Annotated in this window: 47 protein-coding genes (1 of these 47 cut by a window edge); 16 read left to right on the forward strand and 31 right to left on the reverse strand. The window is 66.8% G+C overall.

What is annotated here, in order from left to right; translation table 11 throughout:
* On the reverse strand, window positions 1-287 hold a 287-nt coding region (locus AC3A4T_RS23595), incomplete at its 3' end, for a helix-turn-helix domain-containing protein (RefSeq protein ID WP_487677603.1).
* 93 nt (window positions 288-380) lie between these two features.
* A complete protein-coding gene (locus AC3A4T_RS23600; RefSeq protein ID WP_487677604.1) occupies window positions 381-2,798 on the reverse strand; it encodes a Tex family protein in 2,418 nt (805 codons plus the stop codon).
* 249 nt (window positions 2,799-3,047) lie between these two features.
* Between AC3A4T_RS23600 and AC3A4T_RS23605 the strand changes: the two genes are divergently transcribed.
* Both AC3A4T_RS23605 and AC3A4T_RS23610 read left to right on the forward strand, forming a co-directional pair.
* Window positions 3,048-3,857, forward strand: coding sequence for a ferredoxin--NADP reductase (locus AC3A4T_RS23605; protein WP_487677605.1), 810 nt, complete (start codon window positions 3,048-3,050; stop codon window positions 3,855-3,857).
* A gap of 22 nt (window positions 3,858-3,879) precedes the next feature.
* Complete coding sequence (locus tag AC3A4T_RS23610) at window positions 3,880-4,632, forward strand: TlpA family protein disulfide reductase (protein ID WP_487677606.1); 753 nt, start codon at window positions 3,880-3,882, stop codon at window positions 4,630-4,632.
* Between the two features lie 311 nt (window positions 4,633-4,943).
* Here the strand turns inward: AC3A4T_RS23610 and AC3A4T_RS23615 are convergent, their stop codons facing one another.
* Entirely contained in the window at window positions 4,944-5,870 is a 927-nt protein-coding gene (locus AC3A4T_RS23615; RefSeq protein WP_487677607.1) for a LytTR family DNA-binding domain-containing protein, read from the reverse strand.
* A 155-nt stretch (window positions 5,871-6,025) separates the two neighbouring features.
* Between AC3A4T_RS23615 and AC3A4T_RS23620 the strand changes: the two genes are divergently transcribed.
* Complete coding sequence (locus tag AC3A4T_RS23620) at window positions 6,026-7,258, forward strand: acyltransferase family protein (protein WP_487677608.1); 1,233 nt, start codon at window positions 6,026-6,028, stop codon at window positions 7,256-7,258.
* A gap of 224 nt (window positions 7,259-7,482) precedes the next feature.
* On the opposite strand, the gene AC3A4T_RS23625 is transcribed toward AC3A4T_RS23620, so the two are convergent.
* From AC3A4T_RS23625 to AC3A4T_RS23640, 4 genes are all read right to left on the reverse strand, one after another.
* Window positions 7,483-7,965, reverse strand: coding sequence for a glutathione peroxidase (locus tag AC3A4T_RS23625; RefSeq protein WP_036112644.1), 483 nt, complete (start codon window positions 7,963-7,965; stop codon window positions 7,483-7,485).
* A 563-nt stretch (window positions 7,966-8,528) separates the two neighbouring features.
* On the reverse strand, window positions 8,529-10,844 hold the full coding sequence (locus AC3A4T_RS23630) for a TonB-dependent receptor (RefSeq protein ID WP_487677609.1): 2,316 nt from the start codon (window positions 10,842-10,844) through the stop codon (window positions 8,529-8,531).
* 379 nt (window positions 10,845-11,223) lie between these two features.
* Window positions 11,224-13,290: an amidohydrolase family protein gene (locus AC3A4T_RS23635; RefSeq protein ID WP_487677610.1), complete on the reverse strand. Its 2,067-nt coding sequence runs from the start codon at window positions 13,288-13,290 to the stop codon at window positions 11,224-11,226.
* Window positions 13,291-13,339: 49 nt separating this feature from the next.
* Complete coding sequence (locus tag AC3A4T_RS23640; protein WP_487677611.1) at window positions 13,340-13,723, reverse strand: VOC family protein; 384 nt, start codon at window positions 13,721-13,723, stop codon at window positions 13,340-13,342.
* A 237-nt stretch (window positions 13,724-13,960) separates the two neighbouring features.
* Between AC3A4T_RS23640 and AC3A4T_RS23645 the strand changes: the two genes are divergently transcribed.
* From AC3A4T_RS23645 to AC3A4T_RS23665, 5 genes are all read left to right on the forward strand, one after another.
* Complete coding sequence (locus AC3A4T_RS23645) at window positions 13,961-16,180, forward strand: M3 family metallopeptidase (protein ID WP_487677612.1); 2,220 nt, start codon at window positions 13,961-13,963, stop codon at window positions 16,178-16,180.
* Between the two features lie 276 nt (window positions 16,181-16,456).
* The gene (locus AC3A4T_RS23650; protein WP_487677613.1) at window positions 16,457-17,236 is read left to right on the forward strand and encodes a response regulator transcription factor; all 780 of its coding nucleotides are present in this window, start codon (window positions 16,457-16,459) and stop codon (window positions 17,234-17,236) included.
* Window positions 17,237-17,538: 302 nt separating this feature from the next.
* On the forward strand, window positions 17,539-20,880 hold the full coding sequence (locus AC3A4T_RS23655; protein ID WP_487677614.1) for a YadA-like family protein: 3,342 nt from the start codon (window positions 17,539-17,541) through the stop codon (window positions 20,878-20,880).
* Between the two features lie 249 nt (window positions 20,881-21,129).
* Complete coding sequence (locus tag AC3A4T_RS23660; RefSeq protein ID WP_487677615.1) at window positions 21,130-21,570, forward strand: hypothetical protein; 441 nt, start codon at window positions 21,130-21,132, stop codon at window positions 21,568-21,570.
* Window positions 21,571-21,683: 113 nt separating this feature from the next.
* A complete protein-coding gene (locus AC3A4T_RS23665) occupies window positions 21,684-22,547 on the forward strand; it encodes an NAD-dependent protein deacetylase (RefSeq protein WP_487677616.1) in 864 nt (287 codons plus the stop codon).
* A 338-nt stretch (window positions 22,548-22,885) separates the two neighbouring features.
* Here AC3A4T_RS23665 and AC3A4T_RS23670 read toward each other — a convergent pair whose 3' ends face one another.
* From AC3A4T_RS23670 to AC3A4T_RS23680, 3 genes are all read right to left on the reverse strand, one after another.
* Window positions 22,886-24,196 carry a glycerophosphodiester phosphodiesterase family protein gene (locus AC3A4T_RS23670; protein WP_487677617.1) on the reverse strand — a complete coding sequence of 437 codons (1,311 nt, stop codon included), beginning with the start codon at window positions 24,194-24,196 and terminating at the stop codon, window positions 22,886-22,888.
* A 323-nt stretch (window positions 24,197-24,519) separates the two neighbouring features.
* Window positions 24,520-24,825 (reverse strand): hypothetical protein, encoded by a 306-nt coding sequence (locus tag AC3A4T_RS23675; protein ID WP_487677618.1) that lies wholly within the window; start codon window positions 24,823-24,825, stop codon window positions 24,520-24,522.
* Window positions 24,826-24,954: 129 nt separating this feature from the next.
* On the reverse strand, window positions 24,955-26,028 hold the full coding sequence (locus AC3A4T_RS23680; RefSeq protein ID WP_487677619.1) for a hypothetical protein: 1,074 nt from the start codon (window positions 26,026-26,028) through the stop codon (window positions 24,955-24,957).
* A gap of 144 nt (window positions 26,029-26,172) precedes the next feature.
* Between AC3A4T_RS23680 and AC3A4T_RS23685 the strand changes: the two genes are divergently transcribed.
* A complete protein-coding gene (locus AC3A4T_RS23685; protein WP_487677620.1) occupies window positions 26,173-27,606 on the forward strand; it encodes an amino acid permease in 1,434 nt (477 codons plus the stop codon).
* A gap of 163 nt (window positions 27,607-27,769) precedes the next feature.
* Here AC3A4T_RS23685 and cfa read toward each other — a convergent pair whose 3' ends face one another.
* From cfa to AC3A4T_RS23710, 5 genes are all read right to left on the reverse strand, one after another.
* A complete protein-coding gene (gene cfa, locus AC3A4T_RS23690; RefSeq protein WP_487677621.1) occupies window positions 27,770-28,930 on the reverse strand; it encodes a cyclopropane fatty acyl phospholipid synthase in 1,161 nt (386 codons plus the stop codon).
* A 418-nt stretch (window positions 28,931-29,348) separates the two neighbouring features.
* Entirely contained in the window at window positions 29,349-30,179 is an 831-nt protein-coding gene (locus AC3A4T_RS23695) for a DUF3298 and DUF4163 domain-containing protein (RefSeq protein WP_487677622.1), read from the reverse strand.
* 131 nt (window positions 30,180-30,310) lie between these two features.
* On the reverse strand, window positions 30,311-31,024 hold the full coding sequence (locus AC3A4T_RS23700; protein ID WP_036112674.1) for a pseudouridine synthase: 714 nt from the start codon (window positions 31,022-31,024) through the stop codon (window positions 30,311-30,313).
* A gap of 436 nt (window positions 31,025-31,460) precedes the next feature.
* Window positions 31,461-31,736 carry a GNAT family N-acetyltransferase gene (locus AC3A4T_RS23705; protein ID WP_487677623.1) on the reverse strand — a complete coding sequence of 92 codons (276 nt, stop codon included), beginning with the start codon at window positions 31,734-31,736 and terminating at the stop codon, window positions 31,461-31,463.
* A 264-nt stretch (window positions 31,737-32,000) separates the two neighbouring features.
* Window positions 32,001-33,806 carry a hypothetical protein gene (locus AC3A4T_RS23710; RefSeq protein WP_487677624.1) on the reverse strand — a complete coding sequence of 602 codons (1,806 nt, stop codon included), beginning with the start codon at window positions 33,804-33,806 and terminating at the stop codon, window positions 32,001-32,003.
* Window positions 33,807-34,086: 280 nt separating this feature from the next.
* Here AC3A4T_RS23710 and AC3A4T_RS23715 point away from each other — a divergent pair, with 280 nt between their 5' ends.
* Window positions 34,087-34,278, forward strand: coding sequence for a hypothetical protein (locus AC3A4T_RS23715; RefSeq protein ID WP_487677625.1), 192 nt, complete (start codon window positions 34,087-34,089; stop codon window positions 34,276-34,278).
* Window positions 34,279-34,394: 116 nt separating this feature from the next.
* Here AC3A4T_RS23715 and AC3A4T_RS23720 read toward each other — a convergent pair whose 3' ends face one another.
* The 4 genes from AC3A4T_RS23720 to AC3A4T_RS23735 all read right to left on the reverse strand — a co-directional run bounded on the left by AC3A4T_RS23720 (window position 34,395) and on the right by AC3A4T_RS23735 (window position 38,363).
* Window positions 34,395-35,012, reverse strand: coding sequence for a rhomboid family intramembrane serine protease (locus AC3A4T_RS23720; RefSeq protein WP_487677626.1), 618 nt, complete (start codon window positions 35,010-35,012; stop codon window positions 34,395-34,397).
* Window positions 35,013-35,066: 54 nt separating this feature from the next.
* Complete coding sequence (locus AC3A4T_RS23725) at window positions 35,067-36,695, reverse strand: POT-type proton-dependent oligopeptide transporter (protein WP_487677627.1); 1,629 nt, start codon at window positions 36,693-36,695, stop codon at window positions 35,067-35,069.
* A 193-nt stretch (window positions 36,696-36,888) separates the two neighbouring features.
* On the reverse strand, window positions 36,889-37,680 hold the full coding sequence (locus AC3A4T_RS23730) for a hypothetical protein (RefSeq protein ID WP_487677628.1): 792 nt from the start codon (window positions 37,678-37,680) through the stop codon (window positions 36,889-36,891).
* A gap of 56 nt (window positions 37,681-37,736) precedes the next feature.
* Window positions 37,737-38,363, reverse strand: coding sequence for a glutathione S-transferase family protein (locus AC3A4T_RS23735; RefSeq protein ID WP_487677629.1), 627 nt, complete (start codon window positions 38,361-38,363; stop codon window positions 37,737-37,739).
* A 221-nt stretch (window positions 38,364-38,584) separates the two neighbouring features.
* On the opposite strand from AC3A4T_RS23735, the gene AC3A4T_RS23740 reads away from it, so the two are divergent.
* From AC3A4T_RS23740 to AC3A4T_RS23760, 5 genes are all read left to right on the forward strand, one after another.
* Window positions 38,585-39,229, forward strand: coding sequence for a hypothetical protein (locus AC3A4T_RS23740; RefSeq protein WP_487677630.1), 645 nt, complete (start codon window positions 38,585-38,587; stop codon window positions 39,227-39,229).
* A 32-nt stretch (window positions 39,230-39,261) separates the two neighbouring features.
* The gene (locus AC3A4T_RS23745; RefSeq protein ID WP_487677631.1) at window positions 39,262-41,070 is read left to right on the forward strand and encodes a M14 family metallopeptidase; all 1,809 of its coding nucleotides are present in this window, start codon (window positions 39,262-39,264) and stop codon (window positions 41,068-41,070) included.
* 407 nt (window positions 41,071-41,477) lie between these two features.
* On the forward strand, window positions 41,478-41,897 hold the full coding sequence (locus AC3A4T_RS23750; protein WP_487677632.1) for a hypothetical protein: 420 nt from the start codon (window positions 41,478-41,480) through the stop codon (window positions 41,895-41,897).
* Window positions 41,894-42,862 carry an endonuclease/exonuclease/phosphatase family protein gene (locus AC3A4T_RS23755; protein WP_487677633.1) on the forward strand — a complete coding sequence of 323 codons (969 nt, stop codon included), beginning with the start codon at window positions 41,894-41,896 and terminating at the stop codon, window positions 42,860-42,862. The genes AC3A4T_RS23750 and AC3A4T_RS23755 overlap by 4 nt, the downstream gene beginning before the upstream one ends.
* Window positions 42,863-42,897: 35 nt before the next feature.
* Window positions 42,898-44,277, forward strand: a complete 1,380-nt coding sequence (locus AC3A4T_RS23760; protein WP_487677634.1) for an esterase-like activity of phytase family protein — start codon at window positions 42,898-42,900, stop codon at window positions 44,275-44,277.
* Between the two features lie 504 nt (window positions 44,278-44,781).
* Here the strand turns inward: AC3A4T_RS23760 and AC3A4T_RS23765 are convergent.
* The 11 genes from AC3A4T_RS23765 to AC3A4T_RS23815 all read right to left on the reverse strand — a co-directional run bounded on the left by AC3A4T_RS23765 (window position 44,782) and on the right by AC3A4T_RS23815 (window position 55,955).
* Entirely contained in the window at window positions 44,782-45,453 is a 672-nt protein-coding gene (locus AC3A4T_RS23765) for a YdeI/OmpD-associated family protein (RefSeq protein ID WP_487677635.1), read from the reverse strand.
* Between the two features lie 39 nt (window positions 45,454-45,492).
* Window positions 45,493-46,080 carry an RNA 2',3'-cyclic phosphodiesterase gene (thpR, locus tag AC3A4T_RS23770; RefSeq protein WP_487677636.1) on the reverse strand — a complete coding sequence of 196 codons (588 nt, stop codon included), beginning with the start codon at window positions 46,078-46,080 and terminating at the stop codon, window positions 45,493-45,495.
* A gap of 343 nt (window positions 46,081-46,423) precedes the next feature.
* The gene (locus tag AC3A4T_RS23775; RefSeq protein WP_487677637.1) at window positions 46,424-47,536 is read right to left on the reverse strand and encodes a hypothetical protein; all 1,113 of its coding nucleotides are present in this window, start codon (window positions 47,534-47,536) and stop codon (window positions 46,424-46,426) included.
* Between the two features lie 41 nt (window positions 47,537-47,577).
* Entirely contained in the window at window positions 47,578-48,279 is a 702-nt protein-coding gene (locus AC3A4T_RS23780; protein WP_487677638.1) for a helix-turn-helix domain-containing protein, read from the reverse strand.
* The gene (locus AC3A4T_RS23785) at window positions 48,276-48,851 is read right to left on the reverse strand and encodes an SRPBCC domain-containing protein (RefSeq protein WP_487677639.1); all 576 of its coding nucleotides are present in this window, start codon (window positions 48,849-48,851) and stop codon (window positions 48,276-48,278) included. Before AC3A4T_RS23785 ends, AC3A4T_RS23780 begins: the two co-directional genes overlap by 4 nt.
* 487 nt (window positions 48,852-49,338) lie before the next feature.
* Complete coding sequence (locus tag AC3A4T_RS23790) at window positions 49,339-49,503, reverse strand: hypothetical protein (protein ID WP_487677640.1); 165 nt, start codon at window positions 49,501-49,503, stop codon at window positions 49,339-49,341.
* Window positions 49,504-49,649: 146 nt separating this feature from the next.
* Entirely contained in the window at window positions 49,650-51,551 is a 1,902-nt protein-coding gene (locus AC3A4T_RS23795; RefSeq protein ID WP_487677641.1) for an ATP-binding cassette domain-containing protein, read from the reverse strand.
* Window positions 51,552-51,648: 97 nt separating this feature from the next.
* A complete protein-coding gene (locus AC3A4T_RS23800) occupies window positions 51,649-52,179 on the reverse strand; it encodes a hypothetical protein (RefSeq protein ID WP_487677642.1) in 531 nt (176 codons plus the stop codon).
* Window positions 52,180-52,551: 372 nt separating this feature from the next.
* Window positions 52,552-53,421, reverse strand: coding sequence for a GNAT family N-acetyltransferase (locus AC3A4T_RS23805; RefSeq protein ID WP_487677643.1), 870 nt, complete (start codon window positions 53,419-53,421; stop codon window positions 52,552-52,554).
* Between the two features lie 163 nt (window positions 53,422-53,584).
* Window positions 53,585-55,147, reverse strand: a complete 1,563-nt coding sequence (locus AC3A4T_RS23810) for a protein adenylyltransferase SelO (RefSeq protein ID WP_487677644.1) — start codon at window positions 55,145-55,147, stop codon at window positions 53,585-53,587.
* 127 nt (window positions 55,148-55,274) lie between these two features.
* Window positions 55,275-55,955 carry a glutathione S-transferase gene (locus tag AC3A4T_RS23815; RefSeq protein ID WP_487677645.1) on the reverse strand — a complete coding sequence of 227 codons (681 nt, stop codon included), beginning with the start codon at window positions 55,953-55,955 and terminating at the stop codon, window positions 55,275-55,277.
* Window positions 55,956-56,226: 271 nt separating this feature from the next.
* On the opposite strand from AC3A4T_RS23815, the gene AC3A4T_RS23820 reads away from it, so the two are divergent.
* Window positions 56,227-56,694 carry a YaiI/YqxD family protein gene (locus tag AC3A4T_RS23820; RefSeq protein WP_487677646.1) on the forward strand — a complete coding sequence of 156 codons (468 nt, stop codon included), beginning with the start codon at window positions 56,227-56,229 and terminating at the stop codon, window positions 56,692-56,694.
* 23 nt (window positions 56,695-56,717) lie between these two features.
* Here AC3A4T_RS23820 and AC3A4T_RS23825 read toward each other — a convergent pair whose 3' ends face one another.
* Window positions 56,718-56,989 carry the end of an MFS transporter gene (locus tag AC3A4T_RS23825; protein ID WP_487677647.1) on the reverse strand. Its footprint extends 943 nt past the window's final position, so the window shows 272 of its 1,215 coding nt (coding positions 944-1,215); its start codon lies off the right edge, out of view; its stop codon occupies window positions 56,718-56,720.

The following is a 56,989-nucleotide window of genomic DNA, read 5'->3' on the forward strand; positions in this document are numbered from 1 at the left end:
CGGCCCAGGGCCGGCGTCGCGGTCGGGGCGCGATGGCCATTGCGGGCCAATTCGCGCGACACGCTGCTGGCCGAGCGATCCAGCGCACGCCCGATCGCGCGGCTACTGTGGCCCTGCTTCGTCATGATCATGATCACGCCGCGTTCTTCTTGGCTGAAGTGGCTGTACTGCGTTCCCATCGGATTGGACTCAAGGCGAGTGATGCACTTGAGGGTAGTCAGTGCAAACAGCAACAGTAAATTCAACTGCAACTGCAACTGCAACTGCAACTGCAACTGAAACAACATCAGGCCACAGCGTCGATGACCGACCAATAAAAAAGCCGCTTGCTCATCGAAGCAAGCGGCCTTCTTTATCGGGCCGACCCGATCACTCGATCATCAGGACTTCTGCTTCGCGCGAGCGAACGCATCCGCCAATGCCCCGCCGATCGGCGCCGCGGCCTTGCCCTGCGGCGCGAACGAACCACCACGCTGCGGCGGCTGATCGCGACGGCCGCCGCGATTGCCGTCGTTGCCGCGCGCGCCACCGCGATCGTTGCGGTCGCCGCGGTCGTTGCCGCGGCTCGCGGCTTCGCCCGGCGGACGCGGCGCCGGCACCGGGTCTTCGAGACGGCGGGTCAAGGCGATGCGCTTACGCGCCAGGTCGACTTCCAGCACCCGCACCTTGACCACGTCGCCGGCCTTGACCACGTCGCGCGGGTCCTTGACGTACTTGTCCGACAAGGCCGAGATGTGGATCAGGCCGTCCTGGTGCACGCCGATGTCGACGAAGGCGCCGAACGCGGCGACGTTGCTGATCACGCCTTCCAGGATCATGCCGACCTTGAGGTCGCGCAGCTCTTCCACGCCGTCGGCGAACTTGGCGGCCTTGAACTCCGGACGCGGGTCGCGGCCGGGTTTCTCCATTTCCTTGAGGATGTCGCGCACGGTCGGCACACCGAATTTTTCGTCGGTGAACGCCTCGGGTTTCAGGCCGCGCACGAACTGCGGATCGCCGAGCAACTGCTTCACCTCGCGGCCGCACTGCTGAACGATGCGCTCGACCACCGGGTAGGCCTCGGGATGCACCGCCGAAGCGTCCAGCGGTTGTTCGCCGTCGACGATGCGCAGGAAGCCGGCGCATTGTTCGAAGGTCTTGTCGCCCAGGCGCGGCACCTTCAGCAGCGCCTTGCGCGAGGCGAACGGGCCGTTTTCGTCGCGGTGGCGAACGATGTTCTCGGCGACCGTGCTCGACAGGCCCGACACCCGCGCCAGCAACGCCGCCGAGGCCGTGTTGACGTACACGCCGACCGCGTTCACGCAGTCCTCGACCCGCGCATCCAGCGCGCGCGCCAGGCGGTATTGATCGACGTCGTGCTGGTACTGGCCCACGCCGATCGCCTTGGGTTCGATCTTGACCAGCTCGGCCAGCGGGTCCTGCAGGCGCCGGGCGATCGAAACCGCGCCGCGGATGCTCACGTCCAGATCGGGGAATTCCTTCGACGCGAATTCGGACGCGGAATACACCGACGCGCCGGCCTCACTGACCACGGCCTTGGTCAGCTTGGTCTCGGGCATCAGCTTGATCAGATCGCCGGCCAGCTTGTCGGTTTCGCGCGAGGCGGTGCCGTTGCCGATCGCGATCAGTTCGACCTGATGCTTCGCGCACAGCGCGCGCAGCGTGTGCAGCGACTGGTCCCACTGCTTGCGCGGCTCGTGCGGGTAGATGGTGTCGTGCGCGACCAGCTTGCCGGTGGCGTCGACGACCGCGACCTTGACCCCGGTGCGCAGGCCCGGATCGAGCCCGAGCACCGCGCGCGGACCGGCCGGCGCGGCCAGCAGCAAGTCCTTGAGGTTGTCGCCGAACACGTCGATCGCTTCGGCCTCGGCCTTTTCGCGCGCCTGGCCGAACAGGTCGAGCAGCAGATGCAGGTGCAGCTTGGCGCGCCAGGTCAGGCGGCAGGCGTCGAGCAGCCAGCGGTCGGCGGCGCGGCCCTGATCGGCGATGCCGGCGTTGAGCGCGACCCGGCCCTCGCCGTAAGCGTGGCCGGCCTCGGCGTCGGTGCCCGGGTCGAGTTCGAGGAACAGGATTTCCTCGCGGCGCGCGCGGAACAGCGCGAGCAGGCGATGCGAGGGAATCTTGGCCAGCGATTCGCTGTGATCGAAATAATCGCGGTACTTCGCGCCCTCGGTTTCCTTGCCCTCGGCCACGCGCGCGCGGATCACGCCGACCTCGCTCAGCCACGTGCGCAACTCGCCGACCAGGCGGGCGTCTTCGCCCCAGCGCTCCATCAGGATCGCGCGCGCGCCTTCGAGCGCGGCCTTGACGTCGGCGACCTGTTTTTCCTCGCTGACGAAACCGGCGGCGAACTCCTCCGGCTTGCGCGTGGGATCGGCGAGCAGGCCGTCGGCCAGCGGCTCCAGCCCGGCTTCGCGCGCGATCTGCGCCTTGGTCCGGCGCTTGGGCTTGTACGGCAGGTACAGGTCTTCCAGCCGCGACTTGGTCTCGGCCGCTTCGATGTCGGCGCGCAGTTCGTCGCTCAGCTTGCCCTGCTCGGCGATGCTTTCGAGCACCGCGGCGCGGCGGTCCTCGAGTTCGCGCAGGTAGTGCAGGCGCGTTTCGAGGTCGCGCAACTGGATGTCGTCGAGGCCGCCGGTGACTTCCTTGCGGTAGCGCGCGATGAACGGCACGGTCGAGCCTTCGTCGAGCAAGGCGATCGCGGACAGGGCCTGGGCGGTCTGGGCGCCGATCTCGACGGCGATGAGTTGGGCGATCTTCTGCGCGATGTGCGCGGACTGCGTGTTCTTGACTTGCATCGTTTCCAATCGTTTAGCCCCGCAGGCGGGGGACGTGGGGATTGTCGCAATGCTGAGGTGAAGGGGGAACCCGTTGACAGGCGGGGGATTTGAGGAGTGAGTGCAGAGGAGTGAGGAACGAGTAAGGGCGCTTTTACTCGTTCCTCACTCCTCTCTACTCGCTCCTCCCGCCCCTCCCGCCCTCCAGATAAGAACCGCTCTCATCCATCAGGTACAATAACCGCCCCGCTCCACCCGAAAACCCCGGCAATGTCCTCCGCTTTTGGCACCGAGACGGTGCTGGACGTCCGTCACTGGACCGACGACTACTTCAGCTTCACCACCACCCGCGACGACGGATTCCGCTTCGAGAACGGCCAGTTCGTGATGATCGGGCTGCAGGTCGAGCAGGCGGACGGTTCGTCCAAGCCGCTGCTACGCGCGTATTCGATCGCCAGCGCGAACTGGGAAGAGCAGCTCGAGTTCTTCAGCATCAAGGTGCCCAACGGGCCGCTGACCTCACGGCTGAAATCGATCCAGCCCGGCGACAGCGTGCTGATCGGGCGCAAGCCGACCGGCACCTTGCTGATCCACGACCTGCACCCGGGCCGCAATCTGTACCTGCTCGGCACCGGTACCGGGTTCGCGCCGTGGCTGTCGGTGATCAAGGACCCGGAAACCTACGAGCGCTTCGAGAACGTGGTGCTGTGCCATGGCGTGCGCAGCGAGCAGGATCTGGCGTATCGCGACTACATCGTCAACGAGTTGCCGCATCACGAGTTCCTCGGCGAGCAGATCGCGGCCAAGCTCAAGTACTACCCGGCGGTGTCGCGGCAGGCGTTCGAATTCGCCGGACGCGACCAGCGCGGGCGTCTGACCGAGATGATGGCCAGCGGCCGGATGATGGAGCAGTTGGGCCTCGCCCCGCTCGACGCCGAGCACGACCGCGCGATGATTTGCGGCAGCCCGCAGATGCTGGCCGATTTCCGCGAGATTCTCGACGCGCGCGGTTTCACCGCCGCGCCGCGCATCGGCACGCCGGGGCAGTACGTGTTCGAACGGGCTTTCGTCGAGAAATGAGCGCTCTCGCCGGTTGTCGGGCGTGAGCGGGCTGCGGGCGATGCAGGCGGTGCGAGCGACGATCGTCCTGACGTTGTCGGCGCGGCATCGCGCGGGCGCGGCGGTGGCTGCATTCGTGCTGGCGATGCTGAGTCTGATCGCGACGTCCTCGGCGTTCGCCGCCGGTCAATCGCCTGCACGGTCGGCCGATCGATCCGCAAAGGAACAGGGCGCCAGTGCTCAAGCCGCTGCGCCGACCGCGACCTCCGGTTGGTCCGCGACCGCAACGCCTGATTCGAAATCCAAACGCGCCACCCGCACCGCGCCGCAGCGCGGCGATATTCCGCCGGATTTCCTCGGGCTGGATCGCGATGGGCGCGCGGTCAAGGTCAGCGACTACCGTGGCAAGCTGGTGGTGATCAGCTTCTGGGCCAGTTGGTGCGGGCCGTGCCGACGCGAGTTGCCGATGCTGTCGGCGCTGCAAGCCGGGGTCGGTTACGAGCATCTGCAGGTGATCGCGGTCAACCTCAACGAGCCCAGGCGCGATTTCGACGCGTTCCTCAAGCTCAATCCCTCGCTGGACATGCGCCATATCCGCGACGGCGGCACCGTCGCCCGCCACTACGGCGTCACCGCGGTGCCGAACCTGTTCGTGATCGATCAGCGCGGCGCGATCGCGCAGGTGCATCGCGGGTATTCGCCGCAACAGTTGCGGCAGTTCGCCGAGGAGATCGCGGCCTTGTTGCCGCCCGAAGCGTTGAAGCGACCGGCCGCAGCCGGCGAGCAAGCGCAGTAACCCGAGCGACGGAACTGCCTGGCCTACCTGTAGGAGCGGCGTGAGCCGCGACCGCGACCTCCCGCTTACGACGCAAGCCAGTTTCGCGGTCGCGGCTCACGCTGCTCCTACAGGGAGCACCCGCAACCCTGTCAGCGCTCAAGCCACCGGCGGGTCGCAAGCGGCCAAACAGACCCGAGCAACACAACCCCATCGCCTACCTGTAGGAGCGGCGTGAGCCGCGACCGCGACCTCTCGGTTACGACGCACGCCAGGTTAGCGGTCGCGGCTCACGCCGCTCCTACGACGAGCATCCACAGCGGCGTGAGCGCTCAAGCCGCCCGCCGCTCCTGCCGCAAGGCGCCGCGATAGCGCCGGCTGCACGGGATCTTGCTGCCGTCGTGCATGGTGATGCGCGCGTCGCCGCTTTCCAGCGGTTCGATTTCGCCCACGCAATCCAGGTTGACCATGTAGCTGCGATGCACGCGCACGAAGCGCGCCGGGTCGAGCTGGGTCTCAATCGCGGCCATGGTGGTGCGCAGCGGGTAGTCGCGGCCGCGCAGATGCAGGTTCACGTAATTCGACGAGGCCTGCAGCCATTCCACTTCGCTGGCCGCGATCAGGAATTCCTTGCCGAGCTTGCGCACCAGGAAGCGTTCGGGCCGCTCGGGCACGGCCGGTTCGGGCACGTCGTCCGGGGTGGTCAGCACGCTGGCCTCGCCCTGCCAGCGCCGCATCAGCAGGCGGTAGCCCTCGACCCACAACACCATGTAGGTATAGGAGCGCACGTCCTTGAGGTATTCGTAGACCAGGTTCATGCCCCAGGCGCCGAAGTCGTAGCTCTCGCCCAAGCCGACATAGACCAGCTTGCGGATCGTGACCATGCCGACCACGTGCGCGACCGACCAGACCACGCTGCCGAGCAGGTGCAGGACCAGCGCGCGGCGCCAGGTGTCGATATGGAACGGGATCTTGCGGCTGTACCAGACCAGCAGCGGTGCCAGCGCCAGCGCGGTCACGCAACTGCTGGTCTCCCATACCGCCGGCGCCCAGTCGGGGATGTCCAGGCCGTAGCGGCGGATGTCGATCACCGCGGTCAGGGTGCCGGCCACCGCGTTGACGGCGAACAGGACCACCCAGGCCAGCACTTCGACCGTGCGGCGCCAGGGCTGGTAGCGGTCCCAGGCGCTGGCCGGGGCAGCGGCGCTGGGGTCGTTGGCGGGCGCGGTCGAAAGGGGCGCGGAAACGTCTTGGCTCATGCGCGCATTCTCGCCCGCGCGGCGCCGTCGGCGGCAACCGGTCGTCCCCGGGGGCCGCGATTCGTCCCCGCCGGACCGCCGCCGGTCACCCCGCGCTGTCGCGCAAACGCCCGTCGCCACAGGCTTTGCGCCACCTCGCCGCCACGGACCCGCCCATGCAACGCCGGTACGACATCGACGCCCTGCGCGCCCTCGCCTTCGTTCTGCTGATCCTCTATCACTGCGCGATGTTGTACGTCGCCGACTGGGGCTGGCATCTCAAGAGCAGCCATCTGTCCGAGCCGCTGCAGATCCCGATGCTGTTCGTGAACCGCTGGCGCATGGACCTGATCTTTCTGATCTCGGGTCTGTCGGTGCATTTCCTGCTGCGCGGCAGCTCGCTCGGACGCTTCGTGGTCCAGCGCAGCTGGCGCCTGCTGCTGCCGCTGACCTTCGGCTGCCTGGTGATCGTGCCGATCCAGCCGTACGCGCAGGGCGTGGCCAACGGTCTGGTCGAGCCGGGCTTCGTCGATTTCCTGTTGCGCTATTACCAGTTCCAGCCCTGGCCCAAGGACGCGTTCGACGGCTGGGAGTACGGCTTCACCTGGAACCACCTGTGGTACCTGATCTACCTGTGGGTCTACACCATCGTGTTCGCGGCCCTGCTGCCGCTGCTGCGCAACCGCTTCGGCCGGCGCCTGCTGGCGCTGTTCACCGGCCTGCGCGGCTGGAAGCTGCTGGTCCTGCCGGCGCTGCCGCTGGCCGCGTACACCATGACCCTGGCGCCGTTGTTCGAGGAAACCGGCGACCTGATCCACGACTGGTACCGCCACGCGATGTACTTCACCGTGTTCCTGTACGGCTATTGGATCGGCAACGACGCCGGCCTGTGGGCCGAGCTGACCCGGCTGCGCAAGTGGAGCCTGGGTCTGGCGCTGGGCCTGTTCGGGTTCTACCTGAGCCTGGTCCTGCTGATCCCGGACGATATCCCCACCTGGCTGCAGAACAGCGTGTGGCTGCTGCGCAATCTGTACGTTTGGTTCGCGCTGACCGCGATCCTGGGCTGGGGCCACGCCCTGCTCAACCGCCCGTTCCGCTGGCTGCCGTGGGCGACCGAGGCGGTGTACCCGTGGTACGTGCTGCATCAAAGCCTGATCGTGCTGATCGCGTACTGGATCCTGCCGCTGCATTTCGGCCCGATCGGCGAACCGGCGATCGTGTTGTTCGGAACGGTGGCCGGGTGCTTCGTGTTGCACGAGATCATTCGGCGGGTGCCGCTGTTGCGGCCGGTGTTTGGGTTGAAGGGCAAGCGCAGTGACAAGGTGCGCGGTGGTGCTGAGCGGGCCGCGACTGATGCGTCGGGTGCGGTGGTCGGTGTTGCTCGGCCTGCGGCTGCGGATATGGCTTGAGGTCAAGTCAGATTTATCGCTCAAACATAAATTTCAGCGTCATCTTTCAAGAACGTCATTCCCGCGAAAGCGGGAATCCAGGGCCTTTCGTGCGAGAACGTTTGAAGTCGCTGGATTCCCGCCTTCGCGGGAATGACGGTGGGTGGGTTCGGTTGGGGTTGAAACAAAAAGGCTTCGGCTGATTCAGCCGAAGCCTTTCTTTCACCATCGAACACTCAAACCCATCAAGCCAACGCCTTCTCGATATCCCCCGCGATCGACTCGGGCTTATCCGTCGGCGCATAGCGCTTGATCACCTTGCCGTCGCGGCCGACCAGGAACTTGGTGAAGTTCCACTTGATCGCGTCGATGCCGAGGAAACCGCCCTTCTCGTCCTTGAGCCATTTCCACAGCGGGTGCGCCTTGTCGCCGTTGACGTCGACCTTGGCGTACATCGGAAACGTCACGTCGTAGGTCAGCGAGCAGAATTCCTTGATCTCGTTCTCGTCGCCGGGTTCCTGATGACCGAACTGATCGCAGGGAAAGCCCAGCACTTCGAAACCGCGCGCCTGATACTCGCGCTCCAGCTTTTCCAGGCCGGTGTACTGCGGGGTGAAGCCGCACTTGGACGCGACGTTGACGATCAGCAGCACCTTGCCCTTGTAGCGGTCCAGCGACTGGGACTGGCCGTCGATGTCGGTGGCGGAAAAATCGTAGGCGGTGGTCATGGCGACGCTCGGTGTGTGGGTTGGGCGAACGATAGCGCGTCGGCGGTGATGACGCGCATTGACGGGGTCGGATCGGTGGCCGACATTGCATCCCGGGTTCGAAGATTCGCGCGGCCGTCACGGTTTGGATGTGGGGTGGCGGGCTCGGTTTGGATGCGAGGTGACCGGCTCGGTTGTTGTGGGGTTTAGCGCAGGCGGGCATCGAGAGGCTTCAGCGCCATCTCGCCAGAACGTCATCCCCGCGAAGGCGGGGATCCAGGGCTCTATCCAGGCATGACGCTGAAGTCTCTGGATCCCCGCCTTCGCGGGGATGACGAGCAAAAGCGGAGCGGTCCCAGATCGCGCTTCCACGCTTCAAGCTCAAAGCAACCAACCAAAATTTCCGTAGCCCGACTCCCTACTCCCTACTCCCTACTCCCTACTCCCTACTCCCTACTCCCTACTCCCGATTCCCGATTCCCGATTCCCGCTTTCCCCAATCTCGAATCCCCAATCCCGAATCCCCAAAAAACAAACGACCCGCACAAGGCGGGCCGTCCGTCACATCACAACACACGCTCGAATCAGAACGACGCCTTGAACTCCGCGCCCACGATGCGCGGGTCGTTGACGAAGCCGACCAGGTTGTTGAAGTCGATGCCGCCGACCGCGCGCACTTCGTCGAGGATGTTGCGGCCGTACAACGCCACGTCGTAGCGGCCGTTGTCCCAGGTGTAGCCCACGCGCAGGCCGCCTTCGACCAGGGGCTTGCCGCGGAATTCCTTCGACTCGTACAGGAAGAAGTTGACGCCGCTGCGATACGCCCAGTCGGTGTAGACGTAGAACTCGTTGCCGTTGGCCAGCGGCAGGGTGTAGCGCGCGGTCAGGTTGTAGACCCACTTCGGCGCCTGCGGCAACGGGTTGCCGTCGATCGCCGCCAGGGTCACGCCGTTGCGGACCACGGTCGGGTCGGTCACGGTGCAGCCGCCGCCGCAGGGCGCGACGAACAGGTTGGCGTCCTGGATTTCGGTGTCGTTGTAGCTGGCGCCGAAGGTGACCATCAGGTTGTCGGTCAGGTAGGCGTCGAGATCGACTTCGAAGCCCTGGCCCAGGGTCTTGTCGGCGTTGACCAGGATGGTCTGGTTGAGCGCGCCGCCGACCGCGTTGAGCTGCTGGTTGTCGACGTTGTAACGGAACAGCGCGAAGCCCAGGCGGGCGCGCTTGTCCCACAGGTCGGCCTTGAGGCCGGCTTCGTAGGAGATCACCTTCTCTGCGTCGGCTACGGAGGGCTGCGGCGGCACCTGGAACAGCAGGCGGCCCTGGATGCTGGGCGCGCGGAAACCCTTGGCGACGCGGGCGTACAGGTTGATGTCGTCGGTGGCCTGGAACACGCCGCTGATATCCCAGCTGACATCGTCGACATCGGTGTTGACCTTGAACGGGCCCGACACCGGCGCGCCGAACGGCGCGCTCTGCAGCACGCTGGCGCTGAAGTCCTTCTTGTCCTGGGTATAACGCAGACCGCCGCGCAGCTTGAAGCGATCGGTGACCGCGTATTCGAGCGAACCGAACGCCGCCCAGGCCTTGTTGCGCTGCTTCTGCTGGGCATGACCGGCCTGCACGCCGCCGCCCAGGGTGTCGTAGTTGAGGCTGTCGACGGTGATGTCTTCGTCGAAATAGAACAGGCCGGCCTGCCAGTTCAACGGGCCGCTGTAGTTCGATTCCAGGCGGAACTCCTGGGTGATCTGGCGATGATCGGGCAGACCGTCGGCCGATTCGGCGGTGAACGGAATGCCGGCCGGGGTGCTGCCGCCGGGCAGGAACACCGCGCCGACCCCGCCGTCGATGTCGCCGCGGCTGAGCGAATCGGCGGTTTCGTAACCGGTGATCGAGTACAGGGTCAGATCGTTCGACAGGTCCCAGCTCAGGCGCGCGCTCGCGCCCCAGGTGTCGAGCTTCTGGAAGTTGCGTCCGTCGATGCCGACCTTGTCGACATCGAAGCCGTCGACCAGATTGTTGGTGCCCTTCTTGAACAGCATCGCGCGGAACAGGCGCGCGGTACCGTTGAGATGGCGCGCGTGCACGTTGAACAAGGCGTGGAAGGTGTCGCTGCCGTCGTACTGCAACTGCAGGCGCGCGGCCGATTCGTCGTAGCCTTCGAGCTTGGGGTTGGTGCGCGCGTTCGGGTTGGTGTTGTCGACCCAGTCGTCGCGGCGCTGATACATGGCCGAAGCGCGCGCCGACCAGTTCGGGCCGAGCGGGCCGCTGACCGCGCCTTCGAAGTTGGTGGTGCCGTAGGTGCCGTAGGAAATCTGGCCGTAGCCTTCCAGTTCGCGGGTCGGCTTGGCCGATTCGAACTTGACCACGCCGGCCGGGGTGTTGCGGCCGAACAGCGTGCCCTGCGGGCCGCGCAGCAGTTCGACGTTCTCCAGGTCGAACACCGGGAAGCCCTTGAGCAGCGGGTTTTCCAGAACGATGTCGTCGTACACCAGCGACACCGGCTGCGATGCGTTCAAGTCGAAGTCGGTGTTGCCCAGGCCGCGGATGTAGAAACGCGGGAAGGCGCGGCCGAACGAGGACTCGATGTTGAGGCTGGGCAGACGGCCGGACAGGAAGCGGATATCGCCGCCGCCGGAGCCGAGCACGTGCAGCTTCTCGCGATCGACGGTGGTGAGCGCGACCGGCACGTCCTTGGCGCGTTCGACCTTGCGCTGCGCGGTCACCATCAGCGCGTCGAGGGTCTTGGCTTCGCCTTCGGCGGGCGCGGCGGGCGTGGTCGGCGCGGCAGCGGTCGTGTCTTGGGCGAAAGCGGCGGTGGAAACGAGAGTCAGGCCGATGGCGAGCGCGAGAGCGTGGCTGCGCGGGGCAAGACGACGGGGAGCACGGGCGTGCTGGGACATGGTCGGGGTTTCTCGGTGGACGCGGCGCGTGGGGCGCCAGTGCTTGGGAAACCGCCGCGGCGTCATGCTCCCCTCGGGCATGGGCTGACGGCGATGGGCGATCGGACCGCCCCTTGGCGGTTCTGGCGCGGAGCTGCCCGCGCCGTGGTCGGCTCATTGACCGGCGAATGTTACCAAATCATTAAAGAGTCGGTGCTCGAATGGGCGGGTGGGGCGCGAACGGTCGCTTCCGGCCCGCTATCGCCGGCACCGCCCTCTCCCTCTCCCGCTTGCGGGAGAGGGCCGGGGTGAGGGCACACGGGCCGGCCCAAGTTGCGCCCTCGCGCCTTCCCTCACCCCAACCCCTCTCCCGCAAGCGGGAGAGGGGCTATTGCATCGCTCACTTGGCGACCGTCACCTTCGCCGCCGCCGCGAACGGCTTCACTCCGAGCGCTTCATGCACCTCGCTCGGGTAGTACGCGGTGTCGCCGCGCAGCACCAGCGAGACCTTGCGGATGTCGCCGATGTCCTTGGTCGGATCGCCGTCGATCAGGATCAGGTCCGAGCGCTTGCCGACCGTCACCGAGCCGCGGTTGTCGAGCACGCGCGCGACCTTCGCCGCGTTCCAGGTCGCGACCTGCAAGGCCTGCGCCGGGGTCAGGCCGGCGCGCACGTACAAAGCCAGTTCGTGCTGCAGGGTGAAACCGGGGATTTCGTCGGTGCCCGCCAGCAGCGGCACGCCGGCCTTATAGGCGCGGCCGACGAATTCGACCAGCTTGTCGTAGGACTTGGTGTAACGCGCCGCGGTGGCGTCGTCGGGGATGTTCATCTCAGCCGAACGGCGACCGCGCTGCACGTCCGGCGGCAGATGATCCTCGATGCCGGCCACGATCGGCGACAACTCGCCGTCGCGCTGATGCAGGAACTCGAACGTCGCCAGGGTCGGATCGATCGCGATCTGCTTCTTCGCCAGGGTCGCGATGAAGTCCTGCACCGGCTTGGAATCGAAATCCAGGTCGGCGGTCTTGTCGGCGACCAAGTAAAAGCGCTGAAGCGTCCGTGTATCGGTCTTGTCGTCGACGAAGAAATTCAGCATCAGCTGATTGATGTGCTGGATCTCGTCGAAGCCCTGATCGACCACGTCCTGCGCGCGCAGGAACGCCGGCACGTGACCGCTCACCCGCATGCCCTTGCTGTGCGCGTAGGCGACGGTGTCGCGCAGCACCGCCTTCGGGAACGAGTTGTAGATCTTGATCTGCGGATAGCCGTGTTCGGAATACCAGTCGACCGCCTTCTTGGCTTCGTCGAGGTCCTTGATCACGAAGCCGTTGCGCGCCGAGAACTGGCTCTCGCCCTCGATGAAACCGGCCGGCACCACGCCCGGCGACATCAGCGTGCCGGCTTCGATCTCGCCGATCATCTGCTGCAAGGTCGCGTTGTCGTTGCCCATGTCGCGCACGGTGGTGACGCCCGCGGCGATGTTGAGGCCGCCGTCCCAGCGCGACACATGCCCGTGCATGTCGAACAGGCCCGGCATCAGCACCTTGCCGCCGCCGTCGACGACGCGATCGGCCTTGAGCTTGGGATCGGCCTTGCCGACCGAGACGATCTTGCCGTCGGCGATCACCACGTCGGTGGCCGCGCCGAGCCTCGCGTGTTCGCTGTCGAACACGCGCACGTCGCGCAGCACCGTGGTGCCGGCGAAACGATGGCCGAGCTTCTTGCGCAGGTCGACCAGCAACTTGCCTTCGGCGGCTTTCTGCTGGGTTTCCAGGGCCGCGGCATTGGCCTGCCAGCCCTCTTCGATCAACTGCAGATAACCCGGAAAGATGAAGGCGAACAGGCGCGGCTGCGCATCGCTGGTGGCCCAGACGAAATTCGGGGTGAAGCCCTGCCCGGTCAGGGCCAGCAACTGCACGGTCTGGGTCTTGCCGTCGCGCGTGACCTGCGCTTCGCCGAGCTTGCTCGAACTCAAGGTGCCGTTGGGCAGCAACGGCAGCTTGCCGTTGTGCTTGGCCAGCGCGCCGAGCGCGACCGAGATCCCGGCCGGCGTGCCGCCCAGCGGCGCGTACAGACCGACGCCCGGCACCGTCGCCTGGCCGGCGTCGGATTTGGATTTCCAGCTGACCTGTTCGCCGTTGCGCTGAAAGCTTTCCTCGACCTTGGCGCCGAAGGTGGAGGTGCCCTGTACCGCGTAGGTGCGGTAGGTGCCGTCGTCGGCCAGGGTGTAGGTTTCCTTGAGCTCGGGCCCGCGGCCGTTGTCCTTGAACACGAACTCGACCGTGGTGGTGCCGTCGTCGGCGCGGGTCACGACCTGCTGGCCGGCCTGCTTGCCGCCGTCGACCAGGGCCAGGTAACGCGTGGTCTGCGCCGCCAGCGCGGTCGCGGCGAAGGCCACCGACAAGCCGGGGACCAGGCACAGCGCGAGCGCGAAACGGGTAACGGACTGCGGACGCGGGGATTTCATCGGGTGCGGCTCCGGTGTCGGATAGAGGAATGAGTGGGAAAGGGGACGGTCAATCGCCGGCGTGTGTGACCATCAGGACGTAGCCGTCCGGATCGCTGAGGCGGAATTCGCCGTTGGGGCGGTAGAACGGATAAGTCAGTTCGCCGGCGGGCAGGCCGGCGGCGAGCACGCGTTCGCGCATCGCCACCACGTCGTCGCAATAGACGTAGAACAGCACGCCCTGGACGCCGTCGTCGATCGGCGCGTCGGCCTGGACCAGCATGAATTCGGCGCCACCGGGGCTTTGCATCCAGGCCCAGGTCGGGTCGTCGCGGTCGGGCTGCTGATGCAGTTCGGTGGCGTGGAAGTCCAGCGCCGCATAGAACGCGATCGCACGCGGCAGGCTGGCGACATGCAGCATCGGCACGAAGGCGCGCGCGGTCGGCGTGGTCATGAGCACTTCCCTGATAGACCGTGAGGGGTTCGCATCGCCCGCTCCCCGGGTGAAGGTCGCCGGAGTGTAAACCGCTCGCGGCGGCGTATCCGTGGGTGAATGGTCATGGCCCGGTCCGCGCACATCGGGCCGCGAGTCCGTGCGAAACCCGGGGTCGCCGGCCCATGCCTTTCGTCATGGGCTGGCCACGGCCCCATCGGGTAGGCTTCGGGATTCCTTTTGACGAGGTTCGTACCGATGAAGCATCCGCTCGCGCTGGCGCTGGCCGTGGCCCTGATCGCCACCGTTCCCGGCCTGGCCCACAATGCCCAGGCCCAGGCTCCCCAAGCCGCCAAGACCGATAAAGCCGTGACCAACGCCCAATCGACTTCGAACCCGTTCTTCCAGCAAAGCCCGCTGCCGTTGCAGTTCCCGCAGTTCGACAAGATCAAGGACAGCGACTTCGCCCCGGCCTTCGATCGCGGCATGGCCGACCAGATCAAGGAAATCGACGCGATCGCCAATAACCCCGAGGCGCCGACCTTCGACAACACCATCGTCGCGATGGAGCGTTCGGGGCAAATACTCAGCCGCTCGGTCTCGACCTTCTTCAACCTGACCGGCACCGACACCAACCCGACCCGCGAGAACCTGCAGCAGGAATACGCGCCCAAGCTGTCGGCTCACCGCGATGCGATCTCGCTGAATCCGAAGCTGTTCGCGCGGATCAAGGCGCTGTACGAAAAGCGCGACACCCTGGGCCTGGACGCCGAGGGCGTGCGCCTGATCGAGCGCTACCACGCCGACTTCGTCCGCGCCGGCGCCAACCTGACCGAGGCGCAGAAGACCCGGATCAAGGCGATCAACTCCGAACTGGCCGAACTGGGCGCGAAGTTCAGCAAGAACGTGCTCGCCGAGGTCAAGGATTCCGCGATCGTGGTCGACACCAAGGAAGAGCTGGCCGGCCTGTCCGACGAGCGCATCGCCGCCGCCGCCGAAGCGGCCAAGGCGCGCAAGCTCGAAGGCAAGTACCTGCTGACCCTGCTCAACACCACCGGCCAGCCGCCGGAAACCGACCTGACCAACCGCGCCCTGCGCGAGAAGCTGCACAAGACCTCGGTCGCGCGCGGCAGCCGCGGCAACGCGTACGACAACACCGCGATCGTGTCCAAGGTCGTCGCCCTGCGCGCCGAGCGCGCCAAGATGATGGGCTTCGCCAACTACGCCGCGTTCGTGCTCGACGACGAAACCGCCAAGACCCCCGAAGCGGTCAACAACATGCTCGGCCAGCTCGCCCCGGCCGCGGTCGCCAACGCCAAGCGCGAAGCGGCCGACCTGCAGGCGATGATCGACAAGGAACAGGCCGCCAAGGGCGAGAAAAGCTTCCAGCTCGAGCCGTGGGACTGGGCGTTCTACGCCGAGAAGGTCCGCAAGGAAAAGTTCGCGTTCGACGAAGCCCAGCTCAAGCCCTACTTCGAAATGAAGAACGTGCTCGAGAACGGCGTGTTCTACGCCGCCGGCCAGTTGTACGGCCTGACGTTCAAGCAGCGCACCGACCTGCCGCTGTACCGCGACGACGTCACCGCCTACGACGTGTTCGACGCCAACGGCAAGCAGCTGGCGATCTTCATCGCCGACATGTACGCGCGCGATTCCAAGCGCGGCGGCGCGTGGATGAACTCCTACGTCGACCAGTCCGAACTGTTCGGCACCCTGCCGGTCGTGGCCAACCACCTCAACATCCCCAAGCCGCCGGCCGGCAAGCCGACGCTGATGACCTGGGACGAGGTCACCACCATGTTCCATGAGTTCGGCCATGCGCTGCACGGCATGTTCTCGAACGTGAAGTACCCGTACTTCTCCGGCACCAGCGTGCCGCGCGACTTCGTCGAGTTCCCCTCGCAGGTCAACGAGATGTGGGCCGACTGGCCGTCGGTGCTGGCCAACTACGCCAAGCACTACCAGACCGGCGAGGCGATGCCGAAGGAACTGCTGGACAAGGTCCTGGCCGCGTCCAAGTTCAACCAGGGCTTCACCACCACCGAGTATCTCGGCGCGGCGATGCTGGACCAGAACTACCACCAGATCGGCGACGCCTCCAAGGTGCCGGCGCCCAAGGACGTGATGGCGTTCGAAACCGCGTCGTTGAAGAAGGACGGCATTTTCTACCCGCCGGTCCCGCCGCGTTACCGCACCCCGTACTTCAGCCACATCATGGGCGGCTACGCGGCCGGTTATTACGCCTATATCTGGTCCGAGGTGCTCGACGCCAACACCGTGGAATGGATCAAGCAGCACGGCGGCCTGACCCGCGAGAACGGCGACCGCTTCCGCGCCACCCTGCTCTCGCGCGGCGGCAGCAAGGACGCGCTGCAGCTGTTCCGCGACTTCTCCGGCCACGATCCGAAGATCCAGCCGCTGCTCGAACGCCGCGGCCTGACCGCGCCGGCCGCTCCGGCCAAGGGCTCGAAAGAATAAATAATTCAGCCCCGCCCTCGAGGCAGTAACAAAAAGGCCGTCCACCTGTCCGGTGGGCGGCCTTTTCTGCGTTTTAGGGCACATCGAGGCACATAAAATTTGTTATCTCGATCTAATTATCGCGACTTATTTCTCCATCAATTCAATACTTTGTATAAACCCCGATCTATGTCACATTAGATTTCGAGGGAGCCCGTAACCTGATATTGGACATCGACCGGCACTGTTTCTACATAAGAAACAGTTGGTAGTTCGATCAAAACAGGGGACATCAGGATGGCCGCAATCAGCGCATTTCAGGCCAGCAGTTCCAGCAGTTCAGGCGCGTCCGGCGCCGACAACCGCAACGCCCGGCGCATCGCCGTGGTCGAGCGCGATCCCGACCTTCGCCAGCAGATCCTGCATTCGCTGCAGACGCGCCAATTCGCGATCGTCGAATGCGCCAACGCGACGGCGCTGTACCGAAACCTGTTGACCGCGCCGTGCGACATCGCGGTGATCGCCAGCGACCTGCCCGACGACAACCCGCGCTCGGTCGCGCTGCATCTGCGCCAGCACTCCGACATCGGCATCATCGTGCTCGACGCGCAGGCCGGCTGCCATGGCGAAGCCGATTCGTACCACGAGATCGCCGACGCCTGTTTCGCCAAACCCGTGGACCTGGACGGACTCGCCGCCGTCGTCACCGCCATGCACAGCCTGCAGCACCACATGCGCGCGATGCCGGCGCGCGCCGGCGCCGGACAGCCCGAATGGGAACTGGCGCTGGACGGCTGGACCCTGCGCACGCCCGAGGGCGCGTCGATCGACCTGAGCGCGCCCGAGCGCAACGTGCTGCTGCGATTGGTCAACACCGGCGCGGGCGGGCATCCGGTCTCGCACGACAGCCTGATCGGTTCGCTGACCAGCGATGTCTACGACTTCGATCCGCATAGGCTGGAAATGCTGATCTATCGCCTGCGCAAGAAAGTCGCGTTGATGAGCCCGTTGCCGTTGCCGCTGCGCGCGGTGCGCGGCATGGGCTATCTGTGCACGATCGTGCGATCGAACAGCTGACTTCGCATCGCATCGCGTCGATCGCGACGCGCGCAACGCAGAACGGCGGCCATTACGGCCGCCGTTTTTCGTTGTCTGAGCGTCAAGCTGAAGCGTGAGCGGAGGTGAGTGTGTTGCACCCCGAGCCGCGCCTAGCCTGAATTCGCCGACGTACTGACCGTGCCAGCGAACACGGCAGTCACGGCATCAGGGGGAAAGGGGAACATCATCGCGGCCTCACGGCGCGCTTGCACCGCTTCAACCACCACCCGTTCCGCCCCGGATGTCGATCGGCCTACCGCTATCGAATGACGGAGGCTGTCATGACCAGACGCAACCCGAACCACGGCAAGCAAGCGCCCCTCGCCTACCAAGCGCCGGAACGCGCACGACGCGTGCGCATCTCCCTGTTGAGCGGATGCATCGCCGTGGGGTTGATGGGGTTGCTGCCCATCGCCGCGACCGCGGCCGAGCTCGAATCCACGCTCAAGGCCGAGATCGAAACCGCGGCGTCGAAGATCGTGAGCGACGACACCGCCACCTCCGAAGCGAGCACCAGCGATGCGGTCCTCGACAGCGAAGCGCCGCTGCTGCCCTTGGTCTTCGACGGCATGCCGAACCGTTCCACCTGGAGTTCGGCCAGCGCCTTCGACGACGGCGGCATGGTCTCGCCGATGAGCGTGATCGAACCGCCGCCGGCGTTGAACAACACCCTTCCCGGCATCAGCGCCTATTTGAGCAACTGGCTGCTGGGCAACGACTATCAGGCGTGCGGCCTGCTCGGCAGCGGCTGCCTGACCATCGATCGCGCCAACTTCAACTACTCGTATCTGTCGCTGATCCTCAACCTGGTGCAGGCGCCGAACGTGCTCGACCTGGACGGCAACCAGCCGGCCAATCACCTGACCCTGATCGGCGCGGTCCAGTCCGACAGCTACATCCAGTTCCAGGACAGCAACTACACCGGCAACAACAACAGCGCGTCGTGCGTGATCATCGGCCTGGCCTGCACCTGGCGCACCAACCCCGCGCAGAACAACCAGACCATCATCGGCGACGGCAGCTACGCCAACGGTTCCAACACCATCGTGATGGGCACCAACGCGCGCCATCAGCTGCCCACCATCACCGCCGCCGCGGCCGGCTTCACCGGCGGTCCCGACACCAACTACGCCGCGCGCCTGGGCAATTCGGTGGTGATCGGCGACAACAGCTTCGGCAACGCCAATCGTCAGACCATCCTCGGCTTCGGTGCGACCTCGACCCATGCCAACAGCGTCGCGCTCGGCGCGGGTTCGAGCACTGCGGTCGGCGCACAGACCGGCTACATCGCGTTCGGCCTGGTCGCGCCGCAGACGTCCTCGGGCGAAGTCTCGATCGGCGCGGCCGGCGCGACCCGCAAGCTCACCAACGTCGCCGCCGGCAGCAACGGCACCGACGCGGTCAATCTCGCCCAATTGCAGGGCGCGCTGTCGACCGCGGCGGCCGATCCGTTCGCGGTCAAGTACGACGATCTCGGCGGTACTCCGGACTTCGCCAACGTCACCCTGCAAGGCGCGGGCGGCACCACGATTTCCAACGTGCGCGCCGGTCTGGTCAACGCAGGCAGCACCCAGGCGATCAACGGTGCCCAGGTGTTCGCGATCAGCCAGTCCAACGCGCAACGCCTCGGCGGCGGCGCGGGCGTCGCCGCGGACGGCACCGTGACCGCGCCGAACTACGTCATCGACGGCAACGGCTACAACAACGTCGGTTCGGCGTTGGCGGCGATCAACACCGGCCTGGCCACGGCGGATGCGTTCTCGGTGCAGTACAACGACGACGGCGCCGGCAATCCGAACTACGGCGCGATCACCCTGCGCGGGCCGGCCGGCACCGGCACCCTGATCGGCAATCTCGCCGCGGGCCAGATCGCGGCCGGCAGCCTGGAAGCGGTCAACGGCGGGCAGATCTTCGCGGTCGGCAGCGCCACCGCGGCGGTGTTCGGCGGCGGCGCGGCGTTCAACGCCGGCGGTACCTTCACCGCGCCGAACTACATCATCGACGGCACCGGCTACAACAACGTCGGCGCCGCGCTGGCCGCGCTCGACGGCGGCGTCAGCGGCGCCAACGCCTTCGCCGTGCGCTACGACGACGACGGCACCGGCAACCCCGATTACGGCAACATCACCCTCGCCGGCCCGGCCGGCACCGGCACCGTGCTCGACAACCTCGCCGCCGGCCAGATCGCCGCCGGCAGTCTGCAGGGCGTCAACGGCGGACAGATCTTCGGCCTGGGCACCTCGATCGCCAATCTGTTCGGCGGCGGCTCGGTGTTCAACGCCGGCGGTACGTTCACCGCGCCGAATTACCTGATCGGCGGCAACACTTACAACGACGTGGGTTCGGCGCTGACCGCGCTGGACGGCAACATCAACGCCGGCAACGCCTTCGCGGTGCAGTACGACGACGACGGCGCCGGCAATCCCGACTACGGCAACATCACCCTGCGCGGGCCGGCCGGCACCGGCACCACGCTCGACAACCTCGCCAACGGCCAGATCGCGGCCGGCAGCCTGCAGGCGGTCAACGGCGGCCAGATCCACGACATCGGCACGGCCGTCGCCTCGATCTTCGGCGGCGGTTCGCTGTTCAACGGCGGCGTGTTCGGCGCGCCGAACTTCACCGTCCAGGGCGGCAACTACAGCAATGTCGGCGCCGCCTTCGCCGCGGTCGATGCCAGCCTGACCAACATCAACAACCGCATCGACAACCTGCCGCCGGGCAATCCCGGGCCCGATCCGCGCATCGCCATCGACGGCACCGGCAACGCCTCGGTCGCGGCCGGTTCGCGCGGCGTCGCGATCGGCGCCAGCGCCAACGCCGGCGGCACCCACGCCACCGCGATCGGCGGCGACAGCTACGCCGCCGGCGCCAACGACACCGCGATCGGCGGCAACGCCCGCGTCAACGCCGACGGCAGCACCGCGGTCGGCGCCAACAGCAACATCGCCGCCAGCGCGACCAACGCGGTCGCGATCGGCGAAAGCGCCAGCGTCACCGCATCGGGCGCGGTCGCGCTCGGTCAGGGCGCGGTCGCCGATCGCGCCAACACCGTCTCGGTCGGCAATGCCGGGCAGCAGCGGCAGATCGTCAACGTCGCCGCCGGCGCGCAGGACAACGATGCGGTCAACGTCGCTCAACTCAAGGCGTCGCAGGCCGGCACCGTGCGCTACGACACCAACGTCGACGGCAGCGTCAACAACACCCAGGTCACGCTCAACAACGGCGGCGCGGCGGTCAATATTCGCAACGTCCGCGCCGGTACCGCCAATACCGACGCGGTCAACGTGCAGCAGCTCAACGAGGGCGTGAACCGGGCGATCAACACCTCCAATCAGTACACCGACAACTGGGGCAACACCCTGCGTCGCGAGATCGGCCAGCTCGACGACAAGGCCAGCGCCGGCGTGGCGTCGGCGATGGCGGTCGCGGGCCTGCCGCAGTCGTACATGCCCGGCAAGAGCATGGCGGCGATCGCGGCCAGTTCGTTCCGCGGCGAAAGCGGCTTCGCGATCGGCATCTCGACCATCACCGAGGACGGCCGCTATGTGTACAAGCTGTCGGGCAACAGCAATTCGCGCGGCGATGTCGGCGTGACGGTCGGCGCGGGCGTGGTGTGGTGAGCAACGTGGCGGGATGAGCGAAGTAGTTAAGTAAGCGATGCAATCCGGTGAGCCCGGCCCACGCCTCGCGCGCGTGTCCGGTGCTCGACCTTCCCCCGGCGATCCGCGAACACCCCTTCGCGGTCGCCAGGCCGCCCGGAGCGATCCGGGCGGCCTTCTTGTTTGCGCCGACCGCGCCCGCGCGGCCCGGCGCGTGTGCCGTAATCTTGCGGTTCGTCGCATGCAGCGACATCGCCGCGAGTCATCGCCATGTGGATCGGATCGACCCGACCGCCCGACCGGACAACGATCGAAACCGTGTTCGCGCGGCATGCGCCGTGGGCACGGCTGTGTTGGGACAGCGCGCTCAGCGAGCAATCGCGCGCGGGCGATATCGTGATCGAAGTACGAACCCACCCCAGCGAATTCGCGTTCATCGTCGACACGATCATCCTCAAGGACTGCGATGCCTACGAACTGGGCCTGCTGATCGCGCGCGACCTGTCGATCGCGCTGACCTGCTCGACGATCTGCGACGGCACCCGCCATGGGCCGACCCGGGCGCCGTTCTGGTGCGTCGTGTGGAGCGAGGGCGCGGCGTTTCTGGGCGACGATTGCGAGAGCCTGTTCGCCGAGTACTACGAAGGTTGTTCGCAGGAGGAAATGCAGGCGTGGGGGCCGGTCAAGCGGGTTCGGCCGATCGATATTTGATGCATGCGGCTTTGAGTCGGCTTGCGCAGCGCCAACCAGGCGCCCCTTGGCTCGTCCCGTTCAAGCCACCATATCGTCGACAGTCCCAGTCGAACCCCACCGGCCGCGCACGCATGAGCCCGATCGATCCTTCCGCCGCCCCCGCCGATCCCGCCACCGATGCGCATGCCGCGGCGCAGGCGCTGCGCGAGTGGTTGCGTCCGCATCGGCGCGTGTTCGTGCTGACCGGCGCCGGCATCAGCACCGATTCGGGCATTCCGCATTACCGCGACGAAAACGGCGCCTGGCAGCGCAAGCCGCCGATCGATTTTCGCGCCTTCGTCGGCGATGCGCGCGCCCGCGCCCGCTATTGGGCGCGCAGTTTCGTCGGCTGGCCCGGGTTCTCGCGTGCCCAGCCCAACCGCGGACACACCGCGCTCGCGCGCTGGCAGCAACGCGACGACGCCCACACCCTGGTGACCCAGAACGTCGACGGCCTGCACGCGCGCGCCGGCAGCCGCGATGTGGTCGATCTGCACGGGCGGCTCGACGAAGTGGTCTGCCTGGACTGCGGCGCGCGGCGCGCGCGCGAGTCCTTGCAGGCGGAACTGGCGCAGCGCAATCCCGACTGGCGCGATCTGGGCGCCGCCGCGCTGCCCGACGGCGACGCCGATCTGGAAGGCCTGGCGTTCGAACGCTTCGCCACGCCGGTGTGCGAACACTGCGGCGGCCTGCTCAAGCCCGATGTGGTGTTCTTCGGCGAGAACGTACCGCGCGCCCGCGTCGCCGCGGCGCAACAGGCCCTGGCCGAGGCCGATGCGATGCTGGTGGTCGGTTCCTCGCTGATGGTCTATTCGGGCTTCCGCTTCGCCCGCGCCGCGCGCGAGGCCGGCCTGCCGCTGGCCCTGCTCAACCGCGGCGTCACCCGCGCCGACGATATCGCCACCTTGAAGCTGCAGGCCGATTGCGGCGCGACCTTGGAAGCAGCGCTGGGCTGAGTCGCATAGCGACGTCAGCCGACTGTAGGAGCGGCGTGAGCCGCGACCGCGTACTCACACCTTCGCGGCGCCTGTTGGATGCGCGATCGCGGCTTACGCCGCTCCTACAGGGGGCCGACGTGGCTTGCGCCGTTGCTCATGTATCCAAAGCCGCGTGGCCACGTCAGCCGACTGTAGGAGCGGCGTGAGCCGCGACCGCGTGCCCACACCTTCGCGGCGCCTGTTGGATGCGCGGTCGCGGCTTACGCCGCTCCTACAGGGGGCCGACGTGGCTTGCGCCGTTACTCATGCATCCAAAGCCGCGTGGTCCGCGCCGAGGCGTGACCCTCACGCCGCGATCAATGCGCCGCCGGTGCGACGATCCGGTTCTGCTGCAGAAACAATTTGCGCGCCTCGACGCCGATATCGGGCTGGTCGATGAAGAATCCCTGCACGCCCAGGCCATACAGCTGCAAGGCCTGCGCCAGCGCGCTCTGGTCGACGCCGTTCGCGGTCTGGGTCAGGAACGGCTCTTCGGCGCGCACGGTGTAGGGATGAACCTGCAATCCCAGCGCCAGCGCGCGGCCGAGCACGGGATGGATGAAACCGGTGTTACGCGTGCTCAGCAGCGCGCGGCCGTCGCCGTCGGCGTCGCGCTTGGCCGGCAGCGCCACGCGCGGAATCAGGCTCGCGGTCGACGGGCCCAGGCCCGACACGTAATGCTGCTTCATCCACGCCAGCGCATCGGCTTCGGTCAGCGCCGCGAACGGCGTCTTGTCGTCGATGTCGCCCGGAATCGCCTGGATCAAACCACCGTAGATCGCCTTCAGATCGGCATGCCGGCCTGCGTTGTAGACGAAGTCGTACGGCCGATCACGCTGGAAATCGCCGTACAACTGCACCAGCGGCAGGTCGATGCCGGCCTTGGGCAGGATGCGTTGCTTGAGTTCGATCAGGTTGGCGACTTCGAAACTCTGGATGTACACGCGCCGCGGATCGGTGAAGCCTTCGCTGACCAGCGTCGCCACCAGCTTCTCGCCGAGCGAGATCCCGATGGGCGTGCCGTCGAGGTGCTTGCCTTCGCTGGCGAACCAAGTCGGGTGCTTGGTTTCCGGGTAAATGCCGATGGTGCGGCCGTCGCGGCTTTCCTGCCGCGCCAGCGCGATCACTTCCTTGAACGTGGCGATCTGGAACTGCCCGTCGAAGCGGGTATTGCCGGGGCGGATCTGGGCGATGCGTTCCTTGGCGCGCAAGGTCTTGAGTTCGGCGAGGGTGAAGTCCTCGGTGAACCAGCCGGTCAGGCTTTCGCCGTCGATGAGCTTGGTGGTCTTGCGCGCGGCGAATTCGGGGTGATCGGCAACGTTGGTGGTGCCGGAGATTTCGTTCTCGTGCCGCACGACCAGTTCGCCGTCGCGGGTGGCGACCAGGTCGGGTTCGATGAAGTCGGCGCCCATCTGGATCGCGAGGCGGTAGGCCTCCAGGGTGTGTTCGGGCCGATAGCCGCTGGCGCCGCGATGGGCGATCACGATCAATCCGTGCTGGCCGAGCGCGGCGGCGGACGGCGAGGCGTCGGTCATGGCGGGGGTCCGGTCGAGGGCGACGGCGGCCAAGCTGGCGGTCAACAGCGCCAACGCGGCCAGGGCCCGGCGCGGTGCATGGGAAAGCGACATGCGGGAATCCTAACTCGGACAGGCGAAGGACGCGCGGCGACAGCGCCGCGCGTCCAGTCTGGGCGCGTTGGATGACAATCGGTGCATCGGTGGCTCGGCCGGGTGCGGCTTCGCTGCGATGGTTTCGGTGCGGGTTCATGGGTGCGCGGAGGTTGCCGGAAGACTGACCTCAGCCGAAAAGCGAATCTCCCCCAACCCCTCTTTTACAAAGAGGGGAGCCCATCTTGGCGATCGTGAGGGAGCGTCGCTCCGCTTGGACGTACAGGGAGCCGCTTGGCGGCGCACCCGACGCAAGCACACTGATCGCTCCTGACTCGAACCGATCAGTGCCGGCTGATGCCGACGTCCTGGATGTCCACCACGCCGTTGGACACCGACATCATGATCCGGTCCTCGTTCTTCTTGCCGCTGGGATAAACCTCGATCAGGTTGCCGCCGCCTTTCCACTTCTGCGCCATGATTTCGCTTTGCGCGAGCAGGCCCAGCCACTGATTGATCTGATCGCCCTTCACCGGCACGGTCTGACCGGCCAGGGTCTCGATTTCCTGCAGCACCGCCGCGGTGGCCTCGGGGTCCTGCATTTTCTGCAGCTTCTTCGGGTTGAAACTGGTTACGTATTCGTACGGCATGAGCTTCGACTCCCCAGCCCCGGCGCGCCGCGCCGGGGCCATCCGTTGTTGATCCGACGCATCGCGCCGGGACCTTCCGTTGTTGATCCGGCGCATCGCGCGCCGGGGCCGTGCGTGGCTGACGTGGTATCAGCCGCCGCCCTGCGGCTCTTCGCGCACCGAGAAATGCGTCGCGGCCGGCCACGCGCCAGACAGGTCGATGTGGCGTTGTCCGGTCAGCCACTGGCCCAGCGGACGCGCCCAGCTGCGTTCGTAGATGTCGCTGTTCCAGGCCTTGAAACGCGCCCTGACCTTGATGTCGGTCGCGTTCAACGGAATGTTGCCGACCGTGCGCGACAGGCCGCCGCTGATGTCGAACGATTCGCTGTGGGTCTTGTCGCCGACCTTGTAGCTCAGGTCGACCGCGACGATGTAGGTGGTGCCGACCTTGCTGTTGAAGAAGATCTCGAACCCGCCGATCTTGCTGACCCAGTTCGGGATCAGCAGCTTGCCTTCGAACGAAGCGAAGGTGTACGCGATCGGCACCGGCCCCGACGCCACCGTGTTGGCGTGATCCGGCCACAGGTGCTTGTCGATGCTCTTGGCCTTGCGCACCGACGTGAACGAGCCCTTGGCGGTCGCGCCGCCGAGCATTTCATGCACCGCGCTGGCGCGGCCGGCGATCGCGAACGCCGAGTCCTTCGACTGCGAACCCACGTTGAGGCCGCTGTTGGCGTACAGCACGCCGGTGATCACGCCGAAGCCCTGGGCGATCTCGCCGTTGCCGCCGAAGCCCACGCCGGCCGCCTGCTGGGCCAGCCAGGCCTGGTTCTTCTCGACCTGGGTCAGCTCTTCCAGATAGGCCTCTTCGCGCAAGGAGAATTCCGACGCGATCGAACCGACCTGCGACATCGACCAGCTGACCTCGACCCCGGCCTCGCCCTTGACGCCGGTTTCGGGATCGGTGACTTCACCGCTGATGTCGGCCTTGGCCTCGGTGCGCGAGACGTTTTCCGACAGCAGCTGCCAGGAGTTGGACACCGGCAGGCGCTTGACCTTGAGGTTCGGCAAGCTCTCGGCCACCAGGCGGAAGTCGCCCGAGTTCGGGTCGACGATGCCGATCGCGCCGGGCTGAACCTGCGCGTTGAGCGCCCAATTGCCCCAATAGGCCGGGCGGCTGCGCCGGATCAGTTCGGAAAAAGATCGGTTCCACTTCTCGTTCATTACTCGCTCCTGTCATGTTGATTGGACTTGCGAGCTACACAAACGAACCGACCGCGAAACTGTGAGCCACGCGACCCGCGGACCATGCGCCACCGTCCGGCCCGGCAGCGGCTATGATGCGGCGTCACTCGGGGAGAGCATTCGATGAGCCTGGTCGCGAAGATCCTGCGGCACAAATCGGTTGAACAATTGCAGGCGGAGGCCGGCAAGCGCTCGGACTTCCGCCGCGTGCTGGGGCTGTGGCAGCTCACCGCGATCGGCATCGGCGGCATCATCGGCGTGGGCGTGTTCGTGCTCGCCGGCCAGCAGGCCGCGGAGAACGCCGGTCCGGCGGTCGCGCTGGCGTTCCTGATCGCCGGCATCGCCAGCGCCGCCGCGGCGCTGTGCTACGCCGAGTTCGCCGGGATGATCCCGGTCACCGGCAGCGCCTACACCTACAGCTACGCGACCCTGGGCGAGCTCGCGGCCTGGCTGATCGGCTGGGATCTGTTACTGGAATACGCCTTGATCGTCGCGGTGGTGGCGATCGGCTGGTCGGGCTATGTGCAGGTCCTGCTCGAAGGCGTCGGCATCCATCTGCCGGTGTGGGCGCAAGGCGCGATCGGCACCGGCGAAGGCCGCGTGTTCAACGTGATCGCCGCCGGCGTGACTCTGGCGGTCTCAGCGCTGCTGGTGTTCCGCACCGAGTGGGGCGCGCGCTTCAACACCATCATCGTGGCGATCAAGATCCTCGCGGTGCTGCTGGTGATCGGCGTGGGCGTGTTCTACATCAACACCGCCAACTGGACGCCGTTCATTCCCGAGCGCGTGATCGATGCGAACGGCGTGGGCCACTTCGGCTTCGCCGGCGTCGGCACCGCCGCGGCGGTGGTGTTCTTCGCGGTGTTCGGCTACGACACCCTGACCACCGCGGCCGAGGAGTCCAGGAACCCGCAACGCGATCTGCCGCGCGCGGTGCTGCTGTCGCTGGGCGTGTCGATGGCGCTGTACCTGGCGGTGTCGCTGGTGCTGACCGGCATCGCCCACTACTCCACCCTCGGCGGCGACGCGCCGGTGTCGGACGCCTTCGCCGCGCTCGGCCTGCCGTGGGTCGCCAAGGCGATCGCGTTCTCGGCGGTGATCGGCATCGCCAGCGTGTTGTTCGCCTTCATGCTGGGCGCGGCGCGTATCTGGTTCTCGCTGTCGCGCGACGGCCTGCTGCCGGTCTGGTTCGCCAAGATTCATCCGAAGTACGGCACTCCGCACCGCCCGACCATCGTGCTGGGCGTGTTCACCGCGCTGGTCGCCGGCTTCCTGCCGATCGGCGAGGTCGCCAAGCTGGTCAACATCGGCGTGCTGTCGGCCTTCATCGTCATCTGCGCGTCGGTGTGGGTGCTGCGCGTGCGCAAGCCGGACCTGTTCCGTTCGTTCCGCACCCCGCTGGTGCCGCTGATCCCGATCATCGGCATCGGCTTCTCGATCTGGCTGCTGTCCGAACTCGCGGCGATCACTTGGCTGATCTTCCTGATCTGGCTGAGCCTGGGGCTGCTGGTGTATTTCGGTTATGGCATTCGCCATTCGAAGCTGGCGCAGGAGTGATTGAGCAGGAGTGAGTGGAGAGGAGTGAGTAGTGAGTAAAAGCGCTTTTACTCGTTTCTCACTCCTCTTCGCTTGCTCCCGCCGAAACGCGAGGCCAGGAACGAGTAAGACGCATGCCTTTACTCGTTCCTCACTTCTCTGCACTCGTTTTCCGTCGCGCGTCTCAGCGCGGCGCGACATACCCACCCGGCACGCCCTCGGGCGACAGCACCACCTGCCATAGCTGCGCATGGCGGCTGCGGAACGTCGCCATCGACGCGGCCAGGTAGAACCGCCACATGCGCCGGAAGCGTTCGTCGTACCGCGCATCCAGGTGGCTCCAGGCCGCTTCGACGTTGTCGCGCCAGGCCTGCAGGGTCAGGTCGTAGTCGGTGCTGAAGTTATGCCAGTCCTCGATCACGAAGCGGCCTTCGACCTGCTCGGCGATCTGCTGGGCCGACGGCAGCATCGAATTGGGGAAGATGTATTTGGCGATCCACGGGTCGGTGTGGGTCACCGATTTATTGCCGCCGATGGTGTGCAGCAGGAACAGGCCGCCGTCGTCGCTGTCGCGGTCCAGGCAGCGCAGGGCGACGTCGAAATAGGTCGCGTAGTTCTTGTAGCCGACGTGCTCGAACATGCCGAGCGAAAAGATCCGGTCGAAGCGTTCGTCGGCGTGGTGGCCGGTGAGGTCGCGGTAATCCTGCAGGCGGAATTCGATCGGCAGGCCCTGGCACAGCTCGCGGGCGAACTCGGCCTGTTCGCGCGACACGGTCACGCCGACGCCGACGATGCCGTAACGCTCGGCGGCGAACTTCAAGGCCTCGCCCCAGCCGCTGCCGATGTCGAGCACGCGCATGCCGGGCTTCAGGCCTAGCTTGCGGCAGACCAGGTCGAGCTTGGTTTCCTGGGCCGAGTCCAGGTCCGGCAACGGCCGGCCGTCGCGGTCGCGCCAATAGCCGCAGCTGTAGACCAGGCGCTTGCCGAGCATGGCCCGATAGAGATCGTTGCCGAGATCGTAATGGCGCTCGCCGACGGTGAAGCTGCGGCGATGGCTCTGCAGATTGATCAGGTGCGCGCGCAGGCCGTCGAGGATCGCGGCCCAGCCGTGCACCTGCTCGTCGACGTGGGCGCGCAGCAGCCGCACCAGCATCCCGTCGAGCGAGGCCGCATGCCAGCTGCCGTCCATATAGGTTTCGCCCAGGCCGAGCGAGCCCTGCGCGATCACCCGCGCATAGAACTCCTCGTCTTCGACCTGGATATCCCATGGCCGGTCGCCGCCGATGCGCACATCGGCCAGCGCCAGCAAGCCTTCGACTCGTTTACGCAGCGACGCAACGGACATCACGGCCTCGTTCGGCGTAGTGGGCTCGGTGGGTCAACGCTCCGCGGCGGCTTGCGTGAAGCGGCTTGGGTGACATCGCGCGGCGCGCCGGCGCTCATCCTGAGACGGTTTGTCGGGCGGTTCGCCCGGATCGCGCGGCTGCACCGCGCTTGCCGGCACGATAGCAAACCGGGTGGCGCGCGATGTGCCGGATCGCGCTGTTTGGGCTGAACGCTGAGTTGCGTGGGAGGCGTGTTGCGCAGCGTCGGTACGGGGCTGGTGTCTGAGCCGGTTCGAGACCGATGGCGGTGTCGCGGTGGATGAAGTGTCGCGGTCGCGGCTCGTGACCGAAGGAAATCCAGTAGGACGCCGCTCCTGCAGGGAGGCCATGGCGGCTCTCCCTCTCCCGTTCACGGGAGAGGGCCGGGGTGAGGGCCGCTCAAACCCCGCCGACGAACAAGGCCCGATACTCCGGCGCCACATGCGGCAGCAGCACCGCCGCCGGCACTTCGACCATCTGGGTGCCGTCCGAGTACGGCCCGACTTCGTACGGCGCGAACACGAACTTCAAGCCGCTGAGCTTGCCGTCGGCGGCCTTGATCGGCTCGAACATGGCGAAGTTGGCCGCGTCGGCGCCGGTGCCGTCGTCGATCATGCGCGCGCCGGTCTCCATCTGCTCGGCGCGCACCGCAGGCTCCGGATCGTCGGCGTCGATGCGCTGCGACAACGCCGAATGCAGTTGTTCGCGCACATAGCGCGAGATCGCGTCCCAACCGGCCTTCTGCGGGACCAGTTCGTTAGCCTTGAGCAGCTTATTCTGCTTGGGCAGCCAGACGAAGCGCGCGATCAGCGGCGCGGCATGGGCGCCACCCGTGTAGCTGCTGCCGTCGGCGGACACCGCGACCATCTCGGGCGAATCGAGCACGTCGTTGAACGTCAGCGACAGTTCGTACGGCGAGGGGTTTTCCTTGGCGGTGCGCCCGCCGGCCGATTCGACCAGTTCGGCGCGCGCGCCGTCGGCGAAGCGCTTGAGCTCGCGCGCCAGGCCCGGGTATTTGGCCGCCTGGGTGTCGTAGGTGATGCCGACCACGTAATTGGGCGTGGTCTCGACCACTTCCTTGAGCTCGACCGCGCCGTCGTCGGTCGCGACCGGCGCCGGCAGCGTCGTCGCGGGGTTGGCCGGCGCGTTGGCGGCCGGCGGCGGCGTGGCTTCCTTCTTGCAGGCCGCCAGGGCCAGGGCAAGCAGACAGACGGCGGTGACGCGCTTCATGCAGCAATCCTTTTGACTGACGTCCATGGATGTTTCGCGCGACATTATCGCGCAAAGCGTGACGCCGACATCTAGATCGCCGAGCGAATTCGATCAGTTCAAACGCAGGCGCGCGCCGGTTGTGTGCCGGTTCACCACTCGGTGCGGTGCGGCAGCAGCCCCTGCAGTTCCGGATCGGTCAGATTGCGCCACTGGCCGGGCTTGAGGTGGCCGAGCTTGACGTTGCCGATGCGCGCGCGCAGCAGCTGCTTGACCCGGAAACCGAAGTGCGAGGCCATCAGCCGGATCTGCCGGTTGAGGCCCTGCACCAGCACGATCCGGAAACCGAAGCGGCCGAGCTTGCCGGTCTTGCACGGCAAGGTGGTCTGGCCGTGGATCGGCACGCCGCGGGCCATGCCGCGCAGGAATTCGGGGGTGACCTCGTGGTTCACCGCGACCAGGTATTCCTTTTCCAGCTTGTTCTCGGCGCGCAGGATCTCGTTGACGATGTCGCCGTTGCTGGTCAGCAGGATCAGGCCCTCGGAGTCCTTGTCGAGGCGGCCGATCGGGAAGATGCGGCGGTCGTGGCCGACGAAATCGACGATGTTGTCCTTGACCCCGGACTCGGTGGTGCAGACCACGCCGACCGGCTTGTTCAGGGCGATGTAGACATGCTGGCGCTTGCCCTTGACCGCGACGCGGGCGCGCACGATCTCGCCGTCGATGCGGACCTCGTCGCCCTCGCCGACCTCACTGCCGACCCGGCCGCGGATGCCGTTGACGGTGACCCGGCCTTCGGCGATCAGCCCGTCGGCCTCGCGGCGCGAGCAGAAACCGGTGTCGCTGATGTGTTTGTTCAGACGCATGAGGCAAGCATGCCGGAAAACCGGCTGGCGGGTGGCGAGGGGCGCGTAGGCTGGCACAGACGCCGCGGATTGGCGAGCGCGGCGGCTTGCGCCGAGGCGTCGGGGCGTTGTCCGATTCAGCAAACGCCGTGGCCGCGGGCACCGCCCTGCCCGCTCGCGACGCCCTGACCCGAAGCATTCACCCTTTGAAAAAGGGGGCCAGGGGGGATTTGCTCTTAGCTTCGGGTCGCGGCGCAATGCGCCTAAAGCAAATCCCCCGCGCTGAGGCACTGCGCAACCTCGATTGCCATCGGGCGCTCGCCCCCTTTTTCAAAGTGGGCGACGGTTACCGCGCTTGGGCGCGGCCAGATCAAGCGCCGCAATTTTCAGATGGAAGAGCCCGGATCAGCGACGTTCGCAGAACGCGTCTCCAAGACAGCCCCGCCGAGCCGAAGCTCTACGCCAACAGCTGCGAATACTCCGGATGCCGCTCGGCCCAGGCGGCGGCGTACGAGCAGGCCGGACGCACCTTGTAGCCGTTGCCGCGCGCGTATTCGAACGCGGCCTTGACCAGGTCGCTGGCGATCCCGCGGCCGCCGATCGCCTCGGGCACGCCGGTGTGGGTGATGACGAGTTGGTCGTCGCGGATCTGGTATTCGAGCAGGGCCTGCACGCCGTCGACGAGGACGGTGAAGCGCTGTTGCCGGGATTCGTGTTGTACGGAAGCGGTCATCGGACGGTCCTGTGCGGTAAGGAAACGGCGAAACGCGCGGATGTCGGGCTGATCGCGGGCGGCGAAGTCCGCATGCGTGTCGCGTCGCCGTGAGGCCGCGACGCCCGCGGGCATCGCGCCATCGGGCATCGCTACAAAGGCGGCGAAACCAGCATGTACCGGGTATCGCGCCAGAGACTGCGAAGCCCGCGGGCATCGGGCTTCGCCATGGCGAAAGCCGCAGTCGCCGGGATCGCCGCGAGGCGACGATCCCGGCCGCACGGCTTACCCGCGATTGTCGCGCTTGCCCTGGTTGTGACGGTCCTGAGTGCTGTTGGAACCCTGGATCGCGTCCATCCGGCTCTCGGCGGCATGCAGCTCGCCGGCCTTCTGCGCGGCGCTATCGGACTGCGGACCGGGCTGCGGGACGTGACCGCCATGGCCGCCGTCGAGCTGCTGCCAGGGCTGCGGCGTGCGCGCCTGTTCCTGCTTGGCTTCGAGCAGGCGACGGGTGTTTTCCAGCGCCTGCTCGGGGCTGATGTGGCCCTCGCGCTCGCTCCGGCCTGCGTCGCCTTCGCCTGCATCGCCTTCGCCGGAATCTTCATCGTCGGAATCGTCGCTCGACGCGGCCGGCACGGCCTCGTCGGCGGCGTCGCTGGCGGCTTCGTCTTCGCGCGGCGGCGTGGCGGTGTCGCGCTCGGACGCCGCAGTCTCGGCCTCGACCGCGGTTTCAGCGGCGCCCTGCGCGGCGACGCTGCCGGCGGCGCCGGTCGACTGGCTGACGCGGCCCTGGTGACGTTCGGATTGCAACGCGGGCGCGGCGGCTTCGCCGGCCGATGCGGCGGCGACCAGCGAACCGGCCGGCACGGTCGACGGCGCTTCCGCGCTCGGCGCGGGCGCGGGCTTGGCCTTGGGCTTGCGTTCGGCCTTGGGCTTCGCCGCGACCGGCGCCTTCGCCTCGACCGGCGCTTGAGCGTCCGGCGCCGCGGTCACGGTAGCGGCCTCCGGCTTGGAGGCTGCGCTCTTGGGCGCGGCCTTCGGCTTGGACGTCGATTCGGAGGTCGACTCGGACTTGGGCGCAGCGATGGCCGGCGTCGCGGCTTTCGGCGCGGACTCGGCGGCCGGCGCACTCGCGCGTTGCGGCTTGGACGGCGCGGCCGGCTTGGGCGCGCTCGCCGTCTGCGGCTTCGCCGCGGCCGGGGTTGCCGCCGGCTTGCCCGCAGGCTTCGTTGCGGTTTGTTTCGACTCGGTTTGTTTCGGCGCGGCTTGCTTGGCGACGACAGGCTTGGACGCGGGCTGCTTGGACACCGCCTGCTTCGAAGCCGCCGGCTTGCTTACCGGCGCAGCAGACTTCTTGGCCGCCGCGGGCTTGGCCGAGGCGCGCGTGTCAGCCGCCTGCTTGGCGAGCATCGGCTTCGCTGCGGACTTGCCAGCGACGACAGGCTTCGCGGCGCGAACCGTCTTCTGCGGCGCGATCTGCTTGCTCACCGGCTTCTTGCTTGCGATCGGCTTGCTGACGAGCTTGTTCGCGGCCTTACCGCCGCTGGCCTTGTGCGGCGCGACTTTCTTCGCGGTCGCCTTGCTCGGCGCGGCCTTTTTCACCGCGATCTTTTTCGATGCGGGCTTCTTGGCGACCACCTTCTTGGCGGCGGCCTTGCTCGAAGCGACTGTCTTGCCGATCCCCTTCTTGCCCTGCGCGGCCTTCTTGGCGACGACCTTCTTGGCTACGACCTTCTTGCCCACAACCTTCTTGGGCGCGGTCTTCTTGCTGGCCGCGGCCTTGCCGACGACGGATTTCTTACCCGGCGCCTGCTTCGCCACGGCCTTTTTAGCGGTGATTTTCTTGCTCGCGGCCTTCTTGCCGACCGCCTTGGCGACGGCCTTCTTGAGCGCCGGCTTGCTCGCGGCTTTCTTCGCCACGGCCTTCTTGGTCACGGCTTTCTTGCCCGCGGCCTTCGCCACGGTCTTCTTGCTCGCGGCCTTGCCGGCGGCGCTGCGCGCGGTCTTGCCGACCGTGGCGCGCTTGCTCGTGGATGCCGCGGATTTGCTTACTGACTTGGCTACTGACTTGCCGGTTTTCTTGGTCGCCATACTTCACTCCTCATCGAGTCTTACGAATGCGCGAATGATAGCGGCTGCCCCCATCAACACATCAGCCTGCGTGCGTACGCAGTGTCGTGTTAGCACGCATCACCTTCATGGCGGGTGAGCGACGGTGAGAGTCGCCGCATCGCGTCACGCGCCTGATCCTGGCCGACCGCTGTTGACGCCGTGCGTCACTTCGGCCCCTCGAAAACCGCCGAAACGGCTGGCATGAAAGATGCGTAGAACTGTGAGTAAGTCCACATGGAAACAGAGAAGGGGATTCCAGATGGCTCGCCACATCGACCAATACAGCGACAACGTCCATTCCCAGGCGGTGATCGCCCGTCTTTACGACATCGCCCGCAACGGCGACACCGATGGCAGCGAACTGCGCGAACTCGACGCCGAGATCCAGGCCGGCCTCGCCGCCGCCTACGGCGAAAGCGAACCGCTCCCCGAGCACTCGATGGCGGCCTGAGCCGCTCGAACCGGCCCGCATGCGCCGCGACAGCGCGCAGCACGAAAAACGGCGGCCCATGGCCGCCGTTTTCGCATTCAAGACATCACCCGGCGCGGCGGCCGTGACCGCAGGCCTCAGCCGAAGAAGCTCGGCAGGCTCGGACTGGCCAGCTTCTGCAGGAACAACAGCCCCATGCGCGGCTCCATCAGCAGCATGAACAGCAGCCCGTAGATCGCGCCGGACAGATGCGCGCTGTGGTTGATGTTGTCGCCGCCGCGCTTGTCCATCCAGTACGAATAGGCGACGTAGGCGATCGCGTAGACCACCGCCGGCACCGGGATCACGAACACGATGATCCAGCTCCACGGCGACACCAGTACGAACGCGAACAGCACCGCCGAGACCGCGCCGGACGCGCCCAGGCTGACGTAGCCGCTGTCCTTGCGGTGGCGCAGATAGCTGGGCAGGATCGCGACCACGATCGCCGACAGGTAGAAGAAGACGAACACCACCGGCCCGACCAGCTGGCTGAACACGCTCTCGACCGCGCGGCCGAAGAAATACAGCGTGATCATGTTGAACAGCAGATGCATCCAGTCGGCATGCACGAACCCGTGGGTCAGCAGGCGGTCGTACTGACGCAGCCGCTCCACGCCCGGGGGCCACAGCACCAGGCGTTCGTACAGGCGACGTTTCTCGAACGCCTGCCACGACACCAGCACGGTCACGGCGATCAGGACATAGGTGATCATGGTCGGGTCGGGCTCTTGTTATCGGATCGGGGCATCAAGCGTGGACGGCGGTATTCAGACCGCGCGGTAATGGTCCTGCATCGGGTAACTGCGCGCGTACAGGCCGAACGCCGCCGCGGCGACGAAGGCGAAGCCGGCGAAGAAGAACATCAGGAACGCGTTCTCGCTCAGGCCGGTGGCGGCGATATGGCCGATCACCGTCTCGTTGCGCACCGCCGCGTTGGTCAGCATCACCCACAGGTTGCCGAAGGTGCTGGTGAGGTACCACATGGCCATGATCACGCCCTTCATCGCCGGCGGCGCCTGGCTGTAGGCGAACTCCAGCGCGGTCGCCGACACCAGAACCTCGCCGAGGGTCAGCAGGATATAGGGAAGGATCTGCCATGCCAGCGACATGGGGTGGCCGGCGTCCATATACAACTGCAGCACCGCGGCGATCACCCACGACAGGCCGGCCATGACGATGCCGAAGCCCATGCGCCGCAGCGGCGTGGGGTTCAGGCCGATCCGGCGCAGCGCCGGGTACAGCAGCAGGTTGTTGAACGGGATCAGCAGCATCACCAGCAAGGGATTGATCGCCTGCATCTGCGAGGCCGCCGCGCGCGCGCCGCCTTCGCCGGAGATCAGCCAGGTCGGCCACCACCACAGGTCGGTCGGCACCACCATCTTCTGGCCCTGCAGCACCCAGGTCGACGCCTTCTGGTCGAACAACGACCAGAACGGGGTGACGAAGGCGAACACGATCAGGATGCGCAGCACCGCGCGCACGCCGTCGACCGCGGCGTCGGGGTGCTTGCCGCGGGCGCGGTCGAGTTGCAGCGAGATGCCGTAGCCGCCGAAACCGATCAGCAGGCCCAGCGCCAGACAGGCGCTTTTGACGAAGCCCATCGCCGGCAGCACGGTCAGCGACAGCGCCGCCACCGCCAGCACCACGCCGAGCGCGGCCACGATCACGCCCGGATTGCCCTGCCCCGGCGCCTGGGTGGTCAGCGCGGTGCGGGCGACGTTGAAGAACGAATCCGGATCGGGCGCGTAACGGGTCGGCGGCACCCGCACATAACGATTGCGGCCCAGCCAGAAGATGAAGGTGGCCAGGAACATCAGCGCGCCGGGAATGCCGAACGCGACGCTGGGACCGTATTCGCGCAGGAAGATCGGCATCAGCAGGGACGCGAACAGCGAGCCGAAGTTGATCGTCCAGTAGAACGCATCGAAGACCAGCTTGGCCTTGTGCTTGTTGCTCTGGTCGAACTGGTCGCCGCAGAACGACACCACCAGCGGTTTTATCCCGCCGGCGCCGAACGCGATCAAAAATAATCCGGTGTAGAAACCGGTCTGGTTGTGCTCGAACAGCGCCAGGCAAGCGTGGCCGGCGCAGTAGATCAGCGAGAACCAGATGACGGTGTTGTACTTGCCGAAATAGCGGTCGGCCAGCCAGCCGCCGAGCAACGGGAAGAAGTAGGTGCCGATCATGAAACTGTGGAACACCTCCTTGGCCAGGTGCTCGCGCTCGGCCAGGTCGGAGGTGGACGCCAGCAGCAAGGTCCCGACCAGGAACGAGGTCAGGATGTTGCGCATGCCGTAGAAACTGAAGCGTTCGGCCGCCTCGTTGCCGATGATGAAACCGATCTGGCGGGGCATGCGGCCCTGCGAATCGACGGTGGCGGTGGCGGCTTGGCTCATCTAGGGTCCTCGGCGGTCGGTCGGGGGCGGTCGCGCGCGTCGTCACGGGCGCGGCCTGGAGCCATCGCGGCATCGCCCCGCGCAAGGCGCGGACGCAACAGGGCCGGGGCGGTCCAGCCCGACAGCCTAACCGATCGGCCGCGCGCCCGGCTTGGCCCGGGCAGGCGCCAGGGCGAGCCGCCCATTCAGCCGATCAGATCGCCGGCTCGCCGATCTGCAGTTCGTATTCGAAGTTCTGGATCATCCGGCCGAAGTCCGCGTCGCCGTCGTTGCCGTAGTTGGCGCCGATCACCAGATGGTGCTTGCCCGGCGCCAGCGGCGGCAACAGCAGCCAGTAGCCGTCGGCGGCGGCGTGATAGGGGCCGGGATGCTTGCGGTCTTCTTCGTCGCCCTCGGGAAAGGGATCGAAACAGCGCGAGGTCAGCCGCGCGGGCCGCGGCAGCGCCTTGCCGTCGAGCACGACCACCGCGCTGACCAGGGCGTCGTTGTTGACCATGACCTGCGCCTTGACCTGATCGCAACTGTGCGCGTACTCGCCGATACGCGGCGCATGGAAGTACATATTGATGACCGGCACCAGCAGGTGCTTGCCCGCCGGCACCTGACAGCGACGCCGGACCTCGGAGCGGCCGTCGGTGCCGGCCAGGAACCAGACCGGGCCGTCTTCGTCCTGGCCCAAGGCGCAACGGCTGCCGTCGGGGTCCTGATACGGCCGCTGGCCATCGTCGAAGCTGTGAGCCCAGCGCCACCAGCGCACGGTCCATTCGGCCGGGCTCAGGCCGCCGACTTTGGTGCCGATTGAAGCCGCGCCGGCCTTCGCGGGCGCCACTTTGGTGGCCGTGCCGGCCGCGACCGCCATCGGCAGGCTTGCCGCGCACACGATCGCCACGGTGATCGCGAATGCGGCCGCCCGACGCCTGAGACCGCCGTCGCGCGGCGTCGTCGTGACGTTCGCACGCGATGACGCAGCGGTCGTCTTCTTCATAGCCATCCGATCCTCGCCCCTGCTCATGCGCAACCAACCAGGCATCCGCGCCCCGCTCACGCCCATTCGCTCAAGCCTTCGCGCTGATACAGCGTGGCGAACCCCGGACGCGCCTTCATGCGCCGGGCGAACGCGCCCAGATGCGGCCAGTCGTGCGCCGGCCGGGGCATCTTGCGGGTCCAGCGCATCAGCATGGTCAGGTAGAAATCGGCGACGCTCAGGCGCTCGCCGAGCAGGTAGGGGCCGTGCTGCGCCAGTTGCGCGTCGAGCCGCTCGCAGGCGGCCTCGATCCGCGCCTGCGCGCCGAGCCGCACCGCCTCGTCGTCGGCCTGCAGATCGGAGGGATACCACCACAACCGCAGCGGCGCCTGCAGGGTGTTGGTCAGGTTGAACATCCACTGGTTGTACTGCGCGCGCTGCGGATCGGCGACGCCCGGCGCCAAACCGGCCTCGGGATGGCGATCGGCCAGGTACATCGCCAACGCCGCGGCCTCGTAGCGCGGCTCGCCGTCGACGATCAGGGTCGGCACCACGCCGTTGGGATTGAGCGCCAGGTACTCGGCGCGCTTGTGATCGCGCGCGTCGATGTCGACCTCGCGCAGTTCGTGGGCCAGATCCATCTCGATCAGCAACCAGTGCACCACGAGGCTGGCGGTGCCGGGTGAGTAATACAAAGCGTACATGCGGGGCCGTCCGGACGATTCGAAGCGCGAGGCGATGCGCAAGTCTAGGCGATCGCCGGCGGCGCGGCAGCGAGGCGATGCGCTATCGCGGTATGACTGCTGTCACCCGTTGGCAGCAGCGCTGATGCTGCACAGGCGCGGCGAGGCGCGATCCCGTAAATTAGCCCACGCCGCGCGCCCGTCGCCGACCGCGCGCATGCCCTCGCTCAGGAACCGCTGCCATGTCGCCACGCCTGCCCCGTCTGCTGCTGATCGCCGGCCTTAGCCTGATGATCGCCGGCTGCGATTCGATCAACCGCGCATTCGAATACGCCTCGCGTCCGGCCGACGACAAGCCCGCGCAGACGCCGCCGCCCACCGACAACGTGGCCCCGCCCGACCGCTCGACGCCGGTCGCGCAACACCCGGCCGCGCGGAACACGGGCGGGCAAAGCGGCGTTGCGTCCGCACCGACGCGGACGGCCGCCGACGCGCGCCGCGCGACGCCGCCACGCGGCTCCGAACCGGTGGTGCCGATCGTCCCGATCGTCCCGATCGAACCGCCCGACACCCGACCCGGCGGCGAAGCCGGGCTCGCGCTTGGCGTGCGCGAGGGCTATCTGCGCGAGGCGCGCAACAGCGACAGGAACGAATGGCTGGTCACCCAGAAACCCGGCGACGCGCGTGGCGATTCGTCCGCGTTCGCGATGCACAACGCCTACGTGGTGCTTAAGCCGTATCGCATCCCGAGCGGCCTGTACGGCGCGCATGCAGCCAAGTTCTACGTGCCGCGCGGGGTGCCGCGTCCGACCGGCGAACTCGGCCCCTCGGTGATCTACGACTTCAACACCCGCACCTGCGCCGGCCTGACCTGCAATCTCGATTGATCGATCCCCTTTCCGCTCGCTGGATGTCCGCAATGACCCACACCCGCTCGCCGCTGTCCCTCGCCACGCCGCACGCCACCGCCGCGCTGTGTCTCGCGCTGACCACCGCGCTCATCGCGCCCGTCGCCACCGCCGCCGCGCCGCAGGCGCTGAGCACCGTGTCCGAGCGCAGCGGTTTCGTGAAGACCGGCCGCTACGACGAAGTCGTGGCGCTGTGCAAGGCGTTCGCCCAGCGCTATCCCGACGCGGTGCGCTGCGAGGATTTCGGCACCACGCCCGAAGGCCGGCCGATGAAGATGCTGATCGCGACCCGCAGCGGCGCGTTCACCCCGCAACAGGCGCAGGCGAAACAGTTGCCGGTGACGCTGATCCAGGGCGGCATCCATTCGGGCGAAATCGACGGCAAGGACGCGGGCTTCCTGGCCCTGCGCCAGATCCTCGACGGCGAAGCGGCGAAGGACGCGCTGGACAAGCAGGTGCTGCTGTTCGTGCCGGTGTTCAACATCGACGGCCACGAACGCTTCGGCCGCTGGAACCGTCCCAACCAGCGCGGCCCGGAGGAAATGGGCTGGCGCACCACCGCGCAGAACTACAACCTCAACCGCGATTATCTCAAGGCCGATGCGCCCGAAATGCAGGCCATGCTCAAGCTGGTCGAACGCTGGGACCCGCTGGCCTACGTCGACCTGCACGTCACCGACGGCGCCAAGTTCGAACACGACGTCTCGATCCAGGTCGAGCCGGTGCATGCCGGCGACGAAGCGCTGCGCGCGGCCGGCACCGCATGGCGCGACGGCGTGATCGAACGCTTGTCGACCCAGGGCTCGCTGCCGTTGTCGTACTACCCCTCGTTCGTCGAATCCGACGATCCGACTTCCGGCTTCGAGGACAGCGTGCCGCCGCCGCGTTTCTCGCACGGCTATTTCCTGCTGCGCAATCGCCTGGCCATGCTGGTCGAAACCCATTCGTGGAAGGACTACCCGACCCGCGTGCGGATCACCCGCAACACCATCGTCGACCTGCTCGAACTGATCGCCGCCAACGGCGCGCAGTGGCGCGAACAGGCGCTCGCCGCCGACAAGCGCGCGCAGTCGCTGGGCGGCCAGCCGGTCGCGCTGGACTACAAGGCCAGCGACAAGACCCGCACCGTCGCGTTCCGCGGTTACGCCTACACGCGCACGCCGTCGGACGTGTCCGGCGCGTTGATGACCCGTTACGACGAAACCAAGCCGCAGATCTGGAACATCCCGCTGAAGTACGACATCCAGCCCAGCCGCGTGGTCGACGCGCCGCGAGGCGGCTATCTGGTGCCGGCCGCGCAAGCGGCCTGGGTCGCTACCAAGCTCGATCAACACGGGGTGAGCTATCGCCGCCTCGATCACGCGCTCAAGCAAGCGCCGGTGCAGAGCTTCCGCGCCGACAAGGCCGAATTCGCCGCGACCTCGGTCGAAGGCCATCAGCGCGCGACCTTGACCGGCGCGTGGAAATCCGAACCGCAGGACCTGGTCGCCGGCGCGCTGTTCGTGCCGATCGCCCAGCCCAAGGCGCGACTGGCGATGGCGATCCTGGAACCGCTGGCGCCCGATTCGCTGGCCGCATGGGGCGAGTTCAACAACGCCTTCGAACGCAAGGAATACATGGAGGACTACGTCGCCGAGGACGTGGCCCGCGAGATGCTCAAGGACCCGAAGGTCAAGGCCGAATTCGACGCCAAACTGCAAGATCCGGCTTTCGCCAAGAGTCCGCAGCAGCGTCTGGATTTCTTCTATCGCAAGCATTCGGCGTGGGATACGCGTTACAACCAGTATCCGGTGCTGCGTATAGAGTCGGTTCCGCGCTGAGGTCGGTGCAACGCTGAAATCGCTGTCGCGCCGATTTTTGCGCGGCGAACGCGGCATGCCCTGAACGCGCGAAGCTCCGGCTTCGCGCGTTTTTCTTTGCGTAACGACACAACACAGCCGCGGCCTGTGCAAGCGGCGCGCCACGGGATCCGATTCGATCGCGGTGGCGATCGCGACCTCATGCCGTCGAGGCAAGCCACGTTTCGCGGTCGCGGCTCGCGCCGCTCCTACAGTCGCCTTCGTTCAATGAAGTCCCCCCTGTAGGAGCGGCGTGAGCCGCGACCGCGAAACCCCGCCGACGACAAACCTCCCCGCCACATCGCGCAACCCGCAAACATCGCCCTACACGCCGCCCGACACCCCTCGCGTTATCCTGCCCCAGCGTCCCGACCACCGAGAGCCACCGCATGCATTCGCGCCTGATCCCGCTGTGTACCCTGCCCGCGCTGCTGCTCGCTGCCTGCGCCGATAAAACCCCATCGACCGCAGCGCCGAAACCCGCCACCGCGGCCCCCGTAGCATCCGGCTTGGCCCTGCGCGCTATCGGCACCGAGCCTGGCTGGGTCGCCGAAGTCAACGCCGGCGCGCAACCGAAGATCTCGCTGCAGCTCGATTACGGCCAGCGCCAGCTCGAGGTTCCCCAGGCCACGGTGATCGAGGAAAGCAACGGCTTCGCCGGCGACACCCGCGACGGCACCGCGGTCTCGCTGACCTACAAGCGCGAACAATGCAGCGACGGCATGAGCGATCGCGATTACCCGGCCAGCGTGATCCTGCAAGTCGGCGATCAGCAATACCTGGGCTGCGCGGAGTTTCCTTCGCCATGAACCCGATCGGATCCAGACGCACGACGACCAGCGCCACGCGACAGCTGGCCCGCACCACGCTGGCCGCGACGTTGTTCGCATTCGCCGCTTTCGCGATGGCCGCGCCGCCGTCGCAATCTCCGCCGCCGAGCGAGGACCCGGGCGCGCAAATCGGCGTGCTGACCCTCAACCTATGGCACGACAAGGGCGACTGGCCGAAACGCCGCGCGCTGATCGTCGAGGAAATCCAGCGCCTGAAACCCGACCTGATCGCGCTGCAGGAAGTGCTGCAGCGTCCAGGCCTGCGCAATCAGGCCGAGGATCTCGCCGAAGCGATCGGTTACCAAGTGCGCTTCGTGTCGGTCGATCCGCCACAGGCCGAGCGCCGCTACGGCAATGCGATCCTGTCCAAACAACCGACCATGACGCGCGACATGCGCAAGCTCGAACCCTTGAGCGATTACCGCACCGCCGCGTATGCGCGGTTCGTATTCGATACGATGCATAACGGCGTGGCGTTCTACGCCACTCATCTGCATAACGAGCGCGACGGCGGCGCGATCCGCCAGCGTCAGATCGCCAGTCTGCTCGACTTCATCGACGGCACCAGCCCGCCGCACGATACCCTCGACGGCACCCGCCCCCCGAGCGAGGTCATCATCGCCGGCGATTTCAACAGCGATGCCGATTCGCCCGAACTCAAGGCGCTCGCCGCGCGCTATCGCGATGCCTACGCACAGGCGCACCCCGACCTCGCCAAGGATGCGGCGCGCAGCACCACGCTCAACCCGGCCTATCTGCCCGCGCAGCGCATAGACCATATTTTCTATGATCCGGCGGGTTTCGATCTGCTCGAAGCGCGCATCGTCCTGAATCAGGCGCGCGACGGAATCTGGGCGTCGGACCATTTCGGACTGTACGTCCGGCTGCGCCCGATTTCGGGCTTCAGCTCACTTCGTCACCGAACTGACATATCGCCGCCCTAGCGTGGCGGGCTCCCCCGTTGCGCCTGGAGCCCCGCATGATCCGTTCCGTTCTCACCGCCGTGCTGCTCGCCTGCGCCGCGCCCGCGTTCGCCGGCCACGCGTCCGCCGCGCAGTGGACCCTGACCGATATCGAAGAAACGCCGGCGACCACGCGCGACGCGGTGCGTCTGCCGCCGGGCACGCCTGACCAGGCCAATCTCAACCGTTTCGGTTTCTATTCCGATCTCACTTACAACCCGCGCGACGGCTATTGGTATGCACTGTCCGACCGCGGCCCCGGCGGCGGCGTGATCGACTACGCCACCCGCGTGCAGCGTCTGCGCATTCCGTTCGATCGGCGCAGCGGCCGGATCGGCCAGCCCGTCGTCGACAAGACCATTCTGTTCAACGCAGGCCGCGGCGAGACCTTCAACGGCCTCAATCCGCTGCTGCTCAACGGCGATGCCACCAAGCTCGGCATGAGCTTCGATCCGGAAGGGTTCGCGATCGGCCGCAACGGCCATTTCTACGTCGCCGACGAATACGGGCCGAGCGTGTACGAGTTCGCCCCGAACGGCCGTTTTCTGCGTGCGTTCGCCACGCCCGACAACCTGTTGCCGCGCACCACGACCGGCGCACTCGATTATGTCGGCGACCGCAAATCGGTCGTCAGCGGCCGCCAGGACAACCGCGGTTTCGAAGGCCTGACCTTCAACGCCTCGGGCGACAAGTTGTACGCGGTGATGCAGGACCCGCTGACCCAGGACGGCGCGAGCAACGACGGCCGACGCAGCCGCAATGTGCGCATCGTCGAGTTCGATGCGCGCAGCGGCCGTTCGCAGGCGCAGTATGTGTATCAGCTTGAGCCGATCGCTGCGTTGAACGCGATCGACCCGTCCAGCGATGATGATTTCTCCGCGACCAATCAGGGCCGCAGCATCGGCCTGAGCGCGATCCATGCGCTCAGCGACCGCGAGTTCCTGGTGCTCGAACGCGACAACCGCGGCCTCGGCGTCGAGGTCACCGCCGCGCCGCTGCACAAGCGCGTGTACCGCATCTCGCTGCGCGGCGCGAGCAACGTCGCCCAGCGTTCGCTGGCCGGCAGCAACGACCTGCCCGCCGACGTGCGGCCAGTGGCCAAGGCGCCCGAGCTCGACATCCTCGCCGCGCTGCGCGGCGCGGGCGCGCGCGATATCCCGGAAAAGTTGGAAGGCCTGGCGATCGGTCCGCGCCTGCGCAACGGCAAGCACCTGGTCCTGATCGGCAGCGACAACGATTACAGCGTGACCCAGACCGGCGCCGGCGAGCAGTTCGAAGTGTGCGTGAACCGTAGCAGCGGCGAACGCGCGCAGGTGGCGTTGGATGGCGATTGCCCGAGCGGCATGAGCCGCATTCCGGGCACGCTGATCGCGTTCGCGGTGGATTTTCGGCGCTGAGGTCGAGGCGCCTGCGTTTACGCCTGCGGCTATCGCATACGTCTACTTCCACCTCTACTTCTAGCGTGCTACCCCCGCCTCGACGCAACAGTTCCCCCCTTTGAAAAAGGGGGGCTAGGGGGGATTTGCTTTTGCTTTTGCTCTGCGCTGTGGTTGAGGAAAAGCAAAAGCAAATCCCCCGGCGCACGCACCCATTTCGCTTCTACCGGCAACGCCGGGCGCCAGCCCCCCTTTTTCAAAGGGGGCGAATTGACGGCGCATCCTTGGGAGATCGGATTCGGATTCGGATTCGGATTCGGATTCGGATTCGGATTCGGATTCGGATTCGGGATCGGGATCGGGATCGGGATCGGGATCGGGATCAAGTCTGCGCGTCGCGCATCGACAACATGCGGCTTTCAGCGAGCCACGTGAGCCAAAGCTCCATCGCAATCACCCGCAACAGTCGCACCAACACGGCCGCAACCACCCGCCACACAACCACCGGATCAAACGCCCAGCAAGCTACTTCTTCGCCACATACTTCCAATTGCGAATCTTGCCCTCGGCCATCCACTCAACCGCCTGAGCGACGCGACCGCTGCGAGTCTGCTCGCGCCTGGCGCTCTCGATCCACTCCACGTACTCGCGCTGCTGGCTGACCGAAAACGCGGCATAAGTAGCGCGCGCCTTGGCGTTTTTCTTGAAGGCCGCGGCCAAGTCGTCGGGGATCACCACCGGTGGTTTGGGCGCGCGGGTCTTGCTCGCGGGAACATCACTCGTCGAAGTCCGACCCGCCGGGGACTTGCTCGCCGCGGCCTTGCCGGCGCTCTTCTTGCCCCCGGCATCGATCAAAGCCATCGCCTGCTTGAGCAGTTTCGACAGCTCGCGCTTGCCCGGCAGATCGCCGACCTTGGTCAGACGGCCGAACTGGCCCATCGCCTCGCGGCTGCGTTCCGGCGACGCGCCGACCACGCTCGCGCCCTGCCAGAAACCGAAGGTCGCGTGCTGCTTGAACGCGCCCATGCCGCACAGGATCTTGCCGCCGTAGACGAAACTCGGCATGCCCCACTTGATCGTTTCCTCGACTTGCGGACAGGCCGCATGGACGACGGCGCGCAGATGTTCGAGGATCGGCTGCGCGAACGGCGCGGCCTGGGCGATGTAGGCGTCGATGCGCGGATCGATCTGGCTCATGGCGGCCTGCGGTGCGAATACCGCCCTATTCTGCTCCGCTCACTCGGCCAGCGACCACTGCCCCAGCACGGTGTAGGCGTTGCGCGTACCGAGTTGGCTGTGGATCAGGGCGAAATCGGCGACCCACCAGTCGATCGCGTCGATCGCGATCGGCGGATGCAGCGGCGCGGCCGCGTCGCGCACGATGGTCACGTGCGGGGTCAGGCTGTGGCCGCCTTCGACCCGCACGCCGCGCTTGGCCAGGGCGACGCCGAGCCGATCGAACAAGGCCTGCAAGCCGGCCGGCGTCTGTTCGCACCCCAGCCACCACGGGATCGAGCGATTGCGGAAACTGCCGGCGCGATCCAGCCGCAGCTCGAACGCGTCCGCGACCACGTCGGCGGCCGCGGCCTGCGCCGCGTGCGCGCGCTCGGCCTGGAATTCGTGGGCATCACCGAGGAACTGCAAGGTCAGGTGATAGCGATGCGCGCCGATCAGGCGGCCGCCGCCATTGTGGCGGGTGTGGATGTCGCCGGCTGCGTTCGCTATGCGCTCGCGCGCTGCCTCGTCGGGCAACAACGCGAAGAACAGGCGGTGTATGTCGCTTGGAGCGGCCGGCGCGGCGCCGAACAGGGAGTCCTGGTGCATGGGCGAAGTTTACCTGCGCGGGCGTGGGGGCCGCGCAGGCGTTGCGGTCATCTTTGGCCGAAGGATGGAGATTTCGGCGCGATCGGAGCGAAAAGCGTCTGGGCTGAAGCCCCTCCCACGAGACCTTGGGCTTCGACCTCGACTAGCGAAGCGCCGCCGCTGCCGGGCGCGAAGCGCTGATCGACGTCGGCGAGATCGAAAACCCGGGAGTTCGCAGCCGCAAACTCCCGGCGATCTCGGAAGGCATCGATGATGCGGCGCGATTCATCACACTCCAGTTCACCACGTCGACTCAGCACATCGACTCATCCCGCCCATTCCCGACACTGATTCATGCGCAACTTCATTGCGCCGGTTTGTCCGCCTTCGGCGCGGCAACCGCCGGCGTTTCCGCTTCGCGCTTGCGCGTGTCCTCGATCAACACCTCCCTCGCCGCCTTGCGCACCGCGGCAGGATCGGCCTTGCGCAGATCGGCATCCGCCGCTAGACCCAGCCGGCTCGTCACCACCGCGATCACCCGCTTGTTGGCATAGGGATGCGGATGATCGGGTTCGTCGTCCTGGCTGCGGTAGAACTTGTCCAGCAGCTTGATCCGGGTGTCGTCGGCCCTGGCCAGTTCGACCAGTTTGGCGCGGTATTCCAAGGTCCACGACGGCATGTCCGGCCAGCGCTTCATGTCGGCGAAATGCTGGGCCTCGTGGCCGAGAAAGCTGACCTTGAAATCTTCGCCCTTGAGGTCGCCGTAGGACGAACGCACCGCATACAACCCTTCGGGCTGGACCCATCCGGCCGCGCCGGTGGCGCCGCAGGCGGTGTGATGGCTCCAGCCACGGCTGAGCCAGTCGTCCATCAGGAACACCCGCACCGGTTGTCGCTCGCCGCCGGGCAGGTCGACGGTGTAATCGCGTTCGTCCTGCTTGCCCCACAGGAACAGGTCGTACAGCGGCGGCGTGCGGCCCTGCAGCGGATGGAAGCCGCGCTTGCGCAGTTCGACGTTGAGCGGTTCGACCATCGCATCGAAGGTGTCGTCGCCGTCGGCCGGCGGCGGCTGGCCGGTCAATGCGGCCAGTTCGGCCTTCAATTTCGCATCCAAGGCCGGACGCGCGGCCGGATCGCGGACCGCATGCCACCAATAGCGCTGGTAGATCTCCAGCACCTGCCGCGCCAGCGGATCGGTGGTGGTATCGGCCAAATACGGCGGCGCGCGACGGTCGTGGCGGGCCAGCATGCAGCCGCGGAAAGTCGCGTCCTTCGGATTGAATTGCTCGGCCGGCGCGGCCTTCAACACCGTCAGCGCGGTCGGCACGTCGGCGCGCAGCACCGCGCCGAGCGCATCGCTGACCGCCTTGGCGGCTTCCGGGCCGCTGTCGCGCGGCGGCAGGGTCGCGGCCGAACCGCCGACGACCCAGGCCATCAGCACCGGCAATGTGGTGACAACGGGCAACAAGCGATTCATGGGGGGAGGCTCCGTGGGCGCCGGGCGGCGCGTTGGAGTCATTAGGCGGCGAGCGCGGGCCGCTGGTCTTGTACGTACTTGATCTGTCGCCGCAACTGCACCGGGGTGCAGCCGGCATGGGCGACGACGACGCGGTGCAGATGGCTCTGGTCGGCGAAACCGGCCGCGGCGGCGATATCGACCAGCGACTCCTTGCCCGCGAGCAGGTGCAAGGCGCGGCGCCAGCGCGCTTCGCGCCGCAACGCGCGCGGCGACATGCCGTAGCTGCGGCCGAGCGCGCGGCTGGCGTGTTCGGCCGACACGCCCAGGCGGCGCGCGAGCACGGCGATGTCGTCGTCGCTGTCGGCCATCGCGCGCAATAGCGCGGGCTGCCAGTCGGGTTGTTCCGCCGCGGGCTGCGGTGTGGCGATCGCCAGCAGTTCGGGCAGTCGTTGCGGGCAGCGCGCGAACACTTCGCTGGCCTCGCGCAGGTCGTGCACTTGCCAGGCGCTGGCGGCGAGTTCGAATGCGGTCTCGGGCAGTTCGATATTCAACGCGCTCGCACCGAGCCGACCGAAGCGATCGCCGTGGGCGTGATAGGCCGGATGCAACACCAGCGTGCCCGGCCGGCACGGCAGCGGGCCGTCGAGACTGGATTCGGTGTAATCGCCGTCCAGCACCAGCGCCGCGTACGGCGCGCGATGGCGATGGGTCGCCAGGGTCGCGCCGCGTTCGTGGCGGGTGCGGTAGGCGCCGTCGCTCATGGAGTCGCGTCCGCCTTCGGTTTGGACGCGTCCGCCGACTTGCGCAGGTGATCGGCGAGCCCGGCCAGTTGCAGGCCCTGGACCTTGTCGATCACCGGCACGAACTTGCTCAGATCGTCCGGGGTATAACCACCGGCGCGGTAGAACAAGATGATGCGGGTGCCGCCTTGTGCGGCCGGCGCGAGCCGGAATTCCATCGCCCCGCTCAGGCCCATGCCCTGCAATGGGCCGAGCCCGCCGAGCAGGCGCAGGGTCTTGCCGGGATCGACGAAGGACACGGTCATGTGCAGCGCCTGCTGCTTGCCGTCGCGGCCGATCTCGCAGAAACAGCCGCCGGCGCGCGGGTCGATGCTCAGGGTGGACCCGGCGCCCCACCAGGTGTGGTCCTTGGGCCACCAGCGATCGACCTCGCCGACCAGCGCTTTCCACGCGGTGGCGGGATCGACCGGCACCATCTGTTCGTTCTCGATCGTGAACCCGTTCGCGGCGACATCCTTGACCGCGGCCGGCGCGGTCGTGCACACCGCGAACAGGCCGGCCGCCAGGGCTGCCGTGGTTGTGATTCGAGCCATCGCCGTTCTCCCGCGCCGGCCCGGTTCGGGGCCTCATGGGTCGATTAAGGACCGAGGTCGCAAGGGCCGCAAGGGACGGAAGTTGGGGTGAGCGGACGCGCTCGCGAGCCACAGGCTCGCGCGTCCGCGAACGCCAGGGCGGCCAGCCCTGGCCGGGGTCGTAGCCGCACGATGCGATTGCTGCGCGTCGAAGCGATAGCGTGGGATGTCGTTCGCGGTGGCGTATCGACCGAAGAATCGGCCGCAGGTAGAACCCAGGCACCCACCACCGTCATCCCCGCGAAAGCGGGGATCCAGAGACTTCAGAGTCATGCCGCGGTGAAGCCCTGGATCCCCGCCTTCGCGGGGATGACGGCTTGGAGGGACTCAGGCCATAAACAACGCAGGTCAACGCACCTCTCACTACCGTCATTCCCGCGAACGCGGGAATCCAGTGGCTTTGCGTCAATCACCCGCGCTATATGCCACCTGCAAGTGACGAACAAAGTCACTGGATTCCCGCCTTCGCGGGAATGACGTTCTGAAAGATCAGCGGGCTTTTGCAGTGCCAAACGCAGAACGCGGGCGGAAGGTCGCGGCGACTTTCGAAGATCGCGGCGACCTTCAGCTCGTCATGCCCGCGCAGGCGGGGATCCAGAGACTTCAGAGTCATGCCGCGGTGAAGCCCTGGATTCCCGCCTTCGCGGGAATGACGTTCCGAAAGATCAGCGGGTTCTTGCAAACCCGGACCTAGTCATTCCCACCTTCCGCGGCAACGATCCACGACAACACAGCGCGAACAAAGCCGCGCCGCCACCCTCACCCATCCAACTCCGCCCAACGCGCAAACGCCGCATCCAGCTCGACCTGCGTCTGCGCCAAGGTCGCGTTATGCGCATTGATCGCCGCCGCATCGCGTTGATAGAACGCCGGCTGATTCATCTGCGCGGTCATTTCGGCCAACCGGGTTTCCAGTTGTTCGATCTTCAACGGCAACTGCTCCAGCTCACGCGCGTCCTTGTAGCTGAGCTTGCGCTTGGGCGCGGCCGGCACCACCGGCGTCGGCGCCACCGGTTCGGGTTCGGATTTCGCCCCGGCGCCCTTGGCGACCAGAGTGCCCTTGCTGGCGCCGATCGACGCCACCGGTCGCTGCCGCAACCAGTCGCTGTAGCCGCCGACGTATTCGCCGACCCGGCCGTTGCCTTCCATCACCAGGGTCGAGGTGACCACGTTGTCGAGGAAGTCACGATCGTGGCTGACCAACAGCAAAGTGCCCGGATAGTCGCCGAGCAACTCTTCCAGCAGCTCCAGCGTTTCCACGTCCAGGTCGTTGGTCGGTTCGTCCATCACCATCAGGTTGGACGGCTGGGCGAACAGCTTGGCCAGCAGCAGGCGGTTACGCTCGCCGCCGGACAATCGGGTGATCGGCGCGCGCGCGCGTTCGGGCGTGAACAGGAAATCCTGCAGGTAGCCGATGATGTGCTTCTGCTTGCCGCCGACCTCGACGTATTCGCGGCCCTCGGCGACGTTCTCGATCGCGTTCCAGTCCTCGCGCAGAGTCGCGCGGTACTGATCGAAATACGCGATCTGCAGCTTGCTGCCTTCGCGCACTTCGCCGGCGGTCGGCTGCAGGTCGCCCAGCAGGACCTTGAGCAAGGTGGTCTTGCCGCTGCCGTTGGGGCCGATCAGGCCGATCCGGTCGCCGCGGAAGATCGTGGTCGAGATGTTGTCGAGCATGATCCGCCCGCCGTAATCGAACGACACGTCCTTGGCTTCCACGACCTTGCGCCCGGAGGCTTCGGACTGGGCGAATTCCATGCGCACGTTGCCGACCGTGTCGCGCCGCGCCTGACGTTCGTTGCGCATCGCCTTGAGCCGGCGCACGCGGCCTTCGTCGCGGGTGCGGCGGGCCTTGATGCCCTGGCGGATCCACACTTCCTCCTGCGCCAGCAGCTTGTCGAAACGCGCGTTCTCCTGCGACTCGGCGTGCAGCCGCTCCTCGCGGCGACGCACGTAATTATTCCAGTCGCCGGGCCAGCTGGTGACCTGACCGCGGTCGATTTCGACGATTCGGGTCGCCAGCGCGCGCAAGAAGCGCCGGTCGTGGGTCACGAACAGCAGCGCGCCCTGCCAGGACTTGAGGAACTGTTCGAGCCAGTCGATGGCTTCGATGTCGAGGTGGTTGGTCGGTTCGTCGAGCAGCAGCAGGTCCGGCGACGACACCAGCGCGCGCGCCAGCAGCACGCGCCGCTTCATGCCGCCCGACAGGCCGGAGAACAGGCCTTCGCCGTCCAGGCTCAGGCGCTCCAGGGTCTCGGTGACGCGCTGGTCCAGGCCCCAGCCGTTGGCGGCCTCGATCTTGGTCTGCACGTCGGCGACCGCATCGGCGTCGTAGGTGTCGGCGTGGGTGAGGTGGTGGTATTCGGCCAGCCAGTGGCCGAGTTCGCCCAGACCGTCGGCGACCACATCGAACACGGTGCCGGTCGCGCCGGGCGGGACCTCCTGTTCGAGCCGGGCGATGCGGACGTTGCCTTCGCGGCGAATCTCGCCGTCGTCGGCGTGGATTTCGCCGGCGAGCAGTTTCATGAGCGTGGACTTGCCCGCGCCGTTGCGACCGATCAGGGCGATGCGTTCGCCCGGTTCGATGGACAATTCGACGTTTTCGAGCAGGAGCGGGCCGCCGACGCTGTAGTCGACGTTTTGGACAGTGATCAAAGGCATCCGCCCATGGTATCAGGCGCTGCCGCTCCGGCGTCGGGCCGATTCCAGGGCGGACGCCGCGACCGCGACCCACCGGCCAGGCGACGGAACGGTGAAACTACTTCACCGATATGCAGACCTGGGTTTGAAACCAAAGCTCGAATTCGGCGCCGGCCACCCGCCAACGGGCCACTTCCAGGCCGTAATCGAGACTGGTGAGGTCTTCCTTCGGCAGCCCGAGATAGAACTCCACCTCACTCAAGGGCAGGGCCACGACCAAGGCCGAAAGCATCGCCGCATCGATGGCTTGGCGGTTATTCATCGCGACCGACAGCATCTGCGCCTGCCGATTGGCGTTTTCCACGCGCAGCCTGAACTGCGCGAGCGCCGGTCCGTAATCGGGCGCGGTTACGTACGAGTACGAACAATCGATACAGATCGGCGTCGCATCCTCGACCAGCCCGCTGCTGTCCCGCAACGGAAACCCGCACAGGAAACAGTCCCGCTGCCCGGACGGATGGGTGATTGCGACCAGATCGATTTCGAAACTGCGACCGTCCGGCGCGGCCCGGATTTTCTCGATCCGGGCGGACAACGACTCGAAATCGACGACTCTGTTCTTGATCACCGTGTTCTTGTTCTTGCTCATGCCCTCGCCCTGGCTTGCCGCCGAGCCGGCAGATTAGCCCGCGCCGCGAAGGCCGGCGACCGTCGTCCACTCACACGAACGCCTGCTCGGGCGCATACTGCGTCCAGGCGCCCGGCATCCGCCGCGCCGCACCGTCATTCAACGAGGAAAACGTCATGAGCAAGGGCATGGACCGCAAGAAGGAAACCAAGAAGAAACCGGCCAAGACCATGAAGGAAAAGCGCACCGAGAAGAACGAAAAGAAGACCAGCAAGGGCTTCGCCCCGGTCTGAGGATCGCTCCGGCGCTCTGCCCGGCGGTTGCCGCGATGGCCGCAACCACCGGTACCGCGGCCGCGGGCCGCATCTGCAGGAACGACCGCGCCGGCCAGACTCAGGTCCGCGCCAGCAGCGGAAATCGGCTCGGCGACGCCGGCAGCGCGAGATTGCGCACGAACAGGCTGGCATCGGCCTCCTCGCCAAGCACCCGTGCCCGCGGCCAGTCGCGTCCCGGAGTGAAGCCGAACCGCAGCTCGCGAATCGGCTGGTCGATCAATCGCCCGATCGCGGCCGGCCAATCGACCGGCGCCGCGGCGAACGCGTCCTCGATCGTCAGCACCCCGTCCTCGGCCTGGGCGAACACCCAGACATCCTCGTCCAGCCGTCGTAGCGGGCTGGCGTAGCCGTTGGCGGCATACCAGGTCGCGGTGCGGCCGTAGTCGCGCGCGCCGAAGCGCTGGCTGAGCGGCCGCGCCGACGCGGCGGCGCGCAGGAACGCCGCGCGTACCGCCGGATCGGCCAGATCGAGCACCGGCGCCTGCGCGGACTCGGGCCGCGCCTGCCAGTCGAGCGCGAACAGGCTCTGCGGCGCGGGCGTAAAACCGAAACGCGGGTAAAAATCGAGCACGCTGTCGTTGGCGAACAGCAACACCGGTTGATCGCCGCAATGCGCCAGCGCCGCCTGCATCGCCAAGCGGGCAAGGCCATGCCCACGCAGGTCCGGCAGGCAACCGACCGCGCCGAACTGCCAGCCGTCGATGTGCGCGCCCTCGATCACCAGCCGCATGCGCATCGCCGAGGCATTGGCGACCACGCGTCCGTCCAGGAACACGCAGAACGCGAGGTAGTCCTCGTTCCACTGCCCCCATTCGCACCAACGGCGGAAGTCGGCCTGGGTGAAGACCTGCGCGACGTAATCGCAGTACGCGGCGTGAAGATCGGTATCGCGGTGGCTGAGCACGCGCAGGCTCGGTGCGGATTTCATGCAGCGGATCGTAGTTGGCTGAGGTCGCTCAGAGTGTACGAAACGCGGCGCCCCTTCACGAAGGCGACTGTAGGGGCGGCGCAAGCCGTGACCGCGACACCACAACCACGACGCAACCTTCCGCGGCCATTACCACTCGACCGCTACCACCCAAACCCCCAACTCAAGAACTGCAGGACAACATCGAACACCCCGCCTTCTCCCGCGCCCAATCCGGCCGCTTCGCCGCGAACGCTTCGCGACCGGGTTGATCCTGATAAGGCCGGCGCATCACCTCCAGCAACTCGGTGATGCCGTCGAAATCGCCCTGCTCGGCCCGGTCGATCGCCTGCTGGGCCAGATAATTGCGCAGCACGTAACGCGGGTTCGCCGCGTTCATGCGCGCGATCCGCTCCGCCGCCGGGCTCGCATCCGCGCGCACGCGCGCGGCGTAACGCGCCAGCCACGCGCGCAAGGCCGGCTCGCCCGCGCCGGCCTTGTCCGGGTCGTAATACGCATCGGCGAACACACCCGGATCGGGCGCCACTTGCTCGACCTCGACCGAGGCCAACGCCCGGAAGAAGATCGTCATATCGACCTCATGCGCCTGCATCCACTCGCGCAATTCCTGCATCAGCGCGACATCGGCGTCGCTGCATTCGCGCAGGCCGAGCTTGCGCGCGATGCTGTCGCGCTCGGCCTCGTTGTAAGCCTCGACGAAACGACGCAACCCGTCTTGCAGCAACTCGACCGCGATCAACGGCGACAACGCCCCGGCCAAACGACTCAAATTCCAGTAGGCCACCTGCGGCTGCTGGCCGAAGCGATAGCGGCGACGGCTGGCATCGGTAGTGTTAGGCGTCCAGTCCGGATCGTAATTGTCGACCCAGCCATACGGACCGTAATCGATGGTCAGGCCGAGGATGGACAAGTTATCGGTGTTCATCACCCCATGCACGAAGCCGACCCGCTGCCAGTGCGCCATCAACGTCGCGGTGCGCTCGCATACCTCGGTGAACCAACGCGCGTACAGCGCCTCGCCTTCGCCCGACAGATGCGGAAAATCGCGACGGATGCAGAAATCGAGCAATTGCCGCAGCACTTCGTCTTCGCCGCGCGAGGCCGGCAGTTCGAAATTGCCGAAGCGGATGAACGACGGCGCGACCCGGCACACGATCGCGCCGGGCTCGGCCTGCGGATGGCCGTCGTAGAACATGTCGCGGACCACCGACTCGCCGGTGCCGACCAGGCTCAGCGCGCGCGTGGTCGGCACGCCGAGGTGATGCATGGCTTCGCTGCACAGGAACTCGCGTACCGACGAACGCAGCACCGCGCGACCGTCGGCGCTGCGCGAGTACGGGGTCGGGCCGGCGCCCTTGAGCTGCAGTTCCCAGCGCTCGCCGGTCGCGTTGACGGTTTCGCCGAGCGAGATCGCGCGGCCGTCGCCGAGTTGCCCGGCCCACTGGCCGAACTGGTGGCCGCCGTAATTGGCCGCGTACGGCTCCATTCCGTCCAGCAGCACATTGCCGCCGAATACCGCGGCGAAGGTATCGCTGGCGACGTCCTCGGCGTCGAGGCCGAGGGTCGCGGCCATCTCGGCCGAATACGCCAGCACCCGCGGCGCCTGTACCGGCGTGGGTTCGACCCGCGAGTACAAGGCGCCATGCACCTGACGGATGCCGGGCGCGGTGTCCGGGTCGCCGGGCAGTTCGCGGACGAAGGCGTTGTCGAATCGCAGTGCGTGCATGCTGACCTGAAAGCCGATGGCGAAACCCGTCGAAGCGACGGCACCGCTTCAATGGGTGCGCGAACCCGGCAATCCAAGTCGCCGCGCGTGGATGGATCGCTGCCGAAATGGCCTCAGTTGAACCAACTCAGCTCAGCAACGAATACGGCCCGCCCTTCTCCAACGCGCGCTGGTAGGCCGGCCGGGCCTGGATGCGTTCGACGAAGGCCTGCATGCGCGGACGCTGGCCGTCCTTCGCCCGCGCCATCGCCGCTTCGACCGGAAAGCTCATCTGGATGTCGGCCGCGGTGAAACGATCGCCGGCGAACCACGCGCGCTGGCCCAGTTCGCTTTCGATGTAGTCCAGATGCAGCTTCAACTGCGGCCCGACGAACGAGGACAGTGCCTTGTCGGCGATGCCGCGCGCCACCGGCTTGACGAAGAACGGCATCGGCGCCTGTTTGAGCCGCGAGAACACCAGGCTGAGCAGCAACGGCGGCATCGCCGAACCCTCGGCGTAATGCAGCCAATAGCGATAGCGCATGCGCTCCTCGCCCTCCAGCGGCTGCAGTGGCGGCGACACCCGATGCTCGCTGTCGTAGCGTTCGGTCAGGGTCTCGATGATCGCCGCCGATTCGGCCAGCACCTGACCGTCGAGTTCGACCACCGGCGATTTGCCCAGCGGATGGATCGCCCGCAATTCCTTCGGCGCGAGCATGGTCTTGGGATCGCGCTGGTAGCGGATCACCTCGTACGGCAGCTCCAGTTCCTCCAGCAGCCACAGCACGCGCTGCGAGCGGGAATTGTTGAGGTGATGGACCTTGATCATGAGGCGCGTCCGGCGTGGGCGATGCGGCATGGTAGCGGGGATTCGCGGCAGCGGCCGTGATGGCAACCGGCCGCAACGGGTTTAACGCAAGCGCGGAACGAACGCCCGCATCGCGCCCCGGATGAAGCGAACGCACACAGCAGCGATCGCATCGGATGAGGTTTCCCGCGCTCGATTCGCGGCAGTCCGCCAACAACTCCAACGGATGACGCGCCCGGTCAACGCGTTCACACTGCCGGCCTCGCCCGCACAACACCGGCTTCGCCACGCCATGACCGACAACGCCTCGCCGCAGATCTGGGTCGACGCCGATGCCTGCCCGGTGGTGATCAAGGAGATCCTGTTCCGCGCCGCCGAACGCGCGCAGTTGCCGTTGACCCTGGTCGCGAATCAATGGCTGCGCACGCCGCCCTCGCGTTTCATCCGCGCCATCCAGGTACTCGGCGGGCTGGATTCGGCCGACAACGAAATCGTGCAGCGGCTCGCGGCCGGCGATCTGGTGGTGACCCAGGACATTCCGCTGGCCTCGCTTGCGCTGGAAAAAGGCGCGGTCGCGCTCAACCCGCGCGGCGATCTGTATACCCGCGACAACATCGCCGAGCGCTTGTCGGTGCGAAATTTCATGGAAGAACTGCGCGGCGCCGGCATCCAGACCGGCGGCCCGCCGGCGTTTAACGCGCGTGACCGGCAAGCCTTCGCCGCGCAACTCGACCGCTGGCTGGCGCGACGCCCGCGCTAAGCGTCGCGCCGCGCCACACTGGTTCAGCGCTTGGCCGCGACGATCCGCGCGCTGGCCGCGACCGCGATCAAGGCCAGGCCCAACACCACGAACGCCAGCGGCAGGCTGCTGATCTTGGCGATCCAGCCGATCCCGGCCGGGCCGGTCAGAATGCCGGCATAACCCAAGGTGCTGATCGCCGAGATCGCCGGGCCCGACGGCATCGCCTTCTGATTGCCGGCGGCGGTGAACAGCACCGGCACGATGTTGGAACAGCCGAAGCCGACGAGCGCGAAGCCGATCAGCGTGGTCGCCG

Source organism: Lysobacter sp. Soil_N_51, from assembly GCF_057655755.1.

What these genes read in the sequence shown, in the direction of transcription:
- AC3A4T_RS23600 (WP_487677604.1), bottom strand. Translation starts at nt 2,798, where the DNA reads ATGCAAGTCAAGAACACGCAGTCCGCGCACATCGCGCAGAAGATCGCC.
- AC3A4T_RS23605 (WP_487677605.1), top strand. Translation starts at nt 3,048, where the DNA reads ATGTCCTCCGCTTTTGGCACCGAGACGGTGCTGGACGTCCGTCACTGG.
- AC3A4T_RS23615 (WP_487677607.1), bottom strand. Translation starts at nt 5,870, where the DNA reads ATGAGCCAAGACGTTTCCGCGCCCCTTTCGACCGCGCCCGCCAACGAC.
- AC3A4T_RS23620 (WP_487677608.1), top strand. Translation starts at nt 6,026, where the DNA reads ATGCAACGCCGGTACGACATCGACGCCCTGCGCGCCCTCGCCTTCGTT.
- AC3A4T_RS23625 (WP_036112644.1), bottom strand. Translation starts at nt 7,965, where the DNA reads ATGACCACCGCCTACGATTTTTCCGCCACCGACATCGACGGCCAGTCC.
- AC3A4T_RS23630 (WP_487677609.1), bottom strand. Translation starts at nt 10,844, where the DNA reads ATGTCCCAGCACGCCCGTGCTCCCCGTCGTCTTGCCCCGCGCAGCCAC.
- AC3A4T_RS23635 (WP_487677610.1), bottom strand. Translation starts at nt 13,290, where the DNA reads ATGAAATCCCCGCGTCCGCAGTCCGTTACCCGTTTCGCGCTCGCGCTG.
- AC3A4T_RS23640 (WP_487677611.1), bottom strand. Translation starts at nt 13,723, where the DNA reads ATGACCACGCCGACCGCGCGCGCCTTCGTGCCGATGCTGCATGTCGCC.
- AC3A4T_RS23645 (WP_487677612.1), top strand. Translation starts at nt 13,961, where the DNA reads ATGAAGCATCCGCTCGCGCTGGCGCTGGCCGTGGCCCTGATCGCCACC.
- AC3A4T_RS23650 (WP_487677613.1), top strand. Translation starts at nt 16,457, where the DNA reads ATGGCCGCAATCAGCGCATTTCAGGCCAGCAGTTCCAGCAGTTCAGGC.
- AC3A4T_RS23655 (WP_487677614.1), top strand. Translation starts at nt 17,539, where the DNA reads ATGACCAGACGCAACCCGAACCACGGCAAGCAAGCGCCCCTCGCCTAC.
- AC3A4T_RS23660 (WP_487677615.1), top strand. Translation starts at nt 21,130, where the DNA reads ATGTGGATCGGATCGACCCGACCGCCCGACCGGACAACGATCGAAACC.
- AC3A4T_RS23665 (WP_487677616.1), top strand. Translation starts at nt 21,684, where the DNA reads ATGAGCCCGATCGATCCTTCCGCCGCCCCCGCCGATCCCGCCACCGAT.
- AC3A4T_RS23670 (WP_487677617.1), bottom strand. Translation starts at nt 24,196, where the DNA reads ATGTCGCTTTCCCATGCACCGCGCCGGGCCCTGGCCGCGTTGGCGCTG.
- AC3A4T_RS23675 (WP_487677618.1), bottom strand. Translation starts at nt 24,825, where the DNA reads ATGCCGTACGAATACGTAACCAGTTTCAACCCGAAGAAGCTGCAGAAA.
- AC3A4T_RS23680 (WP_487677619.1), bottom strand. Translation starts at nt 26,028, where the DNA reads ATGAACGAGAAGTGGAACCGATCTTTTTCCGAACTGATCCGGCGCAGC.
- AC3A4T_RS23685 (WP_487677620.1), top strand. Translation starts at nt 26,173, where the DNA reads ATGAGCCTGGTCGCGAAGATCCTGCGGCACAAATCGGTTGAACAATTG.
- cfa (WP_487677621.1), bottom strand. Translation starts at nt 28,930, where the DNA reads ATGTCCGTTGCGTCGCTGCGTAAACGAGTCGAAGGCTTGCTGGCGCTG.
- AC3A4T_RS23695 (WP_487677622.1), bottom strand. Translation starts at nt 30,179, where the DNA reads ATGAAGCGCGTCACCGCCGTCTGTCTGCTTGCCCTGGCCCTGGCGGCC.
- AC3A4T_RS23700 (WP_036112674.1), bottom strand. Translation starts at nt 31,024, where the DNA reads ATGCGTCTGAACAAACACATCAGCGACACCGGTTTCTGCTCGCGCCGC.
- AC3A4T_RS23705 (WP_487677623.1), bottom strand. Translation starts at nt 31,736, where the DNA reads ATGACCGCTTCCGTACAACACGAATCCCGGCAACAGCGCTTCACCGTC.
- AC3A4T_RS23710 (WP_487677624.1), bottom strand. Translation starts at nt 33,806, where the DNA reads ATGGCGACCAAGAAAACCGGCAAGTCAGTAGCCAAGTCAGTAAGCAAA.
- AC3A4T_RS23715 (WP_487677625.1), top strand. Translation starts at nt 34,087, where the DNA reads ATGGCTCGCCACATCGACCAATACAGCGACAACGTCCATTCCCAGGCG.
- AC3A4T_RS23720 (WP_487677626.1), bottom strand. Translation starts at nt 35,012, where the DNA reads ATGATCACCTATGTCCTGATCGCCGTGACCGTGCTGGTGTCGTGGCAG.
- AC3A4T_RS23725 (WP_487677627.1), bottom strand. Translation starts at nt 36,695, where the DNA reads ATGAGCCAAGCCGCCACCGCCACCGTCGATTCGCAGGGCCGCATGCCC.
- AC3A4T_RS23730 (WP_487677628.1), bottom strand. Translation starts at nt 37,680, where the DNA reads ATGAAGAAGACGACCGCTGCGTCATCGCGTGCGAACGTCACGACGACG.
- AC3A4T_RS23735 (WP_487677629.1), bottom strand. Translation starts at nt 38,363, where the DNA reads ATGTACGCTTTGTATTACTCACCCGGCACCGCCAGCCTCGTGGTGCAC.
- AC3A4T_RS23740 (WP_487677630.1), top strand. Translation starts at nt 38,585, where the DNA reads ATGTCGCCACGCCTGCCCCGTCTGCTGCTGATCGCCGGCCTTAGCCTG.
- AC3A4T_RS23745 (WP_487677631.1), top strand. Translation starts at nt 39,262, where the DNA reads ATGACCCACACCCGCTCGCCGCTGTCCCTCGCCACGCCGCACGCCACC.
- AC3A4T_RS23750 (WP_487677632.1), top strand. Translation starts at nt 41,478, where the DNA reads ATGCATTCGCGCCTGATCCCGCTGTGTACCCTGCCCGCGCTGCTGCTC.
- AC3A4T_RS23755 (WP_487677633.1), top strand. Translation starts at nt 41,894, where the DNA reads ATGAACCCGATCGGATCCAGACGCACGACGACCAGCGCCACGCGACAG.
- AC3A4T_RS23760 (WP_487677634.1), top strand. Translation starts at nt 42,898, where the DNA reads ATGATCCGTTCCGTTCTCACCGCCGTGCTGCTCGCCTGCGCCGCGCCC.
- AC3A4T_RS23765 (WP_487677635.1), bottom strand. Translation starts at nt 45,453, where the DNA reads ATGAGCCAGATCGATCCGCGCATCGACGCCTACATCGCCCAGGCCGCG.
- thpR (WP_487677636.1), bottom strand. Translation starts at nt 46,080, where the DNA reads ATGCACCAGGACTCCCTGTTCGGCGCCGCGCCGGCCGCTCCAAGCGAC.
- AC3A4T_RS23775 (WP_487677637.1), bottom strand. Translation starts at nt 47,536, where the DNA reads ATGAATCGCTTGTTGCCCGTTGTCACCACATTGCCGGTGCTGATGGCC.
- AC3A4T_RS23780 (WP_487677638.1), bottom strand. Translation starts at nt 48,279, where the DNA reads ATGAGCGACGGCGCCTACCGCACCCGCCACGAACGCGGCGCGACCCTG.
- AC3A4T_RS23785 (WP_487677639.1), bottom strand. Translation starts at nt 48,851, where the DNA reads ATGGCTCGAATCACAACCACGGCAGCCCTGGCGGCCGGCCTGTTCGCG.
- AC3A4T_RS23790 (WP_487677640.1), bottom strand. Translation starts at nt 49,503, where the DNA reads ATGACTCTGAAGTCTCTGGATCCCCGCCTGCGCGGGCATGACGAGCTG.
- AC3A4T_RS23795 (WP_487677641.1), bottom strand. Translation starts at nt 51,551, where the DNA reads ATGCCTTTGATCACTGTCCAAAACGTCGACTACAGCGTCGGCGGCCCG.
- AC3A4T_RS23800 (WP_487677642.1), bottom strand. Translation starts at nt 52,179, where the DNA reads ATGAGCAAGAACAAGAACACGGTGATCAAGAACAGAGTCGTCGATTTC.
- AC3A4T_RS23805 (WP_487677643.1), bottom strand. Translation starts at nt 53,421, where the DNA reads ATGAAATCCGCACCGAGCCTGCGCGTGCTCAGCCACCGCGATACCGAT.
- AC3A4T_RS23810 (WP_487677644.1), bottom strand. Translation starts at nt 55,147, where the DNA reads ATGCACGCACTGCGATTCGACAACGCCTTCGTCCGCGAACTGCCCGGC.
- AC3A4T_RS23815 (WP_487677645.1), bottom strand. Translation starts at nt 55,955, where the DNA reads ATGATCAAGGTCCATCACCTCAACAATTCCCGCTCGCAGCGCGTGCTG.
- AC3A4T_RS23820 (WP_487677646.1), top strand. Translation starts at nt 56,227, where the DNA reads ATGACCGACAACGCCTCGCCGCAGATCTGGGTCGACGCCGATGCCTGC.